Annotated in this window: 57 protein-coding genes and 1 tRNA gene (2 of these 58 only partly in view); 28 read left to right on the top strand and 30 right to left on the bottom strand. The window is 63.0% G+C overall.

The genetic code is table 11. From position 1 onward, the window contains the following. The 3 genes from ACVWW6_RS16400 to ACVWW6_RS16390 all read left to right on the top strand — a co-directional run. Window positions 1-737: the 3' portion of a serine hydrolase domain-containing protein gene (locus tag ACVWW6_RS16400; protein WP_456681043.1), read on the top strand. 463 nt of this gene lie to the left of the window's left edge; only the last 737 of its 1,200 coding nucleotides appear in the window; its start codon lies beyond the left edge, outside the window; its stop codon occupies window positions 735-737. Window positions 738-879: 142 nt separating this feature from the next. Beyond that, window positions 880-2,562: a flavin-containing monooxygenase gene (locus ACVWW6_RS16395; RefSeq protein ID WP_271553890.1), complete on the top strand. Its 1,683-nt coding sequence runs from the start codon at window positions 880-882 to the stop codon at window positions 2,560-2,562. 726 nt (window positions 2,563-3,288) lie between these two features. After that, window positions 3,289-3,747, top strand: coding sequence for a hypothetical protein (locus tag ACVWW6_RS16390; protein WP_028174157.1), 459 nt, complete (start codon window positions 3,289-3,291; stop codon window positions 3,745-3,747). A 120-nt stretch (window positions 3,748-3,867) separates the two neighbouring features. Here the strand turns inward: ACVWW6_RS16390 and ACVWW6_RS16385 are convergent, their stop codons facing one another. Next, window positions 3,868-4,269, bottom strand: a complete 402-nt coding sequence (locus ACVWW6_RS16385) for a hypothetical protein (protein ID WP_456681042.1) — start codon at window positions 4,267-4,269, stop codon at window positions 3,868-3,870. Window positions 4,270-4,748: 479 nt separating this feature from the next. Here ACVWW6_RS16385 and ACVWW6_RS16380 point away from each other — a divergent pair, with 479 nt between their 5' ends. Next, on the top strand, window positions 4,749-6,701 hold the full coding sequence (locus ACVWW6_RS16380; RefSeq protein WP_456681041.1) for an adenylate/guanylate cyclase domain-containing protein: 1,953 nt from the start codon (window positions 4,749-4,751) through the stop codon (window positions 6,699-6,701). A gap of 285 nt (window positions 6,702-6,986) precedes the next feature. Here the strand turns inward: ACVWW6_RS16380 and ACVWW6_RS16375 are convergent, their stop codons facing one another. After that, entirely contained in the window at window positions 6,987-7,445 is a 459-nt protein-coding gene (locus tag ACVWW6_RS16375) for a cupin domain-containing protein (protein WP_456681040.1), read from the bottom strand. A gap of 314 nt (window positions 7,446-7,759) precedes the next feature. Beyond that, window positions 7,760-8,965 carry a sensor histidine kinase gene (locus ACVWW6_RS16370; protein WP_456681039.1) on the bottom strand — a complete coding sequence of 402 codons (1,206 nt, stop codon included), beginning with the start codon at window positions 8,963-8,965 and terminating at the stop codon, window positions 7,760-7,762. Window positions 8,966-9,614: 649 nt separating this feature from the next. Between ACVWW6_RS16370 and ACVWW6_RS16365 the strand changes: the two genes are divergently transcribed. The 3 genes from ACVWW6_RS16365 (at window position 9,615) to ACVWW6_RS16355 (ending at window position 12,641) form a co-directional block, all read left to right on the top strand. Continuing rightward, window positions 9,615-10,358: a Crp/Fnr family transcriptional regulator gene (locus ACVWW6_RS16365; protein ID WP_039183889.1), complete on the top strand. Its 744-nt coding sequence runs from the start codon at window positions 9,615-9,617 to the stop codon at window positions 10,356-10,358. Between the two features lie 934 nt (window positions 10,359-11,292). Further along, window positions 11,293-11,517, top strand: coding sequence for a hypothetical protein (locus tag ACVWW6_RS16360; RefSeq protein ID WP_456681038.1), 225 nt, complete (start codon window positions 11,293-11,295; stop codon window positions 11,515-11,517). Window positions 11,518-11,579: 62 nt separating this feature from the next. Continuing rightward, window positions 11,580-12,641 (top strand): recombinase family protein, encoded by a 1,062-nt coding sequence (locus tag ACVWW6_RS16355; RefSeq protein WP_456681037.1) that lies wholly within the window; start codon window positions 11,580-11,582, stop codon window positions 12,639-12,641. A 393-nt stretch (window positions 12,642-13,034) separates the two neighbouring features. Here the strand turns inward: ACVWW6_RS16355 and ACVWW6_RS16350 are convergent. The 4 genes from ACVWW6_RS16350 to mnmA all read right to left on the bottom strand — a co-directional run bounded on the left by ACVWW6_RS16350 (window position 13,035) and on the right by mnmA (window position 15,611). Then, window positions 13,035-13,111, bottom strand: a tRNA-Met gene (locus ACVWW6_RS16350). Between the two features lie 251 nt (window positions 13,112-13,362). Further along, the gene (locus tag ACVWW6_RS16345) at window positions 13,363-13,725 is read right to left on the bottom strand and encodes a hypothetical protein (protein ID WP_038965548.1); all 363 of its coding nucleotides are present in this window, start codon (window positions 13,723-13,725) and stop codon (window positions 13,363-13,365) included. Window positions 13,726-13,769: 44 nt separating this feature from the next. Continuing rightward, window positions 13,770-14,408 carry a class I SAM-dependent methyltransferase gene (locus tag ACVWW6_RS16340; RefSeq protein ID WP_456681036.1) on the bottom strand — a complete coding sequence of 213 codons (639 nt, stop codon included), beginning with the start codon at window positions 14,406-14,408 and terminating at the stop codon, window positions 13,770-13,772. A 21-nt stretch (window positions 14,409-14,429) separates the two neighbouring features. Then, window positions 14,430-15,611 carry a tRNA 2-thiouridine(34) synthase MnmA gene (mnmA, locus tag ACVWW6_RS16335; protein WP_456681035.1) on the bottom strand — a complete coding sequence of 394 codons (1,182 nt, stop codon included), beginning with the start codon at window positions 15,609-15,611 and terminating at the stop codon, window positions 14,430-14,432. 343 nt (window positions 15,612-15,954) lie between these two features. Here mnmA and ACVWW6_RS16330 point away from each other — a divergent pair, with 343 nt between their 5' ends. From ACVWW6_RS16330 to flbD, 8 genes are all read left to right on the top strand, one after another. Next, the gene (locus ACVWW6_RS16330; RefSeq protein ID WP_456681034.1) at window positions 15,955-17,583 is read left to right on the top strand and encodes a flagellar hook-length control protein FliK; all 1,629 of its coding nucleotides are present in this window, start codon (window positions 15,955-15,957) and stop codon (window positions 17,581-17,583) included. Window positions 17,584-17,596: 13 nt separating this feature from the next. Further along, complete coding sequence (locus ACVWW6_RS16325; protein ID WP_011089735.1) at window positions 17,597-18,304, top strand: flagellar hook assembly protein FlgD; 708 nt, start codon at window positions 17,597-17,599, stop codon at window positions 18,302-18,304. 384 nt (window positions 18,305-18,688) lie between these two features. Further along, on the top strand, window positions 18,689-18,964 hold the full coding sequence (sciP, locus tag ACVWW6_RS16320) for a CtrA inhibitor SciP (protein ID WP_002714638.1): 276 nt from the start codon (window positions 18,689-18,691) through the stop codon (window positions 18,962-18,964). 180 nt (window positions 18,965-19,144) lie between these two features. Then, a complete protein-coding gene (gene fliF, locus ACVWW6_RS16315) occupies window positions 19,145-20,758 on the top strand; it encodes a flagellar basal-body MS-ring/collar protein FliF (protein ID WP_011089736.1) in 1,614 nt (537 codons plus the stop codon). Between the two features lie 17 nt (window positions 20,759-20,775). Then, the gene (fliG, locus tag ACVWW6_RS16310) at window positions 20,776-21,867 is read left to right on the top strand and encodes a flagellar motor switch protein FliG (protein WP_011089737.1); all 1,092 of its coding nucleotides are present in this window, start codon (window positions 20,776-20,778) and stop codon (window positions 21,865-21,867) included. Then, entirely contained in the window at window positions 21,867-22,487 is a 621-nt protein-coding gene (locus tag ACVWW6_RS16305; protein ID WP_456681033.1) for a FliH/SctL family protein, read from the top strand. The genes fliG and ACVWW6_RS16305 overlap by 1 nt, the downstream gene beginning before the upstream one ends. Before the next feature lie 3 nt (window positions 22,488-22,490). After that, window positions 22,491-22,841 (top strand): flagellar motor switch protein FliN, encoded by a 351-nt coding sequence (fliN, locus tag ACVWW6_RS16300; RefSeq protein ID WP_011089739.1) that lies wholly within the window; start codon window positions 22,491-22,493, stop codon window positions 22,839-22,841. A gap of 60 nt (window positions 22,842-22,901) precedes the next feature. After that, entirely contained in the window at window positions 22,902-24,287 is a 1,386-nt protein-coding gene (gene flbD / locus ACVWW6_RS16295; RefSeq protein ID WP_456681032.1) for a sigma-54-dependent transcriptional regulator FlbD, read from the top strand. A gap of 166 nt (window positions 24,288-24,453) precedes the next feature. On the opposite strand, the gene ACVWW6_RS16290 is transcribed toward flbD, so the two are convergent. Next, window positions 24,454-24,786, bottom strand: coding sequence for a GYD domain-containing protein (locus tag ACVWW6_RS16290; RefSeq protein ID WP_028173118.1), 333 nt, complete (start codon window positions 24,784-24,786; stop codon window positions 24,454-24,456). Window positions 24,787-25,161: 375 nt separating this feature from the next. On the opposite strand from ACVWW6_RS16290, the gene ACVWW6_RS16285 reads away from it, so the two are divergent. Next, the gene (locus ACVWW6_RS16285; protein ID WP_456681031.1) at window positions 25,162-26,412 is read left to right on the top strand and encodes a vanadium-dependent haloperoxidase; all 1,251 of its coding nucleotides are present in this window, start codon (window positions 25,162-25,164) and stop codon (window positions 26,410-26,412) included. A 269-nt stretch (window positions 26,413-26,681) separates the two neighbouring features. After that, window positions 26,682-27,830: a M20 family metallopeptidase gene (locus tag ACVWW6_RS16280; RefSeq protein WP_011089743.1), complete on the top strand. Its 1,149-nt coding sequence runs from the start codon at window positions 26,682-26,684 to the stop codon at window positions 27,828-27,830. 113 nt (window positions 27,831-27,943) lie between these two features. On the opposite strand, the gene ACVWW6_RS16275 is transcribed toward ACVWW6_RS16280, so the two are convergent. The 11 genes from ACVWW6_RS16275 to opgC all read right to left on the bottom strand — a co-directional run bounded on the left by ACVWW6_RS16275 (window position 27,944) and on the right by opgC (window position 37,477). Next, entirely contained in the window at window positions 27,944-28,099 is a 156-nt protein-coding gene (locus ACVWW6_RS16275; RefSeq protein WP_027544964.1) for a hypothetical protein, read from the bottom strand. A 96-nt stretch (window positions 28,100-28,195) separates the two neighbouring features. After that, window positions 28,196-28,777, bottom strand: a complete 582-nt coding sequence (locus tag ACVWW6_RS16270) for a flavin reductase family protein (protein WP_011089744.1) — start codon at window positions 28,775-28,777, stop codon at window positions 28,196-28,198. Window positions 28,778-28,808: 31 nt separating this feature from the next. Continuing rightward, window positions 28,809-29,645, bottom strand: a complete 837-nt coding sequence (locus ACVWW6_RS16265) for an ATP-binding cassette domain-containing protein (RefSeq protein WP_456681030.1) — start codon at window positions 29,643-29,645, stop codon at window positions 28,809-28,811. Window positions 29,646-29,665: 20 nt separating this feature from the next. After that, window positions 29,666-30,472, bottom strand: a complete 807-nt coding sequence (ssuC, locus tag ACVWW6_RS16260; RefSeq protein ID WP_456681029.1) for an aliphatic sulfonate ABC transporter permease SsuC — start codon at window positions 30,470-30,472, stop codon at window positions 29,666-29,668. Then, a complete protein-coding gene (gene ssuD, locus ACVWW6_RS16255) occupies window positions 30,469-31,632 on the bottom strand; it encodes an FMNH2-dependent alkanesulfonate monooxygenase (protein WP_456681028.1) in 1,164 nt (387 codons plus the stop codon). The genes ssuC and ssuD overlap by 4 nt, the downstream gene beginning before the upstream one ends. Before the next feature lie 16 nt (window positions 31,633-31,648). Continuing rightward, complete coding sequence (locus ACVWW6_RS16250) at window positions 31,649-31,771, bottom strand: hypothetical protein (protein WP_257787562.1); 123 nt, start codon at window positions 31,769-31,771, stop codon at window positions 31,649-31,651. Window positions 31,772-31,773: 2 nt separating this feature from the next. Beyond that, on the bottom strand, window positions 31,774-32,724 hold the full coding sequence (locus tag ACVWW6_RS16245; protein WP_456681027.1) for a sulfonate ABC transporter substrate-binding protein: 951 nt from the start codon (window positions 32,722-32,724) through the stop codon (window positions 31,774-31,776). Between the two features lie 383 nt (window positions 32,725-33,107). Beyond that, window positions 33,108-34,274 carry a cytochrome P450 gene (locus tag ACVWW6_RS16240; protein WP_456681026.1) on the bottom strand — a complete coding sequence of 389 codons (1,167 nt, stop codon included), beginning with the start codon at window positions 34,272-34,274 and terminating at the stop codon, window positions 33,108-33,110. Window positions 34,275-34,544: 270 nt separating this feature from the next. Next, a complete protein-coding gene (locus ACVWW6_RS16235; RefSeq protein ID WP_197535734.1) occupies window positions 34,545-35,078 on the bottom strand; it encodes a methyltransferase family protein in 534 nt (177 codons plus the stop codon). An 85-nt stretch (window positions 35,079-35,163) separates the two neighbouring features. Beyond that, window positions 35,164-35,613 carry an IS5 family transposase gene (locus tag ACVWW6_RS16230; protein WP_456683161.1) on the bottom strand — a complete coding sequence of 150 codons (450 nt, stop codon included), beginning with the start codon at window positions 35,611-35,613 and terminating at the stop codon, window positions 35,164-35,166. A gap of 490 nt (window positions 35,614-36,103) precedes the next feature. Beyond that, window positions 36,104-37,477, bottom strand: coding sequence for an OpgC domain-containing protein (gene opgC / locus ACVWW6_RS16225; RefSeq protein WP_404523757.1), 1,374 nt, complete (start codon window positions 37,475-37,477; stop codon window positions 36,104-36,106). 482 nt (window positions 37,478-37,959) lie between these two features. Between opgC and ACVWW6_RS16220 the strand changes: the two genes are divergently transcribed. Continuing rightward, the gene (locus ACVWW6_RS16220; protein WP_011089752.1) at window positions 37,960-38,622 is read left to right on the top strand and encodes a response regulator transcription factor; all 663 of its coding nucleotides are present in this window, start codon (window positions 37,960-37,962) and stop codon (window positions 38,620-38,622) included. On the opposite strand, the gene ACVWW6_RS16215 is transcribed toward ACVWW6_RS16220, so the two are convergent. From ACVWW6_RS16215 to ACVWW6_RS16205, 3 genes are all read right to left on the bottom strand, one after another. After that, window positions 38,617-40,848, bottom strand: a complete 2,232-nt coding sequence (locus tag ACVWW6_RS16215) for an MASE1 domain-containing protein (RefSeq protein WP_456681025.1) — start codon at window positions 40,846-40,848, stop codon at window positions 38,617-38,619. The genes ACVWW6_RS16220 and ACVWW6_RS16215 overlap by 6 nt on opposite strands. A 472-nt stretch (window positions 40,849-41,320) precedes the next feature. Beyond that, window positions 41,321-42,103: a helix-turn-helix transcriptional regulator gene (locus tag ACVWW6_RS16210; protein WP_456681024.1), complete on the bottom strand. Its 783-nt coding sequence runs from the start codon at window positions 42,101-42,103 to the stop codon at window positions 41,321-41,323. Between the two features lie 236 nt (window positions 42,104-42,339). Continuing rightward, window positions 42,340-42,546: a hypothetical protein gene (locus ACVWW6_RS16205; RefSeq protein ID WP_060910315.1), complete on the bottom strand. Its 207-nt coding sequence runs from the start codon at window positions 42,544-42,546 to the stop codon at window positions 42,340-42,342. Between the two features lie 292 nt (window positions 42,547-42,838). Here ACVWW6_RS16205 and ACVWW6_RS16200 point away from each other — a divergent pair, with 292 nt between their 5' ends. Then, entirely contained in the window at window positions 42,839-42,982 is a 144-nt protein-coding gene (locus ACVWW6_RS16200) for a hypothetical protein (RefSeq protein WP_404523764.1), read from the top strand. Window positions 42,983-43,067: 85 nt separating this feature from the next. On the opposite strand, the gene ACVWW6_RS16195 is transcribed toward ACVWW6_RS16200, so the two are convergent. The 5 genes from ACVWW6_RS16195 to ACVWW6_RS16175 are packed head-to-tail and all read right to left on the bottom strand — an operon-like array spanning window position 43,068 to window position 49,768. Then, window positions 43,068-43,556, bottom strand: coding sequence for a hypothetical protein (locus ACVWW6_RS16195; RefSeq protein ID WP_053815152.1), 489 nt, complete (start codon window positions 43,554-43,556; stop codon window positions 43,068-43,070). Window positions 43,557-43,570: 14 nt separating this feature from the next. Further along, window positions 43,571-46,717 (bottom strand): efflux RND transporter permease subunit, encoded by a 3,147-nt coding sequence (locus ACVWW6_RS16190; protein WP_456681023.1) that lies wholly within the window; start codon window positions 46,715-46,717, stop codon window positions 43,571-43,573. Then, window positions 46,714-47,790, bottom strand: a complete 1,077-nt coding sequence (locus ACVWW6_RS16185; RefSeq protein ID WP_456681022.1) for an efflux RND transporter periplasmic adaptor subunit — start codon at window positions 47,788-47,790, stop codon at window positions 46,714-46,716. Before ACVWW6_RS16185 ends, ACVWW6_RS16190 begins: the two co-directional genes overlap by 4 nt. Beyond that, window positions 47,787-48,914 carry an efflux RND transporter periplasmic adaptor subunit gene (locus ACVWW6_RS16180; protein WP_456681021.1) on the bottom strand — a complete coding sequence of 376 codons (1,128 nt, stop codon included), beginning with the start codon at window positions 48,912-48,914 and terminating at the stop codon, window positions 47,787-47,789. Before ACVWW6_RS16180 ends, ACVWW6_RS16185 begins: the two co-directional genes overlap by 4 nt. Then, window positions 48,911-49,768, bottom strand: a complete 858-nt coding sequence (locus ACVWW6_RS16175; protein WP_304548217.1) for a sensor histidine kinase family protein — start codon at window positions 49,766-49,768, stop codon at window positions 48,911-48,913. Before ACVWW6_RS16175 ends, ACVWW6_RS16180 begins: the two co-directional genes overlap by 4 nt. 212 nt (window positions 49,769-49,980) lie before the next feature. Here ACVWW6_RS16175 and ACVWW6_RS16170 point away from each other — a divergent pair, with 212 nt between their 5' ends. Further along, window positions 49,981-50,643, top strand: a complete 663-nt coding sequence (locus ACVWW6_RS16170) for a TetR/AcrR family transcriptional regulator (RefSeq protein ID WP_304548218.1) — start codon at window positions 49,981-49,983, stop codon at window positions 50,641-50,643. 18 nt (window positions 50,644-50,661) lie between these two features. Here the strand turns inward: ACVWW6_RS16170 and ACVWW6_RS16165 are convergent, their stop codons facing one another. From ACVWW6_RS16165 to ACVWW6_RS16155, 3 genes are read right to left on the bottom strand one after another with little or no spacing between them, the layout of a single operon-like run. After that, window positions 50,662-51,330, bottom strand: coding sequence for a TetR/AcrR family transcriptional regulator (locus tag ACVWW6_RS16165; RefSeq protein ID WP_060910310.1), 669 nt, complete (start codon window positions 51,328-51,330; stop codon window positions 50,662-50,664). An 8-nt stretch (window positions 51,331-51,338) separates the two neighbouring features. Continuing rightward, a complete protein-coding gene (locus tag ACVWW6_RS16160; RefSeq protein ID WP_049832451.1) occupies window positions 51,339-51,776 on the bottom strand; it encodes a hypothetical protein in 438 nt (145 codons plus the stop codon). A 28-nt stretch (window positions 51,777-51,804) separates the two neighbouring features. Beyond that, window positions 51,805-52,071, bottom strand: a complete 267-nt coding sequence (locus ACVWW6_RS16155) for a hypothetical protein (RefSeq protein WP_039187265.1) — start codon at window positions 52,069-52,071, stop codon at window positions 51,805-51,807. A gap of 173 nt (window positions 52,072-52,244) precedes the next feature. On the opposite strand from ACVWW6_RS16155, the gene ACVWW6_RS16150 reads away from it, so the two are divergent. The 8 genes from ACVWW6_RS16150 to ACVWW6_RS16115 all read left to right on the top strand — a co-directional run. Further along, window positions 52,245-52,451: a hypothetical protein gene (locus ACVWW6_RS16150; protein WP_028173097.1), complete on the top strand. Its 207-nt coding sequence runs from the start codon at window positions 52,245-52,247 to the stop codon at window positions 52,449-52,451. Continuing rightward, entirely contained in the window at window positions 52,448-52,606 is a 159-nt protein-coding gene (locus ACVWW6_RS16145) for a hypothetical protein (RefSeq protein ID WP_165448173.1), read from the top strand. Before ACVWW6_RS16150 ends, ACVWW6_RS16145 begins: the two co-directional genes overlap by 4 nt. Before the next feature lie 18 nt (window positions 52,607-52,624). Continuing rightward, the gene (locus tag ACVWW6_RS16140) at window positions 52,625-52,843 is read left to right on the top strand and encodes a hypothetical protein (protein WP_028173096.1); all 219 of its coding nucleotides are present in this window, start codon (window positions 52,625-52,627) and stop codon (window positions 52,841-52,843) included. Window positions 52,844-52,880: 37 nt separating this feature from the next. Further along, the gene (locus ACVWW6_RS16135; RefSeq protein WP_051000251.1) at window positions 52,881-53,420 is read left to right on the top strand and encodes a hypothetical protein; all 540 of its coding nucleotides are present in this window, start codon (window positions 52,881-52,883) and stop codon (window positions 53,418-53,420) included. A gap of 10 nt (window positions 53,421-53,430) precedes the next feature. Next, entirely contained in the window at window positions 53,431-54,057 is a 627-nt protein-coding gene (locus tag ACVWW6_RS16130) for a PepSY domain-containing protein (RefSeq protein WP_456681020.1), read from the top strand. Window positions 54,058-54,213: 156 nt separating this feature from the next. Next, window positions 54,214-55,383, top strand: a complete 1,170-nt coding sequence (locus ACVWW6_RS16125; protein ID WP_456681019.1) for a DUF3734 domain-containing protein — start codon at window positions 54,214-54,216, stop codon at window positions 55,381-55,383. 28 nt (window positions 55,384-55,411) lie between these two features. Then, window positions 55,412-56,203: an acetoacetate decarboxylase gene (locus ACVWW6_RS16120; RefSeq protein ID WP_011089765.1), complete on the top strand. Its 792-nt coding sequence runs from the start codon at window positions 55,412-55,414 to the stop codon at window positions 56,201-56,203. An 80-nt stretch (window positions 56,204-56,283) separates the two neighbouring features. Next, on the top strand, window positions 56,284-56,412 hold the start of the coding sequence (locus tag ACVWW6_RS16115) for a 3-hydroxybutyrate dehydrogenase (protein WP_039186968.1). The gene runs 657 nt beyond the window's last position; only the first 129 of its 786 coding nucleotides appear in the window; it begins with the start codon at window positions 56,284-56,286; the stop codon falls past the right edge of the window.

The following is a 56,412-nucleotide window of genomic DNA, read 5'->3' as shown; positions in this document are numbered from 1 at the left end:
GCTCGAAGGCGTCGCTGATGACACCACTGCTGTTCGATCCCGGTGACAAATGGGAATACGGCAGCAACCTTGACTGGTGTGGCCAGATCGTCGAGAGCATCCGCGGCAAGCGCCTCGGCGAAGTCATGAAGGAGCGGATTTTTGCGCCGCTTGGGATGGAGGACATCGTCTTCTCGCTGCCCCCTTCGATGCGGTCGCGCCTTGCCGTCATCCACCAGCGCGGAGCCGACGGGTCGCTGACCCCGCTTCCCGATATGCAGCTGCCGCCTGACCCGGAAGTCCACATGGGTGGCCACGGGCTCTACGCCTCGATCGGCGAGTACATGAAGTTCATCCGCATGTGGCTGAACGATGGGGCGGGGCCAAATGGCCGCGTGCTCAAGCAGGAGACGGTCGCCGCCGCCGTCCGCAACGGCCTCAGGGAGGGCCAGACCGTGGTCATGCTGCCTGGCGTGATTGCGACACTGTCGAACAATGCCGAGTTCTTCCCGGGTCTGAAGAAGTCCTGGTGCTACACCTTCATGCTCAACGACGAGGACGCGCCGACAGGAAGGCCGGCCGGGTCGCTCGGTTGGGCCGGCCTCGCTAACACCTTCTACTGGATCGACCGCAAGAACGGGTTCGGTGGCTATTGGGCGACGCAGATCCTTCCCTTCGGAGATCCGACTTCGTTTGTCGGCTACATGAACTTCGAGACGGCGGCCTATCAGAGCGGCGAGGTGCGCGTGGCCGCGTAAGGGCGGCCGACCTAGCCTTCGATCACGGACGATGCCAGTCTGACCTTTTGCCGGACCGGCGTCGCAACGACCCAACCGAAACGACGGCGCACAGAGAGGCTGCTCTGTGCCGACAACGAGCGCTCACAACGGGAGGAACATCATGACTGCGCAAGGTAGTTCGCCAGGAGCAAGCGCGAAGACCCACTTCGATGCCGTCATCATTGGTGCAGGCTTCTCCGGCATGTACATGCTGCATTCGCTGCGCGACAAGCTCGACCTCAACGTCACCGTGTTTGAGGCCGGCGACGGGGTTGGCGGCACCTGGTACTGGAATCGCTATCCCGGCGCGCGCTGCGATTCCGACAGCTACATCTATTGCTACACGTTCGACAAGAACCTGCTGCAGGAGTGGAACTGGTCCGAGCGCTATCCGGAGCAGGATGAGATTCTGCGCTATCTCGAGCATTGCGCCGAGCGCTTTGACTTGAAGCCTGACATCCAATTCGGCAAACGCGTTGTCGAGGTCATCTTTGACGACAACAGCGAGCTTTGGACAGTGCGCACCGACAAGGGCGACTCAGTCACAACCCGCTTTGTCATCACCGCAGTCGGCGCTTTGTCGACCGCCAATATGCCGCCGTTTAAAGGTTTGGGGTCGTTCAAGGGCAAATGCTACCACACCAGCCAATGGCCGCATGACGGCGTCGACTTCACCGCCAAGCGGGTCGGGGTCATTGGCACCGGCGCGACCGCGGTGCAGGCAATCCCGGAGATTGCGCAGCAGGCCAAGCACCTCACGGTGTTCCAACGTACGCCCGCCTTCTGCGTGCCAGCGCGCAACGGCCGCGTCGACCCCGAGGTCACCAGGGCGCGCAAGGCCGATTACGATGGGATCCGCCAGCGCATCAAAGGTTCGTTCTTTGGGTTCGAACTCAACTTCCTGCCAAAGGGGGTCCTCGATACCACTCCCGAGGAGCGTGAGCAGGAGTTCGACAGGATGTGGGACGCCGGCGGCTTCGCATTCTGGCTGGCCAACTACCAGGATATGTTCTTCTCCAAGGAAGCGAACGATATCATCGCCGACTACCTCAAGCGCAAGATCCGCTCGATCGTCAATGATCCGGTGGCTGCTGAAAAGCTGACGCCCAAGACCTATCCCTACGGCACCAAACGGCAGCCCCTGGACACCAATTACTTCGAAACCTTTAACAAGAAGAACGTGCTGCTGGTGGATGCGGCCACCGATGGCTCGATCGAGGAAATCACGCCGAATGGCGTTCGCGCGGGCGGCAAGGAGTATCCGCTCGATATCATCGTCATCGCCACCGGCTTCGACGCGTTGACCGGCCCGCTGAAGGCACTTGGCATCAAGGGCCGCGGCGGCAGGATGCTGGCGCAGGAATGGGAGGCTGGCCCGCAGACTTATCTTGGCGTGGCCATAGCGGGCTATCCGAACCTGTTCACGATCACCGGCCCGCAAAGCCCCTCGGTGCTGTCGAATATGCCGGTGTCAATTGAGCAGCACGTCGAGTGGATTGCGGAATGCATCGCCCACATGCGTAGGAACAAGCTTACGACGATCGAAGCGACGCCGGAGGCGCAGGACGCGTGGGGTGCTCACGTCGCAGAGGTCGTGAACGCAACTCTGATGACTAGCGCCAATTCCTGGTACATGGGGGCCAACATTGACGGCAAGGCGCACCGCTTCTTGCCGTATCTCGGCCCGGAAGGCGTCGGCGGCTATCGCAGGAAGTGCGCCGAGGTCGCCGAAAAGGACTACGAGGGCTTCGCGTTCTCGAGCCACGGTCAGGGTTGGACCGCGCACCCGATCGCGGCCGAATAAGCCTGACAGCTCTTGATCGGGAGTGGCGTCCAGTGTCGTCACTCCCGGCATTGCGGTCGTTGAAGCGCCCGATTTCTGGGACGCATCTCAGGTACCGTGCGAAGAAGCTTACGGCTTCGCGCGCCGTTACCGTCGACTATGCCGTTCGATCACTTCATCGGCGGCCGCAAAGGTATGGCACCGTAAGACCAAGCACCCTTGCTGTGTTCAGGTTGAATACGAGTTCGAACGCCGTATGTCGCAGCACCGGTATATCCGCCGGCCTCGCGCCATTCGGAGCGGCCAACATAGACTCCCGACTTTCGATATATGTCCGCGAGGTTGGAGCCGCAGCTCGCTAAGCCGCCTGAGGCAGGAAACTCGCGCGACTGATAGATCGGCGGGCAGGAAAATTTCGGCCATCCTGGTGACGTTCCGACGTTCCTGTCGAGACAGGAATTACGGATTATTGCCGATCAAATGCCTTTGAAGCCCGGAATGTCGCGTTTGGGTCATGAGCGCCGTTCGAAGGGGCGGCCGGTTGTTTCCGGTCTACCTCCATGAGCCGACCACCCGGGACGCTGCCTAAACTTCGCATTCGGGCCAGAAGCGGTCATCATCGCACATCAATCAAAGTGAGGGCTCGCAGTGTCAGGCAGCCAAAGATGAATGTGCTTTCTTCCCGAATTGGATAGCCTGAGCTATGCCTGGGAAATTGGCCAATTGCCATCTCTCGGGAGACCACGAATGAAGTGGATAGTCACTGCCACCATTGCGCTTACTGCTTCGGTAGTGTTCGCAGCCGCGCAGCCAGCAAAAGAGCCCTACCAACCGGGCCTTGGCGAATTCATGACAGCTACGCAGCTTCGCCACGCCAAGCTATGGTTTGCTGGCGAACAAAATAACTGGGACCTCGCTGCTTATGAGATCGACGAGATCAAGGAAGGCTTAGAGGACGCCGCAAGGCTTTTTCCAACATATGAAGGCATCCCTGTCGCTGAGATGATCAAGACCATCATCGATCCACGGATAGAGGAGCTTGAAAAGGCCATTAGAGCAAAGAGCAGCACCAAATTTACGGCCGCCTTCGACGAGCTTACCAGCGGCTGCAATAGCTGCCACGCGGGAGCCAGCAAGCCGTTTATACGCATTCAGCGTCCAATCGCGTCTCCACTGACCAACCAGAATTTTGCGCCAGAAAAATAATGGGAGTTGCGCGCATCGACCACATGACTTCCGAATAGGGTCACGAGCATCGTTTGGCAGTTGGGCCGGCCGTTTCATGTTTGCCCCCTTAAGCAGACAACGTGGGGGATGCTAGGACAGCTAGCCGTAGAAGCTTCGCTCTTCGGTCACGGAGAACATGATGCGCATTAGCAACTGACCGGCGAAAATGATGATCGCGCTCACGACAATGAGCAGCGAAATATACGTGGAAGAGCCAATTGGAGCCACGGCAGGAACCAGGTAGGGAGCCAAGTACAGAGCAGCGAGGCTTGCACCGCGAAGGAAGAAATAGACCGGCTTCCTAAGCCTCTCTCGCGAACTCATCCAATCACAAAGGAAAAATAGGCAGCCGTAGATAAAAATCGATGACAGGTATGCCGCCGAAGCTAAGTTCAGGCCCCACGACAATAGCGGGAACAACGACTGCCTGTTCACGAAAAAAAAGATCCCAGCACCCGCGAAGAAAAGAACGACGCGATGGACTTTATCAACGGCGGCCACACTCGGTCTCCTTGGGAGAACAAGCCACGACAGATAAGCTGGTAGCAGCAAGTAGAGCTAAGAAGGCTTTGCAGCGAGGGATCATGCTAAACTCGGTTTCTGACCGGCGACGTCAACATCACACGTTTTGGTAGTACCGCATTACTGCTTCAACCCATGCCGCAGCAGATACTCAATTTTCCATGAACAGAGGAAGTCCAATTCAGGTCAACAGGCGCCGTCCTGACCGCCGCCGGTCACGTCCGGTCTGCCGCGACAACCGGACGATTTCAAAGCCAGCCCGGGCTTCGCGTTCGGGCCATTCGACGACATAGCGTCGCGTCTTCGAGAATGTTCGGATAAGCCGGAGCGGACATCGGTCAACGCGGCTGACGTGTCGACTAGATGGCGATGACAGATATCCACTTCTAGGTAGGCATCCCGCGTTTGGCACAGCCGTGTGATCCGTCGTACAAATGTGCCGGGTTGGATTGCGGGCCATGGTGCAAGAGCGACCAGTCCGGGTCGAGCGCAGGTTATCGGCGATTTTGGCCGCCGACGTGGCTGGCTATTCGCGGCTCATGCACAATGACGAAGAGGCTACCCACGCCAAGCTAAGCGCGCTGCTAACGGAAGCTGTCCAGCCGGCAATCGCTGAACACGGTGGCCACATCGTGAAGAACACCGGGGACGGGTTCTTGGCCGAGTTTCCGAGCGCGGTCGAGGCGGTTCGAGCCGCGATGCAGTTCCAGACCAGCATTCATGAACTTACAATCGGTGATGTGGAAGACAGGCGCATTGCTTTCCGTGTGGGCATCAATATCGGCGACGTAATTGTTGAACCTCATGACATTTTTGGGGACGGCGTCAATATTGCGGCGCGGCTTGAGGGCGTCGCAGAGGCCGGCGGCATCTGCATCTCGTCTTCTGCCTACGATCAAGTCCAAGGCAAGGTCGGGGTTGAGTTCGGCGATCTGGGCGAGCAGAACCTCAAAAACATTGCCCGTCCGGTCCGGGTCTATCGAATGCGGCCATGCAATGCAGCAACACGCCCACAGGCCTCGTTGCTGCACCGTGACACGCCGCAGATTGGTTGGTTTCCAAACATGTTTGGTGGCTTTCCGATCCGCCTGTGGCCGGCGCTTCGTGCGCGGCGCGCTCGGATGGCTCTAGTGATTGCCTTGCTGTTTCTTCTGAGCGGCGGCGTAGCTTATTGGTATATGCATCAAGGCGAGCCGCAGCCGTTGAACCATCGCCTGTCGATTGTCGTGCTGCCATTCACGAATCTAAGCAATGCATCCGAGCAGGAATACTTTGCTGAAGGTATTACTGACGACCTGAGTGCCGATCTTTCACGGATCGAGGATAGCTTTGTGATCGCGCCCAGCACAGCCCGCGCCTACAAGAATGTTGACCCGAAGCGCGTTGGCCGCGAACTCGGCGTACGCTACATCCTTGACGGCAGCCTGCGCAGAACGGACTCACTGGTCCGGATCAATGCCAGGCTGATTGATGCCCGGACTGGCGCCGAGATCTGGTCGGAGCGCGTCGACGGTGACTGGTCCAAATCGATGCAGCTTCAGGATATCATCACCGGTCGACTGGCGCGGCGGCTTGATCTTGAACTGACAAACCAGGAAAGCCGCGACGCGGAGGTTATGCGGCCAAACAACCCTGACGCGGTCGATCTCACGATGCGGGGGTGGGCTGTGCTCAACCAACCCTATTCGCGCGAGCAGTTGTCGCAGTCGCGAGCCCTTTTCGAACGTGCGCTCCAAATCGATCCAGGCTTCCCGAAGGCGTTGGTGGGCCTGGCTGAGACTCTGGCAATGGAGGTCAACTATCGTTGGACAGATGCGCCGGCAGATCAGCTACGGCGTGCTGAGAGCGCCGTAGGCCAGGTCCTGTCAAAGTTTCCCAGTGATGCGATGGCACATTTTGTGAGGGGAGAGATCCAGCGGGCCAGCGGTAGGAATGTTGAGGCCGCGGTCGGCGAGTACGAAGCGGCAATCGCGATCAACCCCAGCCTGGCCCCGGCCCATGGCGCGCTCGGCGCCGCCAAGATCCGCGTCGGCCGTTCCGCGGAGGCATTTGCGCCGCTCCAAATGGCCATCCAGCTCAGCCCCCGTGATCCGCTGCTAAGCACGTGGTACTTCTACATCGGCCATGCACACTCCCATCTCGGGCAGTATGAGGGGGCGATTGATTGGTGCGGCCGCTCCATCGCGGTGCAGCCTCTTTGGATTGCCTACGCAGATCTCGCCGCCGCCCACGCACTAACGGGACATGAGCGTGAAGCTTACGCCGCAGTTGCCGAGCTTCGTCGGCTCAGGCCGAGCTACACCGTCACCGAGTGGTTGCAGGATGGCAAGGGATGGTCCGACAACGCCGTCTTCCTTGCCGAGTTTCAGCGCATTGCCGATGGTTTGCGCAAAGCGGGTCTGCCGGAGTGAGAGGTTGGAGAGAGCCTAGCAAAGAGCCGCGTTGATTCTCGCGCTCGCCGTGTGTCGGATATCAGCTCCGTCCGCTCTCGTCACAGCACGAGTCCGAGATGGGTCAAAATGCGAAGAACTCAGAGTGAGCAAAGTCAGTCCGCTCTACCCCACCAAGCGGACCTCAATGAAACGTGTCGCCACTTCGCTCATGGGCCAGCAACGGCCTCGTGCGCGGCACCAACTCGTAGCGATCACCTCGTCGGGCTATAACAAATCTGCCAGCTTTAGGCTGGGCGCCGACAGCTATTTCTTGCGCGGATCGTCAGCCGGGTTGACGTAGTCAATACCTCCCGGGCCGGTGAACTGAACTTGGAGAACCGCCTCTTCGTTGCCGGTCCATGCGTAATGCGCGTGTTTTGCCGGATACACCCACAATGCGCCCGGTTTCAACAGTTCGCCTTTCTTCTCGAACTTTTCACCTTGGCTCGTTCCGATAGTACCACTGATTATCGTTACGACCTCGGAATAAGGATGAGTGTGCGGGGGCATTTGGAAGTTGGCGGGAAACTTGATGCGTAAGACGACGGTGTCTCCGGCCTTTGTCTGGTCGCCTACCAGAGCGGCGAGTTGAACGCCCTTCGGAAATGCTGGGTTATCCTTCCAGATCAGTGCGTCAGGCGTAACCTTGATGTGCTTGTCTTGCGCCATCCCAGAGCTTGCAAACGCGATCAAAGCGGCGGCGGCAAAGAGCTGCTTTTTCATGCTGCTGCTCCCTGCAAATGGACAATGGGGGAATGAGAGCATATCAAATCAGGCTACTCTGCAGGAACAGATTTTCTGACCTGTTGTTGCGGACGGCCGGCCACTATCATCGGATGTCGCCTTCGGGTCATGAGCGCCCTTCGGAGGGGCGGCCTTTTGCTTCCGGTTTACCCCCATGAGCCGACGGCCGGGGACGCTGCTTAGACTTCGCATTCGGGCCAACAGGAGACTCACGCACGGCAGCAATGACTGGCGTTATTCGATCACCTCGTCGGCACGAGCGAGCAAGGTCGGCGGAATCGTTATGGCCCCCTTCAGATCACCTTCTTGCGAAGAATAGGTAAGTTTACCAAAAACCGCGCTCCTTTCGTCGCGCCAGTAACAACGGCTATATGTCCCTGAAGCTGGCCAACCAGGCCTTTGATGACCTTAAACCCCAAACTGGTGCGCGGTTGATCGATGTCAAAGCCATCCGGCAGGCCGATGCCTTGGTCGGAAACTTCGAGGCGAAGTTGTCCCTCTATCTCGCGGGCAGAGATTTCGATCGCGCCTTTGCCTTCCGGGTAAGCATACTTCACCGCGTTGGTAACGAGCTCGTTGACCAACAATCCTAGCGGAATTGCGTGATCCGCAGAAAGCAACATTGAGTCTGCATGGCAGTGCAAGGAGAGCCCCTCGGTTGCCCCCTTCAATTTTTTGCAAAGCTCGGTCATAAAATCTTCCAGGTCGACAAAGCCGATTTGCGAACCACGCCATAGGTGATCATGCACTTGGGCGATGGTTTCCACGCGCGCACTCGCATCGTCTAACGCATTCCTGACTTCTTCGGATTGTGCACTCCGTGCTTGCACGCGAAGGAGGCCGACAACCGAAGTCAGGCTGTTCTTGACACGATGGCTCATTTCTCGTGTCAGCAATTCCTGATGCTCGAGGGCCTTCTGAAGCTTGGCGTCGGCCTGCTGGCGTTCGATGGCGATGCCAAGCAGGCTGGCGAAGCCCGCAAGGAAGTGTGCGTCCGCCTCGTCGAACTCGCCAGGGTCGGTACTATCGACTTCCAGCACGCCGAAGGACTGATTGCCCTCTGCCCCCCGTTCTATCAGCACGTTGATTGCCCGCCTGATACCATGATCCGCTAGGAGCTGAGGCGTACGGAAACGCGTCTCCGCTTCTAGATGGTTTGATATGACGCTCTTTCCAGTCTGGTATGCATACCCTGCTGGCGACCCGGTATCCGTGCTAAGCGAAACGATATTGATGGTCCCGGGCGCCCAACCGACGCCGGCGCGAACCATAAGGCGTTTTTCATCTGGAAGAAATTCTAAGACCTTAGCGAAGCGAACTCTCAGACCCTGTGCGCATAATTCCGTTGCGCGTTGCAGTATTAGCGTGAAGTCGCGGGTCAGCATCGCTATGCGGCCGAAATCCCCAAGTAAGGATTGTTGCTCCAATCGATATGAAAGTTCGTCTCGACTTGGCGGTGTTGCGGAAAGCAATTGTTCCCGCCCGACGTCGGAAGTCATCGAAATCTACCCTTCGAGCCCGTTAACCCCGCCATGGGAAGACTAGCACGTTACTGGCGTTTGAATGCGACCAATGTCCGCAGTGGGTCAAGATGCGAAATACTCTACGCGAGCAGATGTTTTCCGCTTCGCCTCTAAACTCAGACGTTGCTCGATGCGCTCGGCACTTCGCATTCGGTGCCACTTTCGGACCAAACGACCGCCTCGTCAGCATGCGCGGGGGAATGCCGCGCATCGTCTGTCTCGGCGGGGCGTGCTGGCGGAATTCCAAGACGCCCCAGCTTCCAGTAGCTTGTGCGCATCATCGTGCAGAACGCGACGATCGCGGTCCGGGGCATAGTTCGCGCACACTCTTCCGACATCGCCGCGGCGTTTGCCGCGCCCCGGAAATTGGAACTCCCTATGATGTTACCCATACGCATTTTGCAATTGTGCCGCGTAGCGCTGGAATCTAAGTCCTCAATGATCCGGCGAGACAAAAATTCGCCTCGCGATCGCGTGTGTTTGGAGTTCAATTTTTGACATTGAGAGCTTCCGCAGCTGAATTGGATTTCGGGGGGCGAAGCGTAGGCGGATTCAAACAAAGTTCGAGGTTGCCGCCCTATGCCGCTCGAAATGCGATGCGGCGGATGGTTCGCGGCGGGCTACAGTGACGCTTTCCAGCGGGATCGGTAACCGACTTTTGGCAGCACTACCGGCGGCGGATCTCGATCTGCTGGCACCCGACCTAGAGATGGTCGCGCTCGATCGGGACTCGGTCGTCTCGCGGGCGGGTGACCAGACCGAGCACGTCCTCTTCCCCCATAGTGGCGCCATTTCTGTGATGATCGACATGGCGAACGGGCAGACGGTCGCCAGCGCCGCAATAGGGCGCGAGGGAGCAGTAGGCACTCTTTCCGTGCTCGGGCCGTCTCCTGCGGCCGTTACCGCCATCGTTCGTGCCGCGGGCACCGCCTCGCGGATCCCCGCATCGCGATTCCACGCCGCTTTCAGCCGGAGCCCCGCGATCCGTCACGCAGTCCAGATTCACTTCAAGGCGATGCTGATACAGCTACAAATCGGCGGGGCCTGCAATGCGCTGCATTCGGTCCAAGCCCGCATGGCGCGCTGGCTGCTCCATCTTCGCGACCGCGTCGACCACGACGTCCTCCCGCTCACCCAGGAGGCGCTTTCGCAAATACTAGGTGTGCGACGAACGACGGTGACGCTCCTGATGCGGAATCTGCGCGCTTCCGGAGCGATCATATCTGAACGGCGAGGCGAAATCGAGATCGACCCTTCGCGGCTCGCAGCGGTGGCGTGCGAATGCCGCGACACCATGCGTCTCGAAATCGAGGGGATCTTCTCTATGAATGCAACCCAATCTCGCGTTTTGGTTCTGCCGACGCAGTAATTGAAACGGGCGATGTAGCCGCTTCGGCGCGGCCGGTGAAGTCGGCGAAGACGGGGCTGGATAGCGGATTCTTCGCCCATCAGGCCGCCGCCCCATGCCTTGACCGGGACCTCCCACCTAATGTCCGTTGCGGGTCACGAGCCGTGCGGTGAGCAAATCAAGTCGGCTCTGCCTTCGATAGGGGACCTCAGCAAGACCTCCTACATTTGTCGAGACGGGCCAACAGGGGAAACAGCGCGGCTTGACCGTTCACTGAACAAGCACGTCCTCATGGCGTCCGGCGGCGGCCAAGCCTGGAATGCCTCAGCGACAAGACTAGCGGAAAAGCCGCCGCCGGGTTGAGAGCGGCGACGGCTTCTTCTTTACGCGCTCAGACGGCCGCGACTACCCGCCGCGTCGCATGAAGGAAACGGTTAGCGGGCGCTGCGACGCCATCAATTGGATGACGCTCCTGTTTGCGCAATTCATCGACTAGACGTTCAAGGTAGGGCGGCAGAGGCGAGGCTTCGCGAGATAAGTTCTGTTGCAATCTGTCACCCACCTCGTCACAGATCGAGCGGGCAGTCTTATGATCGATGTGGTCCGATATTCGATTGGTCGGTTCCATATCGCGACCTTTCGATTAGGCCCCACGATTAACTTAAGTTTCAGGGATGCGAAAATGTTTCGCGCACCTTCGAAGAATGCCGATGGTTCCATTTAATGGAACGAAGACACTGTGACCGATCGCCATCGTCAGCGCTGATGCCTGCAACCCGCCGAGTTAGTGAAACTCTTGGGGCGAACGCTTGGAGGAAGTCCGATGACGTTGAGAGGAGTGCCGGCCGTCACGATAATCGTGCTGCTCGGGCTTGGAGTTCAGGCCAAAGCGCAGGGGCCGTGCGCCGAAGTGTTGCGATTGCGTAACGCTGCTAGTGAGGCTTGGAGGCATGCGATGAGTGCACCGGCATCGCAGCGCTGCGGAGCCTTGGCCCAAGTTTCTGTGGCCACGGAGGCGACGCTCAACTACGCGGACAATAACCGCCAGTCATGCAACATCTCTGATCGATTGCTGAACGAGGTGGATGGGTATCATCGGCAAGCGGTGCAGGCTCGCGCCCGTCCCATCGATCGAAACGGCGCTAAGTTCGCCTCCAATTGTCCGGAAGCCGACGTGTAGGTTTAGGAGGTTTCCCGCCTGAGAATGACCATCCTCATCAACTGAGGAGGTCATCATGACCGATGTCCGTCCGCACGTATGATGATCGGGCTCGCTCCGGTGGCTCATTGATGGGACGCAACGGCCTGCTGCAGCTGTTGGACGATGCCAGGGAGAAATCCTTTGATATTGTCATCGTTGAAGCCCTTGATCGTCTCTCCCGCGACATGGAAGACCTTGCGGGCATCCATAAGCGGCTATCCTTTCTCGGGATCGAGATCCGGGCAGTCCATGAAGGCGTCGTCAACACTGTGCTGGTCGGCCTTCGCGGCTTGGTCGGACAACTCTATCGCGAAGATAACGCACATAAGGTGCGTCGCGGTCTGGCCGGGCGGATCAAACAAGGCTTGGCTGGAGGCGGCCTGACATACGGATATGCCGCGATCGCCGGAAGAACGGGTGAGCGCGTTATCGTCGAGGCCGAGGCACAAATTATTCAGCGCATCTTCCAGGAATACATCGAGGGTCGAACCCCTCGCGAAATCGCGCACGATCTCAACAAGGACGGAGTATCACCTCCGCGAGGTCGAGCATGGAATGCCTCAACGATCAACGGCAACCTTGAGAGGGGAGCCGGCATCCTGCAGAACGAGCTTTATGTAGGACGTCTCGTTTGGAACAAGGTCAGGATGGTGAAAGATCCTGACACGGGAAAACGACTGTCACGCCCCAACCCGCGGAGTGAGCGGCAGGTTGCTGACGTTCCGCATCTTGCAATTATCAAACCCGAATTGTTCGCGGCGGCTCAAAAGCGCAAAGAAGAGCGCGGTCATACCCACCCTAGCCATCAACGCCGGCCGCGACGGATGCTGTCTGGTCTGCTCCGTTGCGGTTGGTGCGGTGCGGGCATGTCAACCAATGGGCGAGACAAATCGGGGCGTGTTCGCATTCGCTGCTCAGCAGCGACGCAAAGACCTTCTATCTTGACACGGTTGAGAGCGCTGTTCTCACAGGGCTGCAGGCCGAGTTGCGTGCGCCGAAAGTCATTGCGGAGTACGTGCGTACTTACCTCGAAGAGCGAAAACGCCTCGCGATCACATCGAATGCAAAGAGGCAGCGTCTCGAACAGCAGCTCGCGCAGTTGAATCGAGAAATCGAACGACTGGTGGATGCGATCGCAAAAGGGCACGGCGATCCATCCATTCTCGGTCCGCGATCGACCGCCCTCGGTGCCGAACGCGAGCGAATATCTGAAGAGTTGCGGAGTGAACCGCCGGCCGCAAAAGAGGTCGCCCTGCATCCAGCTATTCTCAAGCGATATGAAGAACAGCTAGGTCGGCTCGAGGAGGCGCTAACGAAGGGTATCCGTTCGGGCGACGGAGAGGCGGCCGAAGCCATCAGAGACCTGATCGAGAGGGTCACTGTCTTCCGAGATCCATCACGCCTCGGTGGCGTAACGGTGGAGATATCAGGCCGGTTAAACGCCCTGTTGGGGGAAAAAGCTTTCCCAAACCAAGTCAAAGGGGTGTGGGGAAAGATGGTAGCGGGAGAGGGACTCGAACCCCCGACCCCAGGATTATGATTCCCGTGCTCTAACCAGCTGAGCTACCCCGCCACAGGGTCGCGAGGGCCGAAACGGCCGATCTCGCGAACGCGCGGCATATAAGGAAGGGGGCGGCGGGCTGTCAATCCGGGTTTGCGAAAGCTTTGACGGATATGGCGCTTGAGAGGGGAAAACCGACCCCTTTTAGCGCTGGAGTCGCGATTTCGGGCACCAGACTCGCGGAGAGTCCCCTCACCCGGATCGCATCTTCGATGCGCTCCGGCCTCTCCCCGCAGGCGGGGAAAGGCGAAGGAAGAGCGAGCCTATTTCGGCCGGACCGTCGGGTCGCCGCCGGGGCTGCCGGGGGGCGGGATGACGGGGGTGTTGCCGCCGCTTTCGGGGGCCGGGGCATGCATGTCGGGGTCTACGCCCGAGGGCGGGCAGAGCACGCCGTCGGATTTGGCCAGCCTGTCGCCGAGCGGTTCCCGGGACTGGCCGGTGGTGGTGCCGTCGGGCGCGGTAGCGCGGTTCGGGCGGTCCTGGGGCAGGCAATTGGCGGCGTGCTGCGCCGATGGCGGCGCGGTCGCTTGCGGCGGCGTCGCAGGTAGCGGCGGGGCCTGCGCCATCGCGGCGCCTGAGGCGGCGATGACGAGGCCCGCAAAGATGAGTTTTGATGTCGTGCGCATGGGAGGGAAACGCCGGGGTAAGGCCCGGTGTTCCCCCAACGCGATCACGATTTGCGGTAGCGGATCAGCGAAAAGTGGCCCATCGGCGGCATCGGGCGGCGCTCGGCCAGCGTGATGCCGCCGTGCTTTGCGGCCCAGTCGACCAGGCGCTGCCACGGGAATTCCGGGCGCCAGCCGAGGCGGCGGGCGACGGGGGCGAAGGCGAGCTCGAACAGTTTGCGCGGACCGCTCTCGGCGCCGATGTGGTTGACGAGGATCAGCTCGCCGCCGGGCTTCAGCACGCGCACGAACTCGTCGAGCGTGCCTTCGGGATCGGGCACGGCGGTGATGACATATTGCGCGACCACCGCGTTGAAGAAGTTTTCGGGGAAGGCGAGGTTTTTCGCGTCCATCACCGAGAGCACCTCGACATTGCTGAGCCGCAGCGCGCGCACGCGCGCCTGCGCCTTGCGCAGCATCGGCTCGGAGATGTCCACGCCGCAGATCTTCGTGGTGCGCGAATAGTCGGACAGCGAAAGCCCGGTGCCGACGCCGACGTCGAGGATGCGGCCGCCGATGCGGTCGGCCTCCGCGATGGTCGACTGCCTTCCGGCGTCGAACACCTTGCCGAACACGAGATCGTAGACCGGCGCCCAGCGGCCATAGGCCTTCTCGACCCCGGCCCGCGAGATGTCTGCTGCCATGCCCCCTGCCCCGGAAATTTTCTAGCCGCGCACCGCTTCCACCAGCGGCCTCGCAGCGTTGCTCGCAACCTTCGCCGCGGCGCTCTGGATGAAGCCGCCGCCGAGCACGCGCGCCTGCCCCGAGGGCGCATCGTAGAACACGCAGGCCTGGCCCGGCGAGACGCCCTCCTCGCCGGCGACGAGCTCGATCTCGTAATGGCCGCCAGCGCCGCGCAGCCACGCCGGCTGGGGGCTGCGCGTCGAGCGCACGCGCACGAACATCTCGAGGCCATTGCCGATGGCGCTATCGATATCACCGCCGCCGAGCCAGTTGACGTCGCGCAAGCTGATGCGGTGCATCTTCAGCGCCTCGCGCGGGCCGACGACGACGCGGCGATTGGCGGCCTCGAGCCGCACCACGAACAGCGGCGCGTGAGCGGCGATGCCGAGACCGCGGCGCTGGCCGACGGTGAAATTGGCGATGCCGTTGTGCCTGCCGAGCACGCGGCCGTCGAGATCGACGATGTCGCCGGGGTCCATCGCGTTCGGCCGCAGGCGGGTGATGATGTCGGTGTAGCGCCCCGTGGGCACGAAGCAGATGTCCTGGCTGTCGTGCTTGTCAGCGACCGCAAGACCGAAGCGGCGCGCGAGCTCGCGCGTCTGCGGCTTGGTCATGTCGCCGAGCGGAAAGCGCAGATAGTCGAGCTGTTCCTGCGTGGTCGCGAACAGGAAGTAGCTCTGGTCGCGATCGGCATCGGCGGCGCAGACCAGCGCGCGCGAGCCGTCGTCGAGACGGCGCGAGGCGACGTAATGGCCGGTGGCGAGCGCCTGGGCCCCTAACTCGCGCGCGGTCTTGAGTAGGTCGCGAAACTTGACCGAGCGGTTGCACTCGATGCACGGCACCGGCGTTTCACCAAGAGCATAAGAGTCGGCGAAATTGTCGATGACGGACTCGCGAAAACGGTCCTCGTAGTCGAGCACGTAATGGGGAATGCCGAGCTTGGCGGCGACGTCGCGGGCGTCGTGGATGTCCTGGCCGGCGCAGCAGGCGCCCTTGCGATGGGTCGCCGCGCCATGGTCGTAGAGCTGCAGCGTGATGCCGACGACGTCGTAGCCCTCAGCCTTGAGCAGCGCAGCCGTCGTCGAGGAATCGACGCCGCCCGACATGGCGACGACGACCCTGGTGTCCTGCGGACGGCCTTCGAGATCCAGACTGTTGAGCATGGGTTCTTAAGGTGTGACGGCGGCGTTCGGCGATCCGCGATGTGCCTTTGGCCGGGACATCGGTGGTCCCGGGGAACTTCGGTTCCCGCAGGGCGCGACTGGCCCGGTCGAAAGCGGCTGAGAGCGATCTCTTTAATATAGGGGGCATTCCGGTGAAGCAATCACAGGGGAGGCCGGCTTAGGGCAATTCTTGCCGGGGCGGCAGAAATGGCGGGGTCGCCGAGGGCCCTGCGGCGGCAAGCTCGACGCTTCAAGATATTGATTTTACTTCTAAATTTTCCACGCTCAGCGCTGGCCCGCTCCTTGCTACCCCTGTGCCGAAGATGTTTTCAAGAGGTCGCCTGTGGTCGGTCGGACGTCAGATGTAGCTGCCAGCGTGCCGGTTCCTGGCGCGCAGCAAAAGACTGCACGCTCGCAAAGGCCGAAGGACACGTCGACGAACGACGCCTTCGGCTCGCTGGTCGACAGCAATACCCAGGCGATCAGCAACAACGCGGCCTCGCAGGCGCAGGACAGCGCGCCGCGGCGGACCGATTCGGCGTCATCCGCCGCAGACAAGAGCCCGCGCGACACCTCCTCGACCGACCCGTCCTCGCAGAGCAAGGCGAGCGACGACACCGACAATTCCGCGCCCGCCGGGAGCGAGACGACGGACGATCCGACCAAAGCCGCGGACAAGGCGTCGGCCAAGACCAAGGACAAGCCGGAGGCGTCCGACGCCAAATCGGCGGACAAGTCCGACGCGACCAAGGGCGACAAGGCCGACGGCACCGACGGGCTTGCCGCCGCCGTCGATGCCGCCGCAGCCGCGCAAGTGGACGCGACCCAGGCCGCCGTGCCCGATCCGAACGCGATCGTGGTGGCCGCGCCGGTCGTGCCTCTCGATCCGAACGCTGCGGCGAACCAGGCCGGCGATGCCGTCGCCTCGCCGCTGACGATCGCCGCCGCCGGCCTCGCCGCCAGCGCCTCCACTGCGGCGCAGATCGCCGGCGCCAAGACCGATACCGCGACGGCGGGCGACAAGAGCGCCAAGGCCGCGGGCGCCAAGGTCGATGCCGAGACCTCGGCGACGCTCGCGGAAGCCGCGACCGGCACCACCGACGGCACCGCGACCGACGCCAAGACCAATGGCGGACTGATCGCCGCCGCCGTTGACCAGGGCACGCCGAAGACCTCGTTCAAGGCCGCCGCCACCGCGCCAGGCGCGAGCGACGTCTCCAATATCGGCCAGGACGCGGGCAAGGCGAACGCCGCGACCGCGCAAACGCCGGCGACCGCGACGGGCGCCGCCGCGCACCCGCAAGCGGCCAAGCCGCAAGACGATGCCGGCGCGACCGACGCGAAGGCTGCTCCCGCCGACCGAGCCGCCGATGCAGCGCCTGGCGCACCGGCCACGCACGCCCATGCGAATGCGCCGGCCAATGTAGCCGCGACCGACACCAGCGCACAGGCCGCCTCCGCCGTGCAGGCGCCGCTGACCACGACGACGTCGGCCGCGACGGCATCGACCGCAACGCTCACCGCGACCGCGGCAACTTCGACTGCCGTGCCGATCAACGCCGTGCCGATCGAGATCGCGGCCGCCGCGCGCGCCGGCAAGACGCGCTTCGACATCAGCCTCGATCCGGTCGATCTCGGCCGCATCGACGTCCGCATCAATGTCGACCGCAACGGCCAGGTCACCTCGCATCTCACCGTCGAGAAGCCGGAGACGCTGCAGATGCTGCGGCAGGACGCGCCGCAATTGCAGCGCGCGCTCGACGATGCCGGCTTCAAGACCGGCAGCAACGGACTCTCGTTCAGCCTGCGCGACCAGAATTCGTCGGGCCAGAACTCCGGCCAGAACAACGACAATGGCGGCAATGCCCGCCGGCTGATCATCAGCGAGGACGACACCGTTCCCGCAGCGCCCGTGGGACGCGGCTACGGCCGCATGCTCGGATCGAGCAGCGGCGTCGACATCAGAGTGTGAGGAGTATTCGCAAATGACCACCACGAATGCCGCCACCGCCCCTTCCGTCGTCTCCGGCACGACCGACGTCCCGAAATCGTCCTCGTCGAACTCGCTGAGCTCGAGCACGGGATCGACGCTCGCCGGCAACTTCCAGACCTTCCTGACGCTGCTGACGACGCAGCTGCAGAACCAGAACCCGCTCGATCCGCTCGACACCAACCAGTTCACCCAGCAGCTGGTGCAGTTCGCCGGCGTCGAGCAGCAGCTCAAGACCAACGATGCGCTGTCCCAGCTCGTCACGCTGCAACAGACCACGCAGGCGACCCAGGCACTGGGCTTCGTCGGCAAGACCGCGCTGGTCGACGGCTCGACCGCGACCATGAAGAACTCGTCGGCGACCTGGCATCTCAACGTGCCCAGCGACTCGACCGTCGACATCACCGTTGCCAATTCCAGCGGCCAGACCGTGTTCACCGGCAAATACACCGCCGCCGCCGGCACCGACATTCCCTTTACCTGGAACGGCCAGGGCAATGACGGCACGCAATGGCCCGACGGCAAGTACACGATCTCGGCCACGGGCAAGGACGTCGCGAACAACAATGTCGGCATCGCCGCGCAGGTGCAGGGCGTGGTGTCGTCGGTCGACCTGACCCAGTCGCCGCCGCTGCTCACCATCGACGGCGCCAGCTACACCCTGAGCCAGGTGAAGAGCATCATCGCGACCAGCAGCAATTAAAGGCCTGCGCGGCCGCCACACACGAGATGTCATCCCCGCGAAGGCGGGGATCCATAACCACAGAACGTCGTTTTCGCGTGAGACCGTAACCCCGAGTCGTCGTCAAACTGCTCCCTGGGGTTATGGGTCCCGGGCTCGCGCTCCGCGCGCCCCGGGACGACGGTTGAGAGCTTTGCAGCGTCGCGCTCGGGCCCGGTTTGTTAGTAAAGTATTTACCTTCTGCCCGCCCGGCCGGCCGAGATTACGTCTCCAGCCCTCCGGGCCGGCCGTGTTCCCGCAAGTTTCAACGAGAATTGTATTGAAGCCTTAGGCTTAGCGGATTTTTAAGCCGCCGCGCGTAGGGTTACGGCGTGAGTTCAGTGGTTGAGAGTTTGTGAGTACGCCATGACAGAACCCCATCGCCCGAGGGTAAAATACGTCATCGGGCCGGACGGCAGTCCGCTGACGATCGCAGATCTGCCAGCACCCGGCACCAAACGCTGGGTCATCCGCCGCAAGGCTGAAGTCGTCGCCGCCGTCCGTGGCGGACTTCTCTCCCTTGAGGAGGCCTGCAGCCGTTATACGCTGACGGTCGACGAATTCCTCTCTTGGCAGTTTTCCATCGACCAGCACGGTCTGGCGGGTCTTCGCACCACCCGCATCCAGCAATATCGCCAGTAAGCGATCCGGAAATCTGCGGCTTTTGACGAAAATCGGCCTCGCCCTGCGAGGCCGATTTTTTTCATGACACGACTTTTGGCCCAGCTCTTAACCTTCGTTAACCATATCGAAACCATCACCTAGGCAATAATTGCCCAGTCGACCGCTCTGGAATGCGGATCGAAGCTTCGGGGCGGTTGCTTGCAAGGTCTTGCGGACTTTTTAAAAGGTATCGGCGCCGCCCGCTTCGGGGCGATGATCGCGGTCACCGCCGCGCTCGTCGGCTTCTTCGCGTTCGTCATCATGCGGGTCACCACGCCGCAGATGACGACGCTGTTCACCGACCTCTCGGTGGAGGATTCTTCCAGCATTATCAAGGACCTGGAACGCCAGGCCATCCAGTTCGAGCTGCGCAATGAGGGCACCATCATCATGGTGCCCAAGGACAAGGTGACGCGGCTGCGGATGAAGCTCGCCGAGGGCGGCCTGCCCAAGGGCGGCGGCGTCGGCTACGAGGTGTTCGACAAGTCGGACGCGCTCGGCACCACCTCTTTCGTCCAGAACATCAATCATCTGCGCGCGCTGGAAGGCGAGCTCGCCCGCACCATCCGCGCCATCGACCGCATCCAGGCCGCCCGCGTCCATCTGGTGCTGCCCGAGCGCCCGCTGTTCTCGCGCGAGGCGCCGGAGCCGTCCGCCTCGATCGTGGTGCGGGTCCGCGGCGCGCTGGAGGCGCAGCAGATCAGGGCCATCCGCCATCTCGTCGCCTCCGCCGTCAACGGACTGAAGCCGCAGCGGGTCTCGATCGTCGACGAGGCCGGCCAGCTGCTCGCCGACGGCGCCGCGACCGATCCGGAGCAGGCGCTCGGCGACGAGCGCCGCACCACCTTCGAGAAGCGGATGCGCAAGCAGGTCGAGGACATCGTCTCCTCGGTGGTCGGGTCGGGCCGCGCCCGCGTCCAGCTCTCCGCCGATTTCGACTTCAACAAGATCACCCAGACCTCGGACAAGTTCGACCCCGAGGGCCGCGTGCTGCGCTCTACCCAGACCCGCGAAGAAAGCAGCATGACCGCCGACAACAACGGCCAGGTCACCGTCAACAACGAGCTGCCGGGCAATCAGCAGAACAACGGCGTCGCGGCCAAGGACCAGAGCAAGAAGACCGAGGAGACCAACAATTACGAGATCTCCCGCACCACCAAGACCGAGGTGACCGAAGCCGGCCGGGTCAACCGCATCTCCGTCGCGGTGCTGGTCGACGGCATCTACAGCAAGAACGACAAGGGCGAGCTGGCCTATCAGGACCGCACCAAGGAGCAGCTCGACCGCATCGCGACCCTGGTGCGCTCGGCCATCGGCTTCGACCAGAAGCGCGGCGACCAGGTCGAGGTCGTCAATCTGCGCTTTGCCGATGCCCCCTCCACCGCCCCGATCGCCGAGCCGTCGGGCTTCCTCGGCATGCTCCAGTTCACCAAGGACGACGTCATGTACTTCGTCGAGCTCGGCGTGATGATGCTGCTCGGCCTGGTCGTGCTGTTCATGGTGATCCGCCCGCTGGTCAAGCGCATCCTGGCTTCCGACGAGGTCGCCGCCGCCATCAGTGGCGTGCTCTCCGGCCCGGCCGCCTCGGACGAGGCCGCGCCGGCCGCCGGCCAGGCGCTGCTGCCCGGCGGCGCCGCCAGCGCGATCGACGTCGCAACCATCCAGGGCCAGGTCCATGCCCAGTCAGTTCATCGTGTCGGCGAGCTCGCCGAACGCAACCCCAACGAAACCGTCGCCATCATCCGCCAATGGCTGACCGAACCCGCGAAATGATCGAGAAGTGAACTGACATGGCCGCCAACCTGCAAAACGCCAACTCCAACGACATCACCAGCGTGATCTCGACGCTCGGCGCCCGCCAGGGCAGCCGTGCGGGCGCCAAGACCGAGGCGGTGGCGGGACCCAAGCGCGCCGCGATCCTGATGCTGGCGCTGGGCGAGCAGTACGGCGGCAAGATCTGGTCGATGCTCGACGACGACGAGGTGCGCCAGCTTTCGCTGGAAATGTCGACGCTCGGCACCGTCGAGGTCGACACGGTCGAGGACATGCTGCTCGAGTTCGTCTCGCGCATGTCGGCCTCGGGCGCGCTGATGGGCAATTTCGACGCCACCGAACGGCTGCTCCAGCAATACCTGCCGCCGGAGCGCGTCAACGGCATCATGGACGAGATCCGCGGCCCCGCCGGGCGCAACATGTGGGAGAAGCTTTCCAACGTGCAGGAAGAGGTTCTCGCCAACTATCTCAAGAACGAATATCCGCAGACCATCGCGGTGGTGCTGTCGAAGCTGAAGCCGGAGCACGCCGCGCGCGTGCTCGGCATCTTCCCCGAGGACCTCGCGCTCGACGTCGTCAACCGCATGCTGAAGATGGAAGCGGTGCAGAAGGAGGTGATCGAGAGCGTGGAGAAGACGCTGCGCACCGAATTCATGTCCAACCTGTCGCAGACCCGCCGCCGCGACGCCCACGAGGTGATGGCCGAAATCTTCAACAATTTCGACCGCCAGACCGAAACCCGATTCATCACCTCGCTGGAAGAGGACAACCGGGAATCGGCCGAGCGCATCAAGGCTCTGATGTTCACCTTCGACGACCTCGTGAAGCTGGATTCCGGCTCGGCCCAGACCCTGATGCGCAACGTCGACAAGGACAAGCTCGGCGTCGCGCTCAAGAGCGCCAACGAGGACGTCCGCAACTTCTTCTTCGGCAACATGTCCTCGCGCGCGGCCAAGATGCTCCAGGACGACATGGCGGCGATGGGCCCGGTCCGTCTGCGCGACGTCGACGAGGCGCAGGCGCTGCTGGTCAACCTCGCCAAGGATCTCGCCGCCAAGGGCGAGATCATGCTGACCAAGAACCGCGCCGACGACGAACTGGTGTATTGATGGCCGCTCCGGCAAAATTCCTGTTCGACACCGACTTCGCCGCGCCGGACCGGACGCGCGAGAAGGCCGCGACCGCGGCCGAGATCGCCCAGAAGGTCGCGGAAGCGGAGGCGCGCGCCTATCAGGACGGCTTTGCCGCCGGCCAGCGCGAGGCCAAGGCCGAGAGCGATCGCCGCGTCGCGCTCGCCATGGAAGAGATCAACATCGCGATCCGGGGCGTCGCCTCGGGCATGGGCAACATCGAGATCAAGATGGAGACCGAGGCGGTCGAGGTCGCGGTCGCGGTGGCGCGCAAGCTGTGCGCCGACCTGGTCGCCGCCGAGCCGTTCGGCGAGATCGTGGCGCTGGTCAAGGACTGCTTCTCGCATCTGGTCGCGACGCCGCATCTCGTCGTCCGCATCAACGACGCGCTCTACGACAGCGCCCGCGAGAAGATCGAGCGGCTCGCCAAGCAGAGCGGCTTCGAGGGCCGGCTGGTGATCCTGGCCGAGCCGGAGATTGCGACCGGCGACTGCCGGATCGAATGGGCCGATGGCGGCGTCGTGCTGGAGCGCGGCGCCATCGCGGCCAAGATCGACGAAATGGTCGGACGCTATATCGCGTCCCGCAGGGGGAGCTAAGCCATGAGCGACACCGACGGACAGGTCCCGCTGCCCGATCTCAACGGCCCGATGCCGCCAACCGGCACCGACGTCGGCTACAACGAGGACGAATATGCGGCGCGCGCCGCCGCCGACCTCGAGGCCGTGTTCGACGTGCCGGTGCAGGTCTCGGCCGTGCTCGGCCGCTCCAAGATGGACGTCGGCGAGCTCCTGAAGCTCGGGCCCGGCACCGTGCTCGAGCTCGACCGGCGCGTCGGCGAGGCCATCGACATCTACGTCAACAACAAGCTGGTCGCCCGCGGCGAGGTCGTCCTGGTCGAGGACAAGCTCGGCGTGACCATGACCGAAATCATCAAGACCGAACGCACGTAATTATTGCGCGAACGCAGGGAATGACGCGCGGCAGCGCGACCAGACGGACAGGAGACTGACATGCGGCTTCTCATCGTTGGCACATTGAAGGGCCAGCTCACCACCGCCACCAAGATCGCGATGGAGAACGGCGCCACCGTGACCCACGCCGAGGATCACGAGCAGGCGATGCGCGTGCTGCGCGGCGGCAAGGGGGCCGACCTGCTGCTGGTCGACGTCGCCCTCGACATCCGCGACCTCGTGATGCGGCTGGAGGCCGAGCACATCCACGCCCCGATCGTCGCCTGCGGCATCACCAACGACGCCCGCGCCGCGGTCGCCGCGATCCGCGCCGGCGCCAAGGAATACATCCCGCTGCCGCCGGATCCGGAGCTGATCGCGGCGGTGCTGGCCGCCGTCGCCAACGATTCCCGCGAGCTGGTCTATCGCGACGAGGCGATGGCCAAGGTGATCAAGCTCGCGCAGCAGATCGCAGGCTCGGATGCCTCGGTGATGATCACCGGCGAATCCGGCACCGGCAAGGAAGTGCTGGCCCGCTACGTCCACACCCGCTCGTCGCGCGCCAAGCGCCCGTTCATCTCGATCAACTGCGCCGCGATCCCCGAGCATCTCTTGGAGTCCGAGCTGTTCGGCCACGAGAAGGGCGCCTTCACCGGCGCGATCGCCCGCCGCATCGGCAAGTTCGAGGAAGCGACCGGCGGCACGCTGCTGCTCGACGAAATCTCGGAGATGGACGTCCGCCTGCAATCGAAGCTGCTGCGCGCCATCCAGGAGCGCGTGATCGACCGCGTCGGCGGCACCAAGCCGGTGCCGGTGGACATCCGCATCATCGCGACCTCGAACCGCAATTTGGCCGAGGCCGTGCGCGAAGGCTCGTTTCGCGAGGACCTGCTGTTCCGCCTCAACGTGGTCAACCTGAAGATCCCGCCGCTGCGCGAGCGTCCCCTCGACATCCTCGAGCTCGCCCAGCACTTCGTGAAGAAGTACGCCGAAGCCAACGGCGTGCCGATGCGCCCGATCTCGGCGGAAGCGCGCCGCGTGCTCTCGACCAACCGCTGGCAGGGCAACGTCCGCGAGCTCGAAAACACCATGCACCGCTCCGTGCTGATGGCGCAGGGCGACGAGATCGGCCCCGACGCGATCCTCACCCCGGACGGCGACCGCCTCGACCTCGCCAAGACGGTACCGGCCGTGGCGCATGCCACGATGGCCGCCGAGCAGGTGACGCGCGCGCTCGTCGGCCGCACCGTGGCCGATGTCGAACGCGACCTGATCCTGGAGACGCTGAAGCACTGCCTCGGCAACCGCACCCACGCCGCCAACATCCTGGGGATTTCGATCCGGACGCTGCGCAACAAGCTCAACGAATACGCCGACGGCGGCATCCCGATCACCCCGGCGGGGACGCCGGGTGAATATCCGCGGATGCCGATGGTGGGGGCGTAGAGCTTCTTTCGAGAATTGAGAGAATGCGAATGCCCGGGCTTGGCCCGGGCATTTTCTCTTTGAGGAGAACGCAACCAGTCACCACACAATAGGTGTCGTCCCGGCCTAGTGCGAATTGCGCACTAGGCTGGGACGACGTTAGGAGATCTAGCGCGCCCGCACGAGTCTACTTGCCCGGCGGAACGTAGGTGCTCACGAGTTTGGAAGCCTTCTCCGCGATGCTCTTGAACTCGCTCATCTTCCAAGCGCGTACGGTTTCGATCTTGGAGACGGCGCCAGCCGCAGCGGCCACCATTCCAATCGCAATGGCATCGGAGCCGTCAGGAAACTCCGTGACGAGCACTGCATCGTGTTGACCAGTGGTCATGAAAGCTCCCTGAAGCTTCCCACCGGCCTTCTCGACCAGCGCGCCGATGGCCGATGTGCGATCGGCCGGCTTGTCGACCATTCCCTTGATACCGGCATTTGAGTATGAGACGTACGAGATGAACAACGGCATGTTTCTCTCCGTTGAGGTTACACCGTGACAATGTCGTCCTAGAAAAGACGCCCTCAAACGAGAGCAAGGCACGGCCTGCCGACGGCATGCGAGCTGCCTTGAAAATTGAGCTACGGACTTCGGCACGTCCAACTGGCAGCTTGCGCCGACTATAGCCGACTGCACAATGCGGCGCGAACGGTAAGCCAAGCCTACCCATTCGGGACACCACTGTTCTGCCGGCCGAGAAAAATCTGCTTCTCGGTTGAACCGCGTGCGGCAAGTGAAGCAGTTCACAATCAAGCCACATCAAGATCGCTAGAGTCCGCGGGCAGCGCGACGCGACGTCGGCCAGAGCCGCCTCGCGAAACGTCCTTCAGATCGAAAGGGCACGCCATGAAATGCTCCTCGTGGACCATCTCCCGCTTATCGCTGATTGTAGCGCTGATCGCGGCCTCGGCGTCGCTGGCACGCGCCGACGTGATCATGGACTGGAATGCAAAGGCCGACGCGATCGCTGCCGAGAAGCAAATTCTTCCAGCGCCCCACAGCCGCGTCTTGTCCATGATGCACGTCGCGATGTTCGAGGCGGTCAACGCGATCGACCGCCGGTACGCGCCCTACAAGCTCTCCTTGCCCGCGGATCGTTCGACGTCGCGGGAAGCTGCGGCGGCAGTTGCCGCCCACGACGTGCTGCTGTCGGTCTATCCGGACCTCAAGCCGGACCTGGATGCGACGCTGACGAATTCTCTGGCGCCGATTGCCGACGGCGCGTCCAAGATCGCTGGCATCAGCCTCGGGAAAGAGGCCGCAATGCAGATCATCGAGCTTCGTGCGAACGATGGCAGCGCCGCTCCGGAAACTTACCGCCCCCTGACGACACCGGGCGCGTACGTTCCGACCACCGTTCCGCTGTTCTCAACCACGGGCGCAACGACGCCCTGGGTCATGGTTTCCGGATCGCAGTTTCGCCCCGGCCCGCCGCCGGCGCTTGGTTCAGAGGTGTGGACCCGGGATGTCAACGAAATCCGCGAGGTCGGCAACCGAAGCAGTACAACCCGGACGCCGGAGCAAACGACGATCGGCCGATTCTGGTTCTTTGTCGGTGCCCGCACCTACAATCCGATCGTGAGGCAAGCTGCAATGGCCAAGGGCATGGATCTCGTCGACTGCGCCCGGCTGTTCGCGCTGACGTCAATTGCCGGCAACGACGCCCTCGTTGCGGTGTTCGATGCAAAATACCATTACAATCTCTGGCGACCGATCACCGCCATACGCAACGCCGACCTGACGTCGAATCCGGCGACGCCACGCGACCCGTCCTGGCTGCCACTCGGCGAAACGCCGATGCATCCGGAATATCCCTGTGCTCACTGCATCACGTCGGCGGCGATTTCGACCGTGCTCCAGAGCGTCGTTGGAGATTTCGGCGAGTTTTCGCTGACCAGCTCCACGGCACCAGGTGTCACGCGCAAATGGTCGCGGCTCCAGGACTACAGCGACGAAGTCTCCAACGCCCGCATCTGGGCCGGCTTTCACTACCGGTTCTCGACCGAGGTCGGCAAGGACATGGGTCGGAAGATCGGCGCACTGACCGTCGCGACCCAGCTTCGCGGTGTGGAAGCGATGGCGGAGCCGAAGCGTTAAGGCTGGTGCCCACATCCGCAGTGTCGTCCTGGCGAAGGCCAGGACCCATTACCCCAGAGAGGAGTTTGACGAAGATTCGTCGTCCGGTACTCCTACCGCCCTCCATCGGTAGATTCCGCGGTATGGGTCCTGGCTTTCGCCAGGACGACGATGAGGAGACAGTGTGCGTCCAAACCCGCAGACGGCGGCATGGCCGCACCGCGTTCTCCGACTAGGTCGCGCCTGCGCAAGGCCGTATAACCCCGCGTGAGAACCACACGAGGGTAAACATGTCTGAAGCTCAAATCACGGACTGGCTGGCGTCGCAGCGGCAGGCGATGATCGATCTCTTGCGCGACGTCGTGAACATCGATTCCGGGTCCTATGACAAGGAGGGCGTCGATGCGGTCGGGGCGCGGTTCGAGCGGCACTTCGCCGAGCACGGCATCCCGTTCCGGCGCGAGAGCAACTCCACCTTCGGCGATGCGATTCATGCCGAGGTGACAAAGCCCGGCAGCAACGAGAAGCCGGTGCTGCTGATGGGCCATCGCGACACCGTGTTCGGCAAGGGCGAGGCCGGACGGCGTCCCTTCACGATCCGCGACAACCGCGCCTATGGCCCCGGCGTCGCCGACATGAAATCCGGCGTCGTGATGAACATCTTCGTGGCGACCGCCTTCCACAAGTTCGGCGGCAGCCCGCACCCGATCAAGGTGCTGATCACCTCGGACGAGGAGATCGGATCGCCCTCGTCGCGACCCGTGATCGAGCGCGAAGGTCGCGCCGCGCGTGCCGTGTTCAACTCCGAGCCGGGCCGCCCCACAGGCAACGTCGTCACCGGCCGCAAGGGCGGCATCTTCATGCATCTGGCCATCACCGGCAAAGCCGCGCATTCCGGCGCCAATTTCGCCGCCGGCGTCAGCGCGATCGGCGAGCTCGCGCACAAGATCGTCCAGGTCCACGCGTTGACCAATCTCGACAAGGGCATCACGCTCAATGTCGGCCTCGTCTCCGGCGGCCAGTCCGTCAATACGACGGCGCCCTATGCCGAGGGCCAGATCGATCTGCGCTATGTCGATCCCGCAGACCGCGCCACGGTGATGGCCGCGATCGAGACAATCGTCGCGACCTCCTATGTGCCGGGCACGAGCGCAACGCTGACGATCAAGGGCGAGTTCGTGCCGGTGGTGCAGAGCGAGGCCTCGAAGACGCTGTTCGAAGGCTATCAGGCCGCCGCAAGGCAGGTCGGCCTCACCACGCTCCAGGGCGAGTTCTCCGGCGGCTGCGCCGATTCCGGTTTCACCGCCGCGGTCGGCACGCCGACCATCTGCGGCCTCGGCCCGGTCGGCGGGCTCGCGCACACGCCGGAGGAATATCTCGAGATCGACAGCATCGTGCCGCGCGCACAGGCGCTGGCGCTGGCGATTCTGAGAGGGTGAATTCGTAACTTCTGTAGGGCGGGCAAAGCGAAGCGTGCCCACCATTTCGTTCGCAGCGAAGATGGTGGGCACGGCGCAAGTGCGCCTTTGCCCACCCTACGAGATCTCGGGCGTCACGAATAACTCGGTGCGTCGGGCTTGCGGAAGATGTGGATGGGGTCGCCGGGAATGATCGGCTGGCCGCTGAACATGGCATAGGCGTAGAGCGCGAGATAAGCGATCGCCAGCGCGCCGATGGCGTAGAAGGCCCAGGTCGCGACGCGTTTCATCGTTCCGCTCCGTTGCCGTCCCGGACGGGAGGCTCAGGGCGCTTCTAGAGCGATGACAGGGAAAAGGCCAGCCTGCGTGCTGCCTCTTTGCGGCGATCAAACGCCGCGCCGGGTGCGCGCGGGAAGGCTGACCTCGGCGAGCCTTGCCGCGTCTTCATCCTGGTCGACCGCGACGTACTGGCCGTGCCAATAGGCGAGCGCCGCGGTCCGCGTCGAACTCCTGACGTCCCTGACACGGCCGATGACGATGCCGTGCGAGTGCCGCTCGACGATCTCCTCGACCTCGCAATCGAAGGCCGACAATGCGCCGACCAGCAGCGGGACTCCCGAGACCGCTGTCACCCACCGGGCGCCGGCGAAGCGGTCTGCGCCCTTGAGCCCGCCCTTGCCGGCGAAGCGTTCGGCGACGTCGAGCTGGTCGGCGTTGAGGATGTTCACGCCGAAGGCGCCGTGACGCCGGATCAGCGGGAAGGACGAGGCATCGCGGTTGATGCTGACCAGCAGCGTCGGCGGTTCGACCGACAGCGAGGTGACCGAGGTCACCGTCATGCCGGAGATGTCCTTGCCCCGACCGGCGGTGATGACGCTGACGCCGCCGGTGAGGTGGCGCATGGCGCCGCGGAAATCGGCGGGCGAGACGGGGATTTCAGTCATGAGATCGCGAGGCACTACATTCATGGCGTGGTCCCCGAAGCGGGGTTCCCTCTATTTAGGTACGATCGTCCGCCGACAAAAGGTGGCTCAGGATCGAGCCTTCGAGGCCCGCAAGCTCGACCGAGCCGCGCTCCCGGGGCCGGGCTGCGTTAACCACGACGTCATGGGCAATCCGGCCCTCCTCGATCACCAGCACCCGGTCCGCCAGCGCGACCGCCTCGGAAACGTCGTGGGTCACCAGGATCGCGGTAAAGCCCTGGTCGCGCCAGACCCGCTCCAGAAGCCGCTGCATCGAGATGCGGGTCAGCGCGTCCAGCGCGCCGAGCGGCTCGTCGAAGGCCAGCACGCGCGGACGGGAGACCAGCGCGCGGCCGAGCGCGACGCGCTGCTTCTGGCCGCCCGACAGCACCGAGGGCCACTGGTCCCGCTTGTCGGCGAGACCAACCTCGGTCAGCGCCTTCTCGGCGCGGGCATGCGCATCGGTGGACGAACGATCGCGGCCGAGACCGACCTCGACATTGGAGAGCACGCGGGCCCAGGGTAATAGCCGCGGCTCCTGGAACATCACGCGGATATCCTCGGGCTGGACGTCGCTGCCAAAGCTGATGCTGCCGGCATCGATCTTGTCCAGGCCGGCGATCAGGCGCAGCAGCGTGCTCTTGCCGCAGCCGCTCTTTCCGACGATGGCGACGAACTGGCCGGCCGGGATGTGCAGGTCGATGCCGCGCAGCACCTCGTTGTCGCCGAAGGACTTTCGCAGCCCCCGGATGCTGAGCGGCAGGCCGCTGGCCTGCACCACCCGCTCCTCGCGCACCACGCGGGCGTGAGGCGCGAAATTGGCGCGGCTGGCGAGCTCGGTTTCGGGAAGCGAGGTCCGAAGGGCTGTCTGCATGTGATTCCCAGTATTTCTGCTCAACGTTTCTGGAAGGCGGGGTGCCAGGAGAGCGTCAGACGCTCCAGCACGCGGGAGGCGCTGTCGGCGAGCTTGCCGAGCAGGGCGTAGATCAGGATCGAGAGCACGACGACGTCGATCAGCATGAACTCGCGCGCCTGCATCGCCATGTAGCCGAGCCCTGAGGACGCCGCGATGGTCTCGGCCACGATCAGGGTCAGCCACATGATGCCGAGCGCGAAGCGGATGCCGACGAAGATCGAGGGCAGCGCGCCCGGAAAGATCACGCGGCGGAACAATTCGCCGTCGCTCATGCCGTAGATGCGGCCCATCTCGATCAGCTGGGGATCGACGGTGCGGATGCCGTGCAGTGTGTTGAGGTAGATCGGAAAGAATACCCCGAGCGCCACCAGGAACAGCTTTGCGCTCTCGTCGATGCCGAACCACAGGATGACCAGCGGGATCAGCGCCAGGTGCGGCACGTTGCGGACCATCTGGAGCGTGGTGTCGGTGAGCCTTGCCGAGAGCTGCGACAGGCCGTTGGCAAGCCCGAAGGCGAAGCCGATGCTGCCGCCGATCAGGAAACCGATCGAGGCGCGCCAGAACGAGACCCAGATGTTGCGCGCGAGCTCGCCGGAGAGCAGCAGCTTCCAGCCGGCGAGCGCGACGTCGCTCGGCGCCGGCAGCACGCGTGTCGGCACGAAGCCGGTGACGCAGGCGAGCTGCCAGATCGCCACGATGGCGAGCGGCACGATCCACTGGACGAGGCCCCCCGCGCGCGGCAGGCGGATCCTGCGTGGCAGAGAAATGCTGTCGATGAGGCTCATGATTGCGATTCCAGCCTGGAGGGACGGATGTCGTTGCCGATGGTCTCGCCGAACGGACCGCTGTTGTGATGCAGCCGCGTCACGTTGCTGGCGTGATCGAGCGAGAGCAGCGGGAACACCAGCTCGGCAAAGCGATAGGCTTCCTCCAGATGCGGATAGCCCGACATGATGAACGTATCGATGCCGATATCCTGATACTCCTTGATGCGCGCCGCGACGGTCTGGGCGTCGCCGACCAGCGCCGTGCCGGCGCCGCCGCGCACCAGGCCGACGCCGGCCCACAGGTTCGGACTAATCTCGAGCTTGTCGCGCCTGCCGCCATGGAGCTGCGCCATGCGCTGCTGGCCGACGGAGTCCATCCGGGCAAAGTTCTTCTGCGCCCGCGCGATGGTATCGTCGCTGACATGCTTGATCAGCTCGTTGGCCGCACGCCAGGCCTCTTCATTGGTCTCACGGACGATCACGTGCAGGCGAATGCCGAAGGACAGCTTTCGGCCCCGCGCGCTCGCGACCTCCCTCACCCTCGCGATCTTCTCGGCAACCTGGGCCGGCGGCTCACCCCAGGTGAGGTATTTGTCGACGGTATCGACCGCGACATCGATGCCGGCGTCCGACGAACCGCCGAAATAGAGCGGCGGCCGCGGCGACTGCACCGGGGGAAACAGCAGCTTGCCATCCTCGATGCGAATGTGCTTACCCTCGACATTGATGGTCTTGCCGGCCAGCAGGTCGCTATAGACGTTGAGGAACTCGCGGGTGACCTCGTAGCGCTCGTCATGGCCAAGGAAGATGCCGTCGCCCTTGTTCTCAACGGGATCGCCGCCGGTGACGACGTTGATCAGGAGCCTGCCGTTGGTGACGCGATCGAGCGTCGCGGTCATGCGCGCGGCCACGCTCGGCGATTGCAGGCCGGGCCGGACAGCCACGAGATAGCGCAGCCGCTCGGTGAACGGCGCGACCGAGGAGGCGACGATCCAGGAATCCTCGCAAGACCGCCCCGTCGGCAGCAGCACGCCGAAATAGCCGAGCTGGTCGGCCGCCTGCGCGATCTGGCGCAGATAGTTGAAGTTGACCTCGCGGCCGCCGGTCGCGGTGCCCAAATAGCGGCCGTCGCCGTGGGTCGGCAGGAACCAGAGGATGTTGCTTTTGGATTGGCTCATGGATGGGCTCCGATGACTAGCCGTAGGTCGTGCCGACGGCGGCCGCGACGATGCTGATCGACATGACGATGGCTGCGATCACGCGTTGAACGATGCGCCTCATGTCTAGACCTTTTGAAACGGGGAGATTGGTCGGCACGATCAGGCTGCCGGGTTGCGCCAGACGATGTCGCGGATCACGATCGGCTTGGGAATCAGGCCGAGCTTATGGAAGCGGTCGGCGACGCCCTGCTGGGTCGCGACGATGTCGTCGGTGACGGGACCGACCACGAAGGCCGAGCGGTTCGCCGCGATGGTCTGGATCTCCAGGGGAATGCCTGTCACCGCCGCCAGCGATTTGGCGACCTCGTCGCGGTGCTGCTCGGCCCATTTGGCCGTCGCGGTCGTCACGTCGACGATCTGTTGCAGGATGGCGCCGTGATTCCTAGCGAAGTCGCGGTTGGCGATGTAGAAGGAATTGGTCTTGGTGACCTCGCGCGCGTTGATCAGGATGCGGCCGTTCTGCCTCGTCTCGCCGATCGCAAAGTACGGATCCCAGATCGCCCAGGCCTCGATGCTGCCGTTGGCGAAGGCGGGGCCGGCGTCAGGCGGCGTCAGATAGACCGGGGTGATGTCGGCATAGGTGAGGCCCGCCTTCTCCAGCGTCTGCACCACGATGTTGTGGGCGCTGGAGCCCTTGGTGAAACCGACGCGCTTGCCCTTCAGCTCGGCGATGGCGCGGATCGGCGAATCCTTCGGCACCAGAATGCCCTGGCCGTTGGTGATGGGCTGGCCGGCGGCATAGACGATCGCGGCGCCCGCGGCCTGGGCGAACACCGGCGGGGAATCGCCGACCGCGCCGTAATCGACGCTGCCCACATTCATGGCCTCCATCATCGGCGGGCCGGAGGAGAACTCAACCCATTTCACCTCGATGCCTAAGGCTGCGAAATGTTTTTCCAGGGCGGCCTGCTGGCGCGTGATGACCAGCACGCCGTTCTTCTGATAGCCGATACGAATTTCCTTCACCGCGCCTTGCGCGCGGACGCGCGAGGCGAACGCAGCCGCGGCTGCCGTTCCAACGGAGAATTTCAGGAAGTCCCGACGCTGCATTCAACACTCCCGGCCGCATGCGGCCGTCATTCATTCACGCCAGGGAATGATGGTGCGGCTTGCCGGAGGTGTCGAGACACGCGGAAAAATAGCGATGCGAGCACTGCGCGCGTGGCAGGGCGCATGATTAATCTTTCAAGCGGCCGCGATGATGCAGGGAGAATTTTTCCGCACGCGAATGTGAGAGCCGCGGGGATTTGGTGCGACGATGCAGGGCCGGAACGTAAAACGTCGAAAACAACCCCATGCACAGTAGCCGACCATAGTCGGATCAATAGCTTACGCGGCAGGCCGAGTCGTTTGACCCGTCGGGCAAGACAGGAGCATGATGGCATGATCGGCGAATGGGAGCTGTTGTGGCGCGAAGCTCCCTTCCAGCCGGCCTAGTGTAGCCATCTCACCGGCAAATTCTGCAAGCCGCGGAACGCCCAGCCGCCGATCCGCACCGGCTCGTCATCGGCAATCTCGATCCGGCCGGCACGCGCGAACAATGTCGGCAGCGCGACGTCGGCGATCATGGCGCGCGAGGCCCAGGCACCGGCGCAGAAGTGCGGGCCGGCGCCGAACGCCACGCTCTTGCTGGTGTCGCGCCGCACGTCGAACTGGTCGGCGCGCTCGAAATGCTTCTCGTCGCGGTTGGCGGAACCGAACATCAGGAACACGCGCTCATCGAGCTCGAACGCGACGTCGCGGATCGACCATGGCTTTGCGATGCGCCGCGGCGACATGCCGATCGGCGAGATCCAGCGGGCATATTCCTCGAAGGCCTGGAGCCAGGTGACTTCACCACGCCGGACGAGGTCGAGCTGCTCGGGATGGGTCAGCAGCGCCCACACCGTGCCGGCGATCGCCTTGCGCGGCTCGTTCTGGCCGCCCGATATCGCGAGCTTTACATTTGCGCGCACGCTCTCCATCGGCATGCCCGACGCGAGGAGCACACCGAGGATGCTTTGATCGGGATTTTTGCGCATGACCGGCAGCATGTCGTCGATCGCCGCATCGATGCCCGACGTCGCGGCATGGCAGCGCGCCTCAACGGCGGGATCGCCGACATAGTTGGCGATGCCCTCGATCATGCCTTGCGACCAGGCGTCCATCTCGGCAAAGCCGATATTGGTGAGGCCGGTGATCGACTTCAGGCATTCGCCGGAGAACGGCAGCGCGAAATCGCGCATGAAGTCGATCCGCCCCGGCTCGATCGCATCGATGATGCGGTCGGCATGGGCCTGGAACAGCGCGGTCCAGTAGCCTTTCACCGTCTTCGGCGACACCGTCGGAAACATCGCCCGGCGTTCGACCTGGTGCGCCTCGCCGTCCTTGCGCATCATGTTGTGGCCCATCAGCCGGTTCATCAGGCCGGCGGGCTGGTGCGAGGAGAACACGTCGATCTGCTTCTCGGAGATCGAGATGTCGTCGCGGCTCGTCAGCAGCGTCGAGCCGAGCTGCGGCACGAAGGCGATCGGCGCCTCCTTGCGCATGTTCGCGAGCATCGGATAGGGGTCGGCCCAGAACGCGGCCGGGTCGATGTCGATGCGCGGCGCGGTGCTCAAGGCGGTCTCCCTGCTGTGTCCCGCCAGACTAGCGCGTTCAGGAGCTGCCGTCTGTCCCCAGCGATTGGGACAGGGGGTGCGCGCACGGTAGCGGGTCCGCATGACCCACAACAGCGGACATCGACAAACGCACAAACAACGTTCGTCAAGGGCCATGAAGCGACAGAGGCGACATTCCAACCGAGCGCCAGACAGCGTGCCTGCTCGCGGCGCCGGTGAAGCGTCCGAGACCGGTCGCGAGCAGCGGCTCGCACAACCGCGGGCCACCGATCATTTCAACCGCCATGGGGTCATCCGCGGTATCCAGCGCGGGACGGCGGCGCGGAACGCCTCGTACTCACTCCCAAACGTCCGCTCGAGCGTGGGTTCTTCGTACGCCACGACGAAGACGTGGAAGAAGAGCCAGAGCAGCGCGCCGTAGACGATGAGGCGCCAATCGCCCATCAGCACCGCTTGACCCAGGATGATGGCAACGACCGCGACGTATATTGGATTACGTACATAACGGTAGAGACCGGTCACCACGAGATTCCGGGTCGGCGCGATGGGCGCGGGGGTGCCGAGACCCTGCAGCGCGAAACGCGCAAATGCGTCAACGAGCCCAGGCACGCCTGCGAGAATCATTATCGCGCCGATGCCGCGCGTCAGCTCCAGACCAAGGAACGGCGGCCGGAATTGCCAACCCGTGATCGACCATGGAACGAGCCCCGCCAGCGTACATGGGGCGACCACGAAGAAAACCGCCGAGCCCAGGACGGCAATGGTTCGTTGCACGGCGGTTCCCGACACTCGCTGCGAGCTCATTCCAAGCTCCCCGTCATGGTTTCCCATCGTCATCCGGGTGCCGACACGCTCGCCATGTTATCCCAAAAGCGGAAACCGCGCACGACTAAAGCCAGAATGCCACGGCGGCAACGAGGCACAGGGCTGAGAAGTAGTTCCGAGCGAGTTTGTCGTAGCGCGTTGCGATGCGCCTGAAGTCCTTGAGCCTGCAGTAGCAGCGCTCGATGACGTTGCGATCCTTATAGGCTTGCTTGTCGTGACGTATGCGTTTCTTCCGATTTGACCGGCCTGGGATTACCGGTTTGATGCCGTCCTTGCGCAGAGACTCGCGGAACGAGTTGCTGTCATAAGCCTTGTCACCGAGCAACTCGGCGATGCCGTCGAGCAGACTGACACCTGCCGCCCCGACTGTGCAGTCGGCGGTATTGCCAGGCGTGAGGATCAAGACCCACGGGCGGCGCAGCTTATCGACAAGGCCGTGAATCTTGCTGTTGCGCCCGCCCCTGGTGATGCCAATCGCCTGTTCCGACGCCCCCCTTTTCCGCCGCCAGCGCAGCGATGCGCTTTGACATGCGTGCCGTCGAGAGCCATTCGTTCCGGCGGTTCAGCAGGTTCGGCCCGCCGCCTCGAAGATACTCTGCCAAATTCCCCGCGTACTGCCCGTCGCTAAACCAAACCAAGTTCGCCCGCATCTGTTGGCCCCCGATTCGGTTGACCAACCCGTTGAATCTCAACATGGATAATTGGGTCTTAACCCTAGGTCAGCCTGCGCATGCCAGTGGAAAGGGTCTCGTGTGAACCCACCGGGGTGCAGGTCGTAAATACGAGGGCAAACCGGCTGCACTGCCAGTCCGCGCCGAGCGCGGCGCTGGTGGGTGATGTCAGGTTGACCGACAGAAATGCCGCTACGCAGGCCAACGTCACGTACGCCGCGATCAACATCGCTCTCTTGTGGGTCCTTGGTTGAGAAATCATGGCCTTGGCTCCTGTACGATGGCCGGACGATCAAGGGGCAGGCTCCACAGTCCCTTGTCGGTCCTTGTGATCTAATCCACATCCTGACCCGCACTTTTCGCTGGTGGCCCGAAGGCGTGCGCGATTGCTGGCACTGGATCCGCGCCGCAGCCGGACTCGCGCACCGGAGCAAACAGCATCTTTAGTCGATCAACCTTGTCGGCACAGGCGAGTACCGCGGGCGGAATGTCAACGCCGAGTGCCCTGGCTGTCATGGGATTGATGACCAGCTCAGACCTGGTTGGCTGCTCGACGGCCTTCGCATGCAGCTGCTGCCTGGGTTTGATCATGACCAAATGCAGCAGCGCCGCCACCACGATCATCACCAGGACGCCGCCAACACTGAGCGCGATCTGCATCGTCAGCCCCTCCGAAATGTCGAGCAGCGCCATGTGGCTGGCCAGCGTCAGCAGAACGCCAAGGCAGTAGATTGGCAGCGAATTCCGGCCACAGAGAATGGCGCCACGCATCACCGGCGTCGTCAGCCCTCGCCAATCGCGAGGCATGAGCCATACGGCCAAGACTGCAAGGGCCAGAAAATGCAGCAGTCGCAATGGAGCGAGATTCGATTTGTCCATCGGGTAAAACAGCGTCAGGAGTGCCCGAGGGACCAACGCTTCCAACGGTTTGACGCTCCAGCTCAATGCGATGATGAGGCTGATCAGCAGATAAAGAACCGCAGGAACAAGCACGGTGCGTGAGGTCACCCACGGTCGAACTCTCTTGCCCTCGATGATCCACCACGCGCCAAGCACAAGCGGCAGCTGCCAGGCCAGCGGATTGAAGAACCAGTGGCCGTTCGGCCATGCCGGGATGGTCCAGCCGAAGACGTGCACCAGTGCGTAGAGCAGCAGCGACGCGCCCAGCGTTGCGTTCGGAGCTCGCAGCAGCAGCCACAGCAGCGGCGCAAACAAAAGGTGATAAAGCACGAAGAGCGGCAAGATGTCGGTATTCACCGGGCGGTATTGCAGGATCGCCGCGTGCGCGAGCGTCACGCCCGGCTGATCCAACAGAATGCGCGTATTGCTCTTATCGGCAAGAGGGCCGCCGCCTGCGAGGTGAACCACGATGGCGCAGGCGAGGGTAAGCAGTAGAAATGCGACATAAATATCCCAGCTTCGCCACAGCGTCCGGCCGATCACGCCGGTCCAGCCCCCGCTCTGCCGTGCCTTGCCGTAGGACAGCGCGCAGGTCAAACCCGAAAGAAACATGAATACTTCCGCCGCATCGCTGAAGCCGTAGTTGCGCAGCGTCAGCCAACTCCCGATGTTGTTCGGGACATGGTCAAGAAAGATCCACCAGAGCGCGATGCCGCGGCAGGCATCAATGCGCAGATCGCGGCCGTAGCCGTTCAGCTCCGGCACCGCGCCTGCGAATGGCTTCAGGGTGGCAGTTCGATCAAGCATCTGGTTCCCCGTCCGGCGTCCGAACACGTTTCAAGAGGGACCGAAACTGACGAAAAGCATCAGCCGCGCCGAACCCGGCCGCGAATTACGGCGACGCCTGGTAGAACCTCCTGGCGCGGGAGCTGTCGGGTGACGATTATCGTTCAACGGCACCGCGCGTAAATCAGCCGGAGGTCCTCACGGAGGGGTTCCTAGGTCCTATGATCAAGGTACTTACAGATATCCGCAGTCTGAATCCGCGACTCTGGTGATCCGCACTCGCTTTTTTGGGCGTCCCGTGAGCTGATTACAATTACAGCATACAACGGCATTCAACTTCTATCTTGAGTGTCTAACCGTGAGCCGCTGGCTGGACCAGCGATGAAGAGTGGACGGTCTCGAGGCCGGTCTCCCCGCCAGCCTCTTCCTCGCCAAAGACCCAAGGGCGGGTGTATGATTTCTCAAATTGGATCTCCGTGCCATGGGATGACGGAGAGCTTTTCATGAAAGTCCTTATTGTTGACGATCATGCATTGATACGCGAGGCGTTGTGCGCGGTCCTGAGACAGCTGAAGCGAGAAGCCGTCATATTTGAAGCTTCGAGCAGCCGTCAGGCAGTGGACATAGTCGAGGAACATCCCGACATCAGCCTCATCCTGCTTGATATCAATTTGCCTGACAGAGATGGATTCTCTGTCCTCCGCGAACTGCGAGACAGCTATCCGACCATTGCTATCATCATTCTTTCGTCCTCGAATGATCAAGACACAGTCAAGCGCGCTTTCAAACTTGGCGCGCTGGGTTTCATCCCTAAAACAACCGAACGAGAGGTCATGCTCAACGCAATTGAGTTGGTGTTCTCTGGCGGCATTTACATTCCCTCTGAAATTCTGGAGGACGCACCGTCTCGGCGGCTTGCAAATAAATCGACGACGCCCGACTTTCTCAGGGGTCTCGGATTGACCGATCGGCAGATCGAAGTGCTTGCGCTTCTGATGAAGGGAAAAAGCAACAAGATCATTGCCAAGACGCTCAACATGGCAGTGCCGACAGTGAAAAATCACATCACGGTCGTTCTCAAGGCGCTCAGCGTAACGAGCCGCACCGAGGCAGTCATCAAAGTGGGGAAAATGGGCTGGGAATCGCCGCCGAAATCCGAGTCATGAAGCCGCCCGGGTATCCCTCCCATCGCCGTGATCCATCAAGAGCTCGTGCATGACAGCGCGGAGCCGCATCGGGTCGACAGGCTTGTGCAGCAAAATGTATCCCCTATCCTTGACCTCACGTGCTGGTTCAGGTGCCGTATCGCCGCTGATGAGAATAGCTGGAATGGATGAACCGAACGCCGCATTGATTTTTTCAATGGCTCGGATCCCGGTCTTACCATTCGCAAGATGATAATCCGAGATGATGAGATCGGGGCGTTGCTGGCGCTCCGCAAGTCGGATAAGTGCCGCTTCGTCGGATCCGGTGGTAAGGACGGTGTATCCCCATCTGCCAAGCAATCCGCCCGTTCCCTGCTGGACAATCGGAGCATCGGCAATAACAAGAACGAGCTTGCCTTCGACTGCAAAGGCCGCGGGGTGGGGAGAGTCGACGGGCTCGGCGGATGTATCGCATTCATCGGCCATCGGAACCAGGATCGCGAATCGCGAACCTCGGCCCACGGTCGAAGCTAAGTCGATTGGATGGTTGAGAAGCAGGCGAAGCCTGTCGACAATAGCCAAGCCGAGCCCCATGCTGCCGTACCGGTTCCGGTCTCGGGCGGCCAGTTGAAAGAACTCGCCAAAGATATTCTGCTTCTGATCCTCGGGAATGCCGGGACCACTATCCCATACTTCGATGCGCAACATTTGACCGCGCCGGCGACAGCCGACAATGATCCCACCCCGCAACGTATAGCGCACAGCGTTGGATACCAAATTGAGCAGTATGCGTTCGAGCAGCATGGCGTCGCTCCGCACCCAGGCGTCACTTCGCCTGACGCGTAGACGCAAGCCTGTTTCTCGCGTTGCCTGATCAAACGTCGTCTCAATTTTTTGCAACAGGCGCGCGATCGGGAATTCAGTAATTGTGGGTATAAGGATTCCGGCATCCAGCTTGGACATATCCAGCAGCGAATTGAGCATTTCATCCATTTCCTTGCGCGTTGCATCGATCAGCTCGATCGTCCTTGTCCGTTCCCCCGATCTGAGCGGCATGCGCAGCTGGGCAATGAACAAGCCCAGTGCATGCAATGGCTGCCGCAAATCGTGGCTTGCCATGGCAAGGAAGCGCGATTTTGCTGCATTGGCGAGCTCAAGCTCCTGCGTACGCTCTGCGACCTTCCGTTCGAGTTCGACCTGCGCGCGGCGCAGACGTTTCTCCCCCCTCTTGCGGACCTCGACGTCGGCGCTCAGTAACAAGCTCGGAACCGTAATGCTGATCAGGAACATCAACACCAGCAGGAATGAAACGTTGAGGTCCGTGGTCGTGAAGGGGCCGCCGCCCGTGAGCGTCCCCCAAACCGTGATGCCGGCAAGCACCAGCGCAACCGTTGCGGTGTCACGTGGACCGCGGCGCAGTGCCGCCCACAACATTGGCAGAATCGCGAGAAAACCCAGTGGATCTCTGCTCGGCGTTTGCTCGATCAGGGGACTGAAAGCAATGAGTCCAACAGCCGCCGCTGTTGCGAGGACGCCGACCGTCTCCAAACAATCATTGCGGTTGAAAGCATGGTCGTAGCTTGATACCCAAAGCACGACAACGGGGGCAATGACCAGCGCGCCGGTCACATCTCCCAGCCACCATGTGACCCAGGCGTTCGCGAAATTGGTCCGATCGATGTACCCGGCGGTCGCCAGGCTGGTCAGTCCAATGCTGGCGCTGATCGGCGTCGCGATCACGATGCAGATCAGAGCAAACTTCGCGACGGAATTTGGTCTCGAGAACGTATGACGTCCACGCGACCATCGATTGACCAGATAAGCGCCAACGACGGCCTCAAGAGTGTTGCCGGAAGCAATCGCAATTGCGGTGGCAACGGAGCCGGCGGTGGTCGCATTGGCGATCACCGCTGCAATGAAAATTGCGGGCCAGGTCCGATATCCCCACAACAGCACCGCCGCCAGCGCGAGACCCGTCGGCGGCCAAATTGGCGTTGCACTGGGATGAACAGAGGCGAGAGCGAGGCCGCCTTTTGCCAGGACGAAATAGATCACTCCAATCGCGACCAGGACGCCGGCATATCTGGTGCCTTGGCGGAAATTCATCTCCGGCGTTAGCGATCGTGGATCGGACATCGTCGACGCCTGGACCAGGCAGTTGGATTGTCCATCATGGCTGACCTTTTGATCTCCCTGATAAAGATCGAAGATCGCTACTTTCCCGTTCACCAAGCGGTTGATCGACACCCTACGTCCGATCGGTGCGACAATGCAGATGCGCTCAGACCGGATTGATCACTGCAGTGCCGACGGACGAAGAGATGGCGCGCGTTTGGTTCACGAGGGCAAACTCTCTGCCGATGCCGATCGGCATCGGCCCGGAATGGGCGTGGCGGTGAATATAACGAAGACGGAGCCTTCCGGAGGAATGCTTTGGGCCTGGACATTGCCAGCCATGAGAACGGTAGCAACTAAGGACATTGACAGAACTGAATAGACATTTGCCATTGCGGCCTCCTAGAACTGCGAATTGGAGCTACAGCTCGAGGATCTAAAGTCGCACAAACCTATCGGAGCTAAGCGGCCCGTCGCTGACCCTGATAGAAACCAAGGCCGCCCCCCTACAACCGCGGCGGCCACCGCAATTGCCCTGCATCATCGCAAATCGGGTTCATTGAGGAAACTACCCATTTCGAGTTAGCGGACCTGAGAGTACCCCTTAGTTCAGGCCGCTCGGCCCCGCGAGCAGGCGCAGCACGATCGAAAACAATTCATTCTGCGAGGAGATACCCAGCCGCCCATAGGCGCGCTTGCGGTAGGTCAGCGTCGAATGCAGGCTGATGCCGAGCGCCTGCGAGATCGCCTCGGAGCTGAAGCCTTCGAGGATGCGCCGGCAAACCTCCCGCTCGCGCGGCGTGAGATCGGCAAGCGGCGCGTGGGTGGCGAACAGCGCGGCGAGAGACTGATCGGGCGTTGCGCTCCGCTGAAAATGGCGCGCGACGCTCGCCCCGATCGCAGGTGCGATCGCCTGGAGGCGTTCGCGCTGGGCGTCGCTGAAGCGGCCCTGCGCGGCGATGCGATAGAAATTGACGTAGAAGCAGGTGTCCTCGACCCAGATCGCGGTCGCGCATTTGTCGACGATGCCGGAATCGTTGAAGAAGATTTTCCGGTAGCGCGCGCCGTACATGCGCGGGGCGAAAGTCGGAAGCACGATCGACGCGCCGCCCTCGCCTTCGAACAGCGCATCGCGGTTGGGGTCGGATTCGTGGAACTGCCCGGCATAGGCCGCGCCGAGATCGCCGCCGATCGGGATGTTGCCGGCATCGAGCAGGCAGCGGGCAGCGCCGGCCCGGCTCAGCGCAAACACCATGCAATGGCCGACATCGGCCTGCCGGCGCAGCGTATCGATCAGCACGCTCGGAAAATCCGGCCGTCCGATGGCGAGCACCGCGGGCGTGACATCGCCAGCCGCTATATTCGAGGCCATCCCGTGGGGCCGCATCGTTATCCTCCGCCAAACGTCTTTTGGCGGAGAATATCAGCAAGGGCGGCGTGCCGGAAGCTGGCCGTTACCATGCCGCCTCCGGGTCCCGGCCCGGCGCCGTAGCGCTACGCCCCGTCGGCGGCGCGCTGCTGCGTCACTCTTCGGGAAGTCCCGACGCACATCCCGATCCAGCTGCTTGTACGTGACCGCACCGCTCGACCAGGTCCATCAGCGAAAGGGATCTTGAAGCCTGATCACCGATCATTGTTGGGGACCCATTCCTCCGCGGCTGTGTCCCAATGATGGGTATCGTCGAAGTATTTCCAGGGCGGCCGCCTCGGCTTGCTTTCGCCCTTCCGTCGATTTGCATTCAGTGCACGGAGTTGGACGGCGAGCGCCCCAACCATCATCCCCCATTCGCGCGCGTTGTATCGGGAGTTCCATTTGATTGCTGCGAGCATTGGATGCCTCCTTCAAAGCAAGAAGCTTCCGCCACGTTAGCCCGGGCCAAGAACACGGGATGTAAGCTACTTCACAGTCGGCCAACATCTTCGACATAGCCGCGGGCGATCTCTGTGCACGGCGACCGGAACCTACGTTCGCTCGATATTCGGGCGCCGGGCATAGGTCATGTTGCCGCGCGATCAAAGCGCGCGCGACGAAACGTAGCATTGTCCCTGTGCGCGAAGGCACGTCCTTTCGACGGAGCGCATTTTATCGCTGGTGGACGCCCGCTCAGATAGAGGCCAGCGCATGCTTGAGCTTTGGAACAGCTGGTACGACACCCTAGCCTCGGTGGAGGCGCTTGCCACGGTCATCGTCATTGTCCTGGTGGCTAGCGGCGCCATTACGCTGGCGGAAACTCGGCGGCAAAAAACGCGTCCAACAAGGGATTGATCTAGGGGAGTACACGCCCTACCCCGCCGCCGCCTTCGCCGGGGCGGCGTTGATGGCGAGCTCGCCGTAGCGGTCGGTGTGCGGTCTATTCGCACACCATCACGCGCCGGTAACGTCTGTAAACGTAGTAGCAGTCACTGTCAGAGGAATAGCGCGAGCCGCCATAGGCGTAGCCGGCAGCGGCTCCGGCGTAAGCGCTGGCCGCATACGCGGCGCGATAGCCGTACCGGGCTCCACCGTAGCGGCCGTAGCCTCCGAAGCGGTTGTAGGTGACGGATGTGGCGCGAGCGGCGTTCGCCACCGCCGGGCTGCCGCGCCCGCTTCCAGCGAGAGCCCCGCGCGGTGCAGCTCCAGCACCGAGGCGGGGCGCCGGGCCGCCGAGGCCGGCATGCGGCACACCGCCAGGTCCGATCGGCGGACGAGCCGCGAAGGCCGGAGGACCTCCGGCTGCTATCGGCGGAGGCCCCGCCATGGGCGGCGGCGGCGGGAATTGCGCGGACGCCGGATTTGACGTCAACGTCACCGTTACAAGTGCCGCACCGATGGACAGCATCAGACCTGTGTTGCGAAGCATTGTACTTTCCCTTGTTAGATCTGTGGTTCGAGAACCGGCACCGGCGCGGCCGCGGAGACCGGCTCCGGCGAAATGCCGTGCGCGGGCGCTGCGGGCTCGTGCATGGATGAGTTATCGTTGTGATCGGGGTGAATGCGGAACCAGGCCACATACAGCGCCGGCAGGAACAGCAGCGTCAGCAGCGTGCCGACGATGATGCCGCCCATCATCGCGTAGGCCATCGGCCCCCAGAAAATCTCGCGCGCGATCGGAATCAGCGCGAGGCTTGCCGCGGCCGCCGTCAGCAGAATTGGCCGCATACGATGCTCGGTCGCTTCCACCACCGCGTCCCAGGCCGGTCGCCCCTCCTTCCTGAGATCCTCGATCTGCACGATCAGGATCACCGAGTTTCGGACGAGGATGCCGATCAGGGCGAGCACGCCGAGGATGGCGACGAAGCCGAGCGGAGCACCGCTCGGCAGCAGCGCCATGACGACACCGATGACGGCCAGCGGCGCGACCGCGAACACCAGAAACAGGCGATGGAAGCTCTGCAGCTGGATCATCAGCACCGTGGCCATGACGAACAGCATGAGCGGAACGACGGCAACGATCGGCGCCTGGCTCTTGGCGCTCTCCTCGACGGACCCGCCGATGTGCACCGAATAGCCAGCCGGCAGCGTCTTGGTGAACTCCGCGACTTTCGGCGCGAGCTGATCCACGACGGTCTTTGGCTGCGCGTTGCCCACGATGCCGGCCTTCAACGTGATGGTCGGGATCCGCGCGCGCCGCCAGATCGTCGGCTGCTCGAGCTCGTAACGCAAATTGGCCACCGCACCGAGCGGCACGGCCTGGCCGCCGAGCGCGGTCAATTGCAAGTCGCGCAGGGTGTCGATGGAGGCACGTTCAGCCGCCGTCGCACGTCCCGTGACGCTGACGAGATAGATGCTGTCGCGCACCTGGGTAATCGGCGTGCCCTCGAGCACGGAGTTCAAGGTGGAGGCAATGTCCTCCGAGGTGACGCCGAGCTGCCGCGCCTTGTCCTGGAGAACGTCCACCTTGACGACGCGGGCCGGCTCCATCCAGTCGAACACGACATTGCCGAGATCGGGGCTGCTCCGCACGATGCCGGCGAGCTTCTGCGCGAGGTCTCGCACCTTCGCGATGTCGGGCCCGCTCAAGCGAAACTGCACGGGACGCCCCACCGGGGGCCCGACCTCGAGCAGCTTGACGTAGGTGTCGGTGCCGGGGAACGTCTTCTTCAGATAGTCCTCGAACTGCGCCTTGACCTGATCGCGCGCCTTGATGCCGCCCCTGGTCACGACCACCATCTGGCCGAACCAGGTGTTGGCGGTCTGCACGTCGAAGGACAGGACGAAGCGCGGCGAGCCGGTGCCGACATAGGACGACCAGCGGTCGACCGAATTGCTGCCCTGGAGCTGTTCGCGCTCGAAGCGCGCCATCTGCGAGTTGGTATCGGCAATGGATGCGTTCTGCGGCAGATTCCAGTCGATCACGAGCTCGGCGCGATCCGAAGACGGGAAGAACTGCTGCTGCACGAAATTCATGCCGAACAGCGCCAGCAGAAAGGCGGCGACTGTAACGCCAATCGTCGTCCAGCGGCGATGCATGCAGACGAGCAGGAGACGCGTGAACAACTGCGCGACGCGCCCCTTCTGCTCGTGATGGCCCTTCATCCTGGCAGGCAGGATGGTGACGCCGAGCAACGGCGTGAACAGCACCGCCACGATCCACGAGACGATCAGGGAGACGGCGATGACCACGAACAGCGTGAAGGTGAACTCGCCCGCATTGCTGTTATTGAGCCCGATCGGAATGAAGCCGGCCACGGTCACCAGCGTTCCGGTCAGCATGGGAAAGGCGGTCGAGGTGTAGACGTGCGTCGCCGCCTTTTCCAGGGGATCGCCGACCTCGAGACGCGCGACCATCATCTCGACGGCAATCATGGCGTCATCGACCAGCAGGCCGAGCGCGATGATCAGGGCGCCAAGCGAAATTCGCTGCAACGAAATGCCGGCATAGGCCATCACGACGAAGGTGATGGCGAGAACCAGCGGAATCGCGATCGCGACGACAAGGCCGGCGCGCATGCCCAGGCTGAGAAAGCTGATGCCGAGAACGATGATCACGGCCTCGAACAGCGCCTCGGTAAAGCCGGACACGGCATGCTCGACAACGACGGGCTGATCGGCGACGAGGTGAACGCCGACGCCGACCGGCAAGTCGGCAGTAATTCTCGACATCTCCTCCTTCAGCGCCTCGCCGAAATGCAGCAGATTCGCGCCGGACTTCATGCCGATGGCAAGCGCGATCGCCGGCTCGCCGTTGTACCTGAACAAGGTCCTGGCCGGATCGGCATAACCGCGCGTGATGGTTGCGACGTCGGTCAGGGGAAAGAAGCGATCGTTGATGCGCAGATTGACCGCCTTCAGACTTGCCTCCGACGTGAACTGGCCGTTCACGCGTACGCTGATCCGCTCGGGCCCCTCCTGGAATACGCCGGATGGGGCAACCGCATTCTGCCCCTGCAAGGAGCTCATGATCGCGTGAACGTCGAGGCCAAGGGCCGCGATCTTGCGGGTGGAGAATTCGAGATAGATTACCTCGTCCTGTGCGCCCAGGATGTCCACCTTGCCGACATCGGGCACGGTCAGGACCTTGGCACGGATGTCCTCCACATGATCGCGCAGCTGACGTTGGCTCAGGCCGTCGCTGGTGAAGGCATAGATATTGCCGAACACGTCGCCGAAGCGATCGTTGAAGCCGGGCCCGATCACCCCTTGCGGGAAGTCGCCCTTGATATCCGCGATCATGTTGCGAACACGAATCCAGGTCGGCTTCACGTCGGCAGCCTTGGTGCTGTCGCGCAGATAGACGAAGACGGTGGCCTGACCCGCAACCGTCACACTCTTGGTGTAATCGAGCGATTCCAGCTCCTCGAGCTTCTTCTCGATCCGGTCGGTGATCTGGCGCGTCATCTCCTCGGGTGACGCACCCGGCCACTGCGCCTGGACGACCATGGTCTTGATGGTGAAGTCGGGGTCTTCCTGCCGTCCCAGCTGGAGATAGGCAAAAAGTCCCGCCGCCATGAAGGCGATCATGAAATACCAGACGAGCGAGCGATGACCGAGCGCCCAGTCGGAGAGATTGAACGACTTCATGGCTGCTGATCCTGTTCGATACGGACGTGCTGTCCTTGCTTGAGACTGTGGACCCCGGCGGTGACGACGCGTGCGCCAGCAGCAAGTCCACCGGTGACGCGCGCCCCGGTTTGGCCAGCCGCCACATCGATCTTTTGCAGCGACACCGTGCTGGCGGGCTGATTGACGATCCAGACGAAATTGGCGCCATCCTTGGCGAGCAGCGCCGACGCAGGCAGCCGGAGAACCGGGCCTTGCTGCCTGCCGAGCTTTGCCGTGACAGTCGCGCCGAGCCGGAAGCTGTCAGGCGGATTGCTGAGCGCAATGCGGACCCGCCGCAGGCGTGTTGCCGGATCGGCTTGCGGCGCAATCTCGCGAACGGTGCCTTCCACTTGAACCGCCGGCAAGAGCTGCAGGCTGACCGTGAACGGCAGACCGACCTCCAGCGGCAGCGGATAGTCCGGTCCGATATCGACGACCGCTTCGCGGATATCGGGCCTTGCGATCGTCACCACGCTTTGGCCGGGGGACACCACCTGGCCGACGTCCGCACCGACTGCGGTGACCACACCGGCGAAGTCGGCCTTGATCTGCGAATAGCCGAGCTGCTCGACCGCCTTGGTCAGATTGGCCTGTTCGCGCGCAACCGTCGCTTCGGCGCCGGCACGCGCCTGCTCGGCGTTATCGAGCATCTGCTTCGTGGTTGCATCGGTGGTGATGAGCGTTCGCTGCCGTTCCTCCGTCGCGCGAGCGGTCGCGAACTGCGCCTCGGCCTTGGCAAGCTGGCCTTTGGCCGCGCGAACGGCGAGCTCAAGGGCGGTCGAGTCGATCGTGCCAACCGTCTGTCCTTCAGTCACGAGGTCACCGACGTAGACGGGACGCGTGATCAGACGTCCCAGCACGCGGAAGCCGAGATTGGTTTTGTAGCGCGGTTCGATAACGCCCACCGCAACGGCATCGTCCGCGTGGTCCGCTGCGAGAAGCAGCGACTGGACGGGCCGCACGGCCTCGGGCGCCTTCGTCTCCTGCTGGCATCCGGCAAGCGCGAGCGCGCATGCAAGCGGGCCAGCCACGATCGTTGCGCGGCCCGTCATGAGCGGTCTCCTTCATAGGTCACGGGCTGGCCCACGCTCAAAAGCTTGCCGCCATCCACGACGACGCGCTCGCCCGGATCCAGACCTGCCTTGATCAATACTTCTCCGGCCTCGTAGCCACCGACCGTCACCGGCTTCAGCGAGGCGGTCCGTGTTGCCGGATCGACGGTCCAGACCGCAGGGCTGGTGCCCGCCGCCATCAATGCGCGCCAGGGCAATGCGATCTGCGGCTCGGTCTTCACTCTCACAGTTCCCGCGACGGCGCTTCCAAGCGTCATTGCGGTAGGCGGGTCGTTGATCGCCACCTTGACCCGAATGGTCGCGCTCCTCGCGTCGACCGCCGGCGAGACCTCCCGAACCTGACCGCCTGCGGTCACGGTCGCATCGGAGATCAGCACCAACGAAACGCTGCTTCGGTCGGCAGCACCGAGGAAAATGGACTCATAGACGTCAAAGACGACGTCCCGGTCCCCGTCCTGCGCCAGTGAAAATACCGGTTGGGCAGCCTGTACGACCTGACCGGTTTCCACACTGCGTGCGGTGACGACGCCGTCGGCTTCGGCTCGCAGCGCGGTATAGCCGAGCACGTCCTTCGCGGTTCCGAGCTGCGCTCTTGCCGCTTCAAGCGCACCTTCCGTGGTTCGCAACCCTTCCTGCGCCTGGTCGTAGGCCGTGCGCGTGGTGAAGCCGCTTGCGATCAGCGCCGTCTGCCGATCGAAAGTCGCCTTTGCCACACGCAGCTGGGATTCTGCGGCGAGAACGGCGGCGGTGGCGGCATCGACATCGGCCTCCTGCTCGGCCGGGTCGAGAATGGCCAGCACTTCGCCGGCCTTCACGTGGGTCCCGACATCGACATAGCGCGCGAGGACGCGCCCGCTGACGCGGAACGACAGATCCGCCCGAAAGCGGGCCTGCACCTCACCGGTCAGGGTAAGCGAGGATTGCCGATCTCTCGGCTGCACGATTTCCGTGCGCACGACAGCGGCGCGCGCGGAAGGACTGGCAGCGTGATCGTCGCAGCCGCCAAGCGCGGCAGCAACAAGTGCGAGGGCCAGGCCACCGAGAGGCCTCAGCAAGCGCTCGGTTCGACCGATTTTGGAGAGGTTCGAATAACGCGGGTTCATAGCGCGTCCGTACGGTGAGAGGGTGACAGTAGATTGCCCAGGACGTCCGGGCCCGTGGTCAGCGTGGCCCGTTCGTTCGGGCGCGCTCGCAGTGAATCTGGATCCGCGCGCATCGCGGCCGGACGCTCGATCTGATCCGGGAGGCCGGCGCCCGAGCCGGGCGTCACGGACGCGTTGGTCTTCAGCCGGCGCGGCCGCCTCATGCGGCGCGCCGCCATCGACCAGCTTGCCTGCCGCTCCCGCTCGCTCAGGTGAAACGCGACCACGACGGATGTGAACTCGGCAGCGAAGCCGTGCTCGATCCGTCCGCCGAGCCCTTTCGCAAGGTCATTGCTGATCTCGAACTCCCGGCCCAAGGCCCGCGCCGGCCGCGAGCCGTTGTCCAGCACCACGCAGTTCGCGACCGAGCCGATGCGCGACAGCTTGACCTTGATCTCGCCGGAGCGCGCGTCGAAGTACGCATGCTTCGCTGCGTTGACGATGAGGTCGTGGACGATCAGGCCAAGCCGTCCGCAGCGCTCGGGCTGAAGCGGGAGAGACTCGGTGGTGAGCGTCAGCCGGATCCCCATTCGATCCAGAAAGGATTGGCGCATGGCGCAGCCCAGTCGGCGAATGTAAGTCGCGGCATCGTTGAGGACATCGCCGTCCGGCATGGCCAGCGCCCGATGCAGCTCCGCATGTCCGTGCAGCAGCTCCACGACGTCGCTCAGGGCGGCCTTTGCTTCCGCTCCGTCGGCGCGGATGACCGCCGCCGAGACCAGATCGATCGCCGAGGCGATCCCCTTATCGACCCTGTGATGCAACTCGCGCAGCAGGATGCCGTGTTGTGGGCGGTCCGGGTCGGGGCACGACATATTCGCTCTCTCCTGAGGTCGACCGGACGGTCGCAAGGCCAATGCACACAGGTTTGCGGCTTCGACTGTCCGGGAGGTGCCGCCGCGGGCCCTGATGGACGTCGCGGCGATTAAATAAACTATACAGTATATTTTCTTTTTGTTGCCTTTTCCGGCCCGCCATGTCAAGTGCGATCTGCGCGCGCACAGACTCGTGACTGGAGGATCGACGGATGACCAAGAAGAGCACCCCGAAACGGGGCAGACCGACCAAAGACCTTGCCGGCGACGTCCAGGTCCGGATCCTTGACGCAGCCCAGCAGCTTTTTCTCGAGAAGGGCTATCGTAGCGCCAGCATCGACGACATCTCCGAGCTGGCGCCGGCGAGCAAGCCGACCATCTACGCGCACTTCCCCGGCAAGGAGGCACTGTTCGCGGCGGTGGTGGCCCGCACCATCAGCAGGCTGACGGATTTCGAAGGCGTCGAGGCCGAGGGCCGCACCCTTCATGACAAGCTCTCGAACCTCGGCACCACCATCGTGGAAAAGCTCATCGAGGAATCGTTGGGCATGGTTCGCGCCACGATCGCTGAAGCGCAGCGTTTTCCCGAGTTGAGCCGCAACGTCCACGACGCCGCGCGCGATCGCTCCGTCAACGCCGTTTCCCAACTCTTGAATGAAGCGACGCAGAAGCTGGCGCGCGCTCCAAAGGGGCCCTTCGGCGGCAAGCGAAGCCTTGCCACCGCTCAGATCTTCCTGGATCTGATCCTGCTGCCGATGCTGTTTCGCTCGCTGGTCGGGGAAACACCGAAGGAGCTGAGACGGGAGCTGCCGTCCTTCATGCGCGAACGCGTCGGCTTCTTCCTCGCGGCCTGTGAGGCAGACTGGACGCCGTGAGCCAATCGAGCGTCGGGTTTAACAGGCGGGTTTGTAGCGCATACTGGCCTGAACGTTGATGAGTTGATGGGGCGCCGGGCCAGCGAACGCGGCATTGCAAAGCGCCCCCGCGCAAAAGCGCATCATCTCGTCGAACGTTGGCCGAAGGGCGGTCGCCTTGACACGGGAGGGGTTGAGGTAAGCATCCATCGCGTCCAGCAGGCAGCAGGCGAGCGCCATCGGGCTCCCGCCGCGGAACTCCCCGCTCACCTGCCCCGCCGCGATGATCGACCGCACCACACCACGAAGCCGATCCGCATGAGACAGGCTGGCCAGCCAGTTCGCCTGTCCTGCGGCCACCACCAGTTCGTGCAAGCGGACATCGTTTGCCAGCCGGTCTTCATGCAGCCGGGAGATCGCGCCAAACGTTGCATTCAGGCGCTCCAGGCCCGAGCGGCCGCTTCGCGCTGCACTTGCGGCCGCCGCCAACACCTCGTCGAGCAGCTCCGTCACGACGGCCTCCTCGAGCGCCCGGCGGGAGGGATAGAACCGGTAGAGATTTGCGGGGGACATTGAAGCGTCGCGAGCGACGTCGGCAACCGTGGTTTTCCGGTACCCGATCTCCCGGTACAAGCGGATTGCAGCCTGCACGATTCGTTCACGCGTGCAGGACAATCCAGTCTGGCGGGTCGTCTGCGCCTTCAGCATGCTCGGCCTCAACGCAACGGAATCGCGTGCATCTCACGCCGGCAGGCTTCGCCGAATTCACGCAACGGATCCATCTCCTCCAGGAAGCCCGGCAGGTCGACGAACGGGGTGTTCGGGGCAAGGTAGGTCTCGATGATCAGCCGGCCAGCCCGCTCTGCGGCATGGACCACCTCATCCTCGGACAGAATCCGCATGCGCCCGATAAGCGCATACAAGTTCACCAATGCCGGGATCTCGGATTTGTCGCTGGTGAGCGCGTCCGCGTAAAGTCGGGACGCCTCCTCAATGAAGCTGCGATAGAGCTTCTCGCGCTTCGACACCGCGTGCGCCTGATGGCGCTCGCGGAGTCTGCGGCGCCGGGACATCCATCCCGTCACAATCGTGGAAATCGCTCCGAAGGCCGAGCCTCCGAACGCGGCGAAAGCAGGCGCATATATCGTATTCATACGATCGTTCCTCATTCCTTGCGCCGCGCTATCGGTGCGACCCGACGGTCCTGACCGAAGCCGCAGCGGCTGCATGGTCGAACACGGCTCTGCAGGCTTCGCTCAGGTCCGACTTTCTTTGCCTGAGACAGGCTTCCACATTGGTGGGATCGGGGATGTAGCCGGCGCACAGGCGAAACGCGTCAGACGTGCACGCCGCTCTCTGCTCAGCCGTGCCGCGGTCCTCCTGCGCGAACGCAGCGGCGCCCGACGCAACGAGCACCAGGAGTGCGAGCACCAACCGGTTCTTGAACATATCGAATCCTTTCTCAAGTTGAGGCATCTGCTTTCAAAGGGAACCTTGACCTCACTCCGAAGTCCCCTCGCCCGACCAGGACGAACACGGGCTTGTGAGTCTCGGCTCTTGACACATCCCGCGATCCGCGCTGTATATGAAATATACGGTGTAGTTTATTTAGGAGACCGAAGATGTCAAGCCTGTTCCTGGCGCTCGTGCGGGAAAATCCCTGGCCCGGGATTGCCGTCGCCTCGCTCAATCTGATGGTGGCCGTGTCGCTCGTGGGCGTGAGCCTGCTGCTGGGTCTCACCATCTCGGTGCTCGCCTGGGTGCACGCGCTCGCCGTCGGCGAACCCGCGCCGGTGCGGCATGCGGCCAGCCGGAGGGGCCGCGCATGACGTCGGGACTGCTGCTTGCTCGCGATTGCATCATCTGCTGGGTCACGGTGTGGCTCGCGCCGGTCGAGTCCATCTTCGACGCGATCGAATCCGAACTCGTCCGCAGAGGCGTCGCGCTTGAAGGCGTCGAGCCCCCTTCCCCGCCCGCCGCGTGAGCATCCTGGACGTTCGACATGCTCAACTTCATCGAAGTGTTCGACGTCATGGACGTGGAGCCGGCCACCGGCTCTTCGGTCTGGAGCGGACGCACCGGCACGCGAGCGGCCCTCAAGCGCGACGGGCACGTGATCGACCCGAAGGCGATGGCCTATTGCCCGATCGAATGGCTCGACGAGCGCGGCTATCTCGACGCCGAACGCGCGTGCCGGCACCCGCGGCCCACGAGCTTCTGAAAACGAGACGGAATCATTTCATGTCTGGGAACAGGCCGTGAGCAGGAAGTCTGTCCTGTCGCGACGTGCGAGCGCCGCCGTCGAGCCCGAGATGCCCCTGCGGGCGTATTTTCTCTCCGCTGGAGGGGCGCTGCTCCTGCTGCTTCTGGCGGCCGACTGGGTGTTGCCCGCACCTTCGCCGAGCCGGCTCACGGAGCAGCATTCTGCGTTGCCGCCGATCCGGATCCACTCGGAGCGGAGGGGCCCCGAAGCGGCCGTCATCGACACCAGCGGGTTCGGACTGCGTCCCGCGCCCGCCGAGCACGATATCGCCCAGGCTCCACCGCAGTTGCCCGAAACTGAAGTCGGCGGCGCCGTTGTGCGCGACGATGACGGCAACCCGGCGGCGGCCGATCTACGCGTTCGCGAGAGCCTGGCCCAGTTACAGCCCGCCGTTCATGACCAAGCAGGGCGGGGGAGCCCGCATCGGATCGCGGCGCGACGGCACAAGCTCGCTCCGGCGCGGCCTCGAAAGTTGTGGCGATCTGCTCGGCATCCAGGCTTCCAGATCAGCCGGTACGCCTTCGTGCCGAACTAGACCACCGATCATGAAGAACACCACAGGATTATGCGCGATGCCAAAGAAGCAGCTGTTTGCCCTCATCGTTTGTTCCGCGGCCCTCGCCGGCACCGGTGCTCTGGCCGGCGTCACGCAGGTCCCTACCGACGCCGAACAGCAAAGCGCGACCGCGCAGGGCAACGTCGAGGAGGCGGCCATTCGCCGCGTGTTGGAGCAGTTCCACACCACGAAGGTCCCGATCGGACAGGCCATGGCGATTGCGGAGGGTCTGCACGATGGGTCGAGGACCGCAGACATCAGCTTCGAGATATCCGGTCCGCCGGTCTACCGCGTGCGCACGATCAAGAACGAGCGGGTCTTTGAGAATGTCATAGATGCGAACACCGGAAGGGTATCGCAAACGGAGATCGCGTCATCGCTCAAGGAGCTCGATCGCGCGGATCTCGCCAACATCATAGCCCTGAAGTGGATCAAGCAGGAGTTGTCGGACGCGGTGCGGGTCGCGGAAAGCGCGGCGGACGGACAGGCGCTCGCTGGCGGGTTGATGAAACAGGATGGCAAGCTCAACTTCGTGGTCGTCATCGCTACCGGCGATCACCTGAAGGAAGTGATGCTCGAGCCACCCAAGGTCGGACAGCGGTCAACTCAGCGCTAGCCACGAACGTGACAGCGCGCCACTGAAGCACGATCTCGTGAGTTGCACATTAACGCGCAATATATACACTATACCGTATAGTTTGTTTTAGCGAACGGTCATCGCGGCTTCCGCAACGCCGGCTCGATCATCCCACACCCGAGAGCAAGACCAGTCATGAATTTCCAGCCCCGATCACACCTGCCGGCCACCCAACGGCGGCTGCCATTCGATTGCATAGCCCTGCTGTTGCAAGGCGGCGGCGCTCTCGGCGCCTACCAGGCAGGGGTGTACGAGGCGCTGGCGGAAGCTGGCATCCACCCCGATTGGGTTGCCGGCATTTCCATCGGCGCGATCAATGCCGCGATCATCGCGGGCAACCCGGCCGAGTCACGTGTTGATCGGCTGCGCGATTTCTGGACGCAGGTAACTTCGACTGCACCTTGGGACTGGACCGGAAACCCGTTTCTCGATGCGCGCAACGAGAATGCGCGCAATATCCTCAACCAGATGAGCGCGGGCCTTGCCGCGGCATGCGGCGCAAACGGGTTCTTCTCCGCGCGCCCCCTCCTGCCATGGCTCCACGCCGGCGGCACGACCGAAGCAACCAGCTTCTACGACACCGGCGCGTTGAAGAGCACGCTGGAGCGCCTGATTGACTTCGATCGCATCAACGCGGGGATGACGCGGTTCAGTGCAGGAGCAGTCAACGTGAGAACGGGCAATTTCGTCTATTTCGACAGCAGAACCCACACGATTCGCCCAGAGCACATCATGGCAAGCGGCGCGCTGCCACCGGGCTTTCCCGCCGTGGAGATCGAGGGCGAGCATTACTGGGACGGCGGCCTTGTCTCCAATACGCCGCTGCAATGGGTGATCGATGGGGGTGTGCCGCAGGACATGTTGGCGTTTCAGGTCGATCTCTGGAGCGCGAAGGGGCAGCTTCCGGGCAATCTGCCAGAGGTCGTCACGCGTCAGAAGGAAATTCAATATTCCAGTCGCACGCGCGCGAGCACCGACCAGTTCAAGCACGTGCAGCGCCTGCGACGTGCGCTCACGACGCTCCTGGACCGGATTCCCGAAGAACTCAGGGAGCACGAGGATGTGAAGCTCCTGAACACCGCGGTGTCTCCCAACGTCTACAACATCGTTCACCTGATCTATCGGGCGCGCAACCACGAAGGCCACTCCAAGGACTACGAGTTCTCCCGCCTTTCGATGCAAGACCATTGGCGCGCCGGCTACCACGATGCGCTTCGCACCTTGCGTCATCCCGAGGTGCTCGCACGCCCGGTCACCCCGGACGGAGTTTTCACATTCGATCTAGAGCACGATGGCCGTGAATAGAGCGCTGATTTGATGCACGGAGAACCCCATGCGTGAGAACGATGTGCGCAAGCGCGCCTTTGCGATGCCGCTCACCAGCCCGGCCTATCCGCCGGGCCCTTACCGGTTTGTGGATCGCGAGTACCTGATCATCACCTATCGCACCGACCCGGCAAGGCTGCGCGCTGTGGTGCCCGAACCGCTGGAACTCGATGACCGCAACCCGCTCGTCAAGTATGAATTCATCCGCATGCCAGATTCGAATGGCTTCGGCGACTACACGGAAAGCGGCCAGGTCATTCCGGTCTCGTTCCGTGGCCACACGGGCGGCTACAACCACTGCATGTTCCTCAACGACGAAGGACCGATTGCCGGGGGACGCGAGCTCTGGGGCTTTCCGAAAAAGCTCGGCCAGCCGACATTGCGGACCGAGATCGACACGCTGATCGGTACGCTCGACTACGGGCCCTTGCGGGTGGCGACGGGCACGATGGGCTACAAGCACCGCGAAGCCGATCTTGGCCAGGTCAAGGCCGCGCTCGAGGAGCCGAATTTTCTGCTCAAGATCATCCCGCATGTCGATGGCAGCCCGCGCATCTGCGAGCTCGTTGAATATCGCCTCGAGCAGATCGCGTTGAAGGGCGCCTGGACCGGACCCGCGGCTCTCTCCCTGACACCGCACGCCTTGGCGCCGGTCGCTGATCTGCCCGTTCTGGAGATCGTCTCGGCGCTTCACATCCGTGCAGACCTCACGCTGGGACTGGGCAGAGTGGCCCATGACTATCTGCAAGAGCCAGCGCGGCGTCCGTTCCGGGCTTCAGAACGAAGTCTGGTCACCTGATCGGAAATCCACAAAACCAACTCGCGCCTGAACCGCGAGGCTTCGCCAGCTGGCGCAACACACGGAGCAAAGTGACTGAGATGGTTATTAAGGGCAAAACTGCGATCGTGACCGGCTCGACGAGCGGCATCGGCCTCGCATGTGCGCGTGCCTTCGCAGGTGCCGGCGCAAACATCGTGCTAAACGGAATGGGCGAGGCGGCCGATGTC

This window comes from Bradyrhizobium sp. USDA 3311 (genome assembly GCF_054062495.1).
Note: the sequence above shows the minus strand (reverse complement) of the source record. Positions and strands in the feature narration are given on the sequence as shown.

Coding starts and splice junctions, on each gene's coding strand:
- ACVWW6_RS16395 (WP_271553890.1), top strand. CDS start 880: ATGACTGCGCAAGGTAGTTCGCCAGGAGCAAGCGCGAAGACCCACTTC.
- ACVWW6_RS16390 (WP_028174157.1), top strand. CDS start 3,289: ATGAAGTGGATAGTCACTGCCACCATTGCGCTTACTGCTTCGGTAGTG.
- ACVWW6_RS16380 (WP_456681041.1), top strand. CDS start 4,749: ATGGTGCAAGAGCGACCAGTCCGGGTCGAGCGCAGGTTATCGGCGATT.
- ACVWW6_RS16375 (WP_456681040.1), bottom strand. CDS start 7,445: ATGAAAAAGCAGCTCTTTGCCGCCGCCGCTTTGATCGCGTTTGCAAGC.
- ACVWW6_RS16370 (WP_456681039.1), bottom strand. CDS start 8,965: ATGACTTCCGACGTCGGGCGGGAACAATTGCTTTCCGCAACACCGCCA.
- ACVWW6_RS16360 (WP_456681038.1), top strand. CDS start 11,293: ATGAGTGCACCGGCATCGCAGCGCTGCGGAGCCTTGGCCCAAGTTTCT.
- ACVWW6_RS16355 (WP_456681037.1), top strand. CDS start 11,580: ATGTCCGTCCGCACGTATGATGATCGGGCTCGCTCCGGTGGCTCATTG.
- ACVWW6_RS16345 (WP_038965548.1), bottom strand. CDS start 13,725: ATGCGCACGACATCAAAACTCATCTTTGCGGGCCTCGTCATCGCCGCC.
- ACVWW6_RS16340 (WP_456681036.1), bottom strand. CDS start 14,408: ATGGCAGCAGACATCTCGCGGGCCGGGGTCGAGAAGGCCTATGGCCGC.
- mnmA (WP_456681035.1), bottom strand. CDS start 15,611: ATGCTCAACAGTCTGGATCTCGAAGGCCGTCCGCAGGACACCAGGGTC.
- ACVWW6_RS16325 (WP_011089735.1), top strand. CDS start 17,597: ATGACCACCACGAATGCCGCCACCGCCCCTTCCGTCGTCTCCGGCACG.
- sciP (WP_002714638.1), top strand. CDS start 18,689: ATGACAGAACCCCATCGCCCGAGGGTAAAATACGTCATCGGGCCGGAC.
- fliG (WP_011089737.1), top strand. CDS start 20,776: ATGGCCGCCAACCTGCAAAACGCCAACTCCAACGACATCACCAGCGTG.
- ACVWW6_RS16305 (WP_456681033.1), top strand. CDS start 21,867: ATGGCCGCTCCGGCAAAATTCCTGTTCGACACCGACTTCGCCGCGCCG.
- fliN (WP_011089739.1), top strand. CDS start 22,491: ATGAGCGACACCGACGGACAGGTCCCGCTGCCCGATCTCAACGGCCCG.
- flbD (WP_456681032.1), top strand. CDS start 22,902: ATGCGGCTTCTCATCGTTGGCACATTGAAGGGCCAGCTCACCACCGCC.
- ACVWW6_RS16290 (WP_028173118.1), bottom strand. CDS start 24,786: ATGCCGTTGTTCATCTCGTACGTCTCATACTCAAATGCCGGTATCAAG.
- ACVWW6_RS16285 (WP_456681031.1), top strand. CDS start 25,162: ATGAAATGCTCCTCGTGGACCATCTCCCGCTTATCGCTGATTGTAGCG.
- ACVWW6_RS16280 (WP_011089743.1), top strand. CDS start 26,682: ATGTCTGAAGCTCAAATCACGGACTGGCTGGCGTCGCAGCGGCAGGCG.
- ACVWW6_RS16275 (WP_027544964.1), bottom strand. CDS start 28,099: ATGAAACGCGTCGCGACCTGGGCCTTCTACGCCATCGGCGCGCTGGCG.
- ACVWW6_RS16270 (WP_011089744.1), bottom strand. CDS start 28,777: ATGAATGTAGTGCCTCGCGATCTCATGACTGAAATCCCCGTCTCGCCC.
- ACVWW6_RS16265 (WP_456681030.1), bottom strand. CDS start 29,645: ATGCAGACAGCCCTTCGGACCTCGCTTCCCGAAACCGAGCTCGCCAGC.
- ssuC (WP_456681029.1), bottom strand. CDS start 30,472: ATGAGCCTCATCGACAGCATTTCTCTGCCACGCAGGATCCGCCTGCCG.
- ssuD (WP_456681028.1), bottom strand. CDS start 31,632: ATGAGCCAATCCAAAAGCAACATCCTCTGGTTCCTGCCGACCCACGGC.
- ACVWW6_RS16245 (WP_456681027.1), bottom strand. CDS start 32,724: ATGCAGCGTCGGGACTTCCTGAAATTCTCCGTTGGAACGGCAGCCGCG.
- ACVWW6_RS16235 (WP_197535734.1), bottom strand. CDS start 35,078: ATGAGCTCGCAGCGAGTGTCGGGAACCGCCGTGCAACGAACCATTGCC.
- opgC (WP_404523757.1), bottom strand. CDS start 37,477: ATGCTTGATCGAACTGCCACCCTGAAGCCATTCGCAGGCGCGGTGCCG.
- ACVWW6_RS16220 (WP_011089752.1), top strand. CDS start 37,960: ATGAAAGTCCTTATTGTTGACGATCATGCATTGATACGCGAGGCGTTG.
- ACVWW6_RS16210 (WP_456681024.1), bottom strand. CDS start 42,103: ATGCGGCCCCACGGGATGGCCTCGAATATAGCGGCTGGCGATGTCACG.
- ACVWW6_RS16205 (WP_060910315.1), bottom strand. CDS start 42,546: ATGCTCGCAGCAATCAAATGGAACTCCCGATACAACGCGCGCGAATGG.
- ACVWW6_RS16200 (WP_404523764.1), top strand. CDS start 42,839: ATGCTTGAGCTTTGGAACAGCTGGTACGACACCCTAGCCTCGGTGGAG.
- ACVWW6_RS16195 (WP_053815152.1), bottom strand. CDS start 43,556: ATGCTTCGCAACACAGGTCTGATGCTGTCCATCGGTGCGGCACTTGTA.
- ACVWW6_RS16190 (WP_456681023.1), bottom strand. CDS start 46,717: ATGAAGTCGTTCAATCTCTCCGACTGGGCGCTCGGTCATCGCTCGCTC.
- ACVWW6_RS16185 (WP_456681022.1), bottom strand. CDS start 47,790: ATGACGGGCCGCGCAACGATCGTGGCTGGCCCGCTTGCATGCGCGCTC.
- ACVWW6_RS16180 (WP_456681021.1), bottom strand. CDS start 48,914: ATGAACCCGCGTTATTCGAACCTCTCCAAAATCGGTCGAACCGAGCGC.
- ACVWW6_RS16175 (WP_304548217.1), bottom strand. CDS start 49,768: ATGTCGTGCCCCGACCCGGACCGCCCACAACACGGCATCCTGCTGCGC.
- ACVWW6_RS16170 (WP_304548218.1), top strand. CDS start 49,981: ATGACCAAGAAGAGCACCCCGAAACGGGGCAGACCGACCAAAGACCTT.
- ACVWW6_RS16165 (WP_060910310.1), bottom strand. CDS start 51,330: ATGCTGAAGGCGCAGACGACCCGCCAGACTGGATTGTCCTGCACGCGT.
- ACVWW6_RS16160 (WP_049832451.1), bottom strand. CDS start 51,776: ATGAATACGATATATGCGCCTGCTTTCGCCGCGTTCGGAGGCTCGGCC.
- ACVWW6_RS16155 (WP_039187265.1), bottom strand. CDS start 52,071: ATGTTCAAGAACCGGTTGGTGCTCGCACTCCTGGTGCTCGTTGCGTCG.
- ACVWW6_RS16150 (WP_028173097.1), top strand. CDS start 52,245: ATGTCAAGCCTGTTCCTGGCGCTCGTGCGGGAAAATCCCTGGCCCGGG.
- ACVWW6_RS16145 (WP_165448173.1), top strand. CDS start 52,448: ATGACGTCGGGACTGCTGCTTGCTCGCGATTGCATCATCTGCTGGGTC.
- ACVWW6_RS16140 (WP_028173096.1), top strand. CDS start 52,625: ATGCTCAACTTCATCGAAGTGTTCGACGTCATGGACGTGGAGCCGGCC.
- ACVWW6_RS16130 (WP_456681020.1), top strand. CDS start 53,431: ATGAAGAACACCACAGGATTATGCGCGATGCCAAAGAAGCAGCTGTTT.
- ACVWW6_RS16125 (WP_456681019.1), top strand. CDS start 54,214: ATGAATTTCCAGCCCCGATCACACCTGCCGGCCACCCAACGGCGGCTG.
- ACVWW6_RS16120 (WP_011089765.1), top strand. CDS start 55,412: ATGCGTGAGAACGATGTGCGCAAGCGCGCCTTTGCGATGCCGCTCACC.